Raw genomic sequence first — 57671 nt, forward strand, 5'->3', positions numbered from 1 at the left:
AATCTCTTCTACTTGATACGCTAAACTATACCCATCACGTACTTGTCCTTCCGTTGAAACTCGTACGTAACCAACTACTTTCTCTCCCATCATAAATCCCCTCCCGTTACAGTAATTTGAGTCCCTGTAACGTTTATCCGTTTTTTTGCGGATAACGTGTTCGTAACGTAAATCCGTTAAAACGTACTTTACGATGACTTCAAAAAATAATACAACCCTTTATTTTTTCTTCTACTCTCTTTATACACTGTACAAAGCCATTACAATCTATAAAAATTTAATACTTCGTGCACTTATAAAATTATAATGTGTCTACCTATTTCTATCCTAAAACGCAAAAAAGCACTTGTTGCCTTTAATTGACAATCAAGTGCTTTAAGTTCATATGTTTTTAAGTAGCGTAATTTTGTAAGTTTTGTAGTAACAGTATGACACCTTTTGTACATCATGACACACACTATATTAAAACTTACGAGTTTGTACGAGTTCGTTAGTTTAATATACATTCCATGTGTTTATATTTATCGCCCGGTAAAATGTCATCTCGCCTAAGCTCGTACTTTGTTTTCTATTCTATCATTGCACATAACACTCTATGATGGTACAACCATCATGGAGTATCTATTTTCAAACACCCTATTATTTTTTCTATCCACTTCACATAAACTTTATTTTTCATTCATCATTATATTTTTTAATCGTGTAATTCACTTAAAAAATCAGTAAATGTATCTGCAATGTAAAATACATTTTCTCTTGCAAGTTCTTCTACTTGTGCTTCTGTTAAACCTTCTTGACGCATTAACATTTCTTTTTCGCCAGCATTCTCATGTTCCCAAAATACCACAACAGGGTTATTTTTGTCATTTTTATAGTCAAAACATATTAAATTTCCTGCTGGGTCAAAAGCAAAAGGAACTAACTCTTTAGGTATAGTAGGGGCATAAGTACGATATACTTTAACAATATATTCGCTACTATCCGTATCATAAGAGAGCAATGTCCCAAACACTCTTGTTACTCCATCCACCTCAAACTTATATGGTAATACCGCTGAACCATTATTAGTAGTAGCACACTCTACATAATCACTTGGAAATATAAAATCCATCTGCTTACCCACTTCATATATATATTCTGCTGAAACCGGCTCATCTGGTACTGGCCATGTTAAATCTTTTCTCATCTAATTACGGCCTCCCCATACAATTAAAAAAGCACTCGTTGCCTTTGGTAAACAATCAAGTGCTTTAAGTTCATATGTTTTTTAGTAGCATAAATTTTGTAGTTCTTAGCTTGATTTTATATTACATCTTTCTATAAAAAACTGCAGTCCAATTGCATCTAACACTTGGGCTACACTTCATATCAGACATTTTTTCATATAAATGTTCTTAGTATATTATTTTTGTAACTTTAAACTAGCAATTAACTCATCTAAACTATCCGAAATCTCTTCAAATGAACCTCGTTCAAAATCCTCCAATTCAACCTTACCACTTACATTATCTAAAACAACTATCAAACCGTTCCCCTCTACACCTATTGGAGTCTTATCAACCTTATTATGATTGTTTTTATACCCTTCTAAATTACTTTCGAAGGAATCCAATTCAATATTTGGTAATACAGGTTCTAGCCTAATATAATGATTACCAATAAATCCATCTAAATCAGCAAACCAATAAGAATTAAAATAATCATCAATTGAAGTGTGCAGTTTAATTTCAAATCTTTCCTCAATCTTCGTTAAATCATTCTTATTATTTTTTTCAATAGGTTTCCATGAAATTTCTTCTTCATCATCCATTTCACCCTGATATATAAATGAATCAACTTCTTCGTTATATGGCGTTTTAAATAAAAAATCTAACCCTTTATCAAAATATTCTTTTCTTAAATTAAAATATTTGCTCATAGCATCCTTCATTACCAAAATAATCACCCTTACTTTTCTAAGAATTTTTCTAATAGTTCAGCATATTTTTGGTCATTTCCCCAAACTCCTGCGCTTTTCTCAGCATTATGAATCCCTCCTAAACCTGGATGTAGCTTTGAGGGTACAGCCACAGCTTGACCTCCACCACCAATGTGATGATGTATTAAAGTGTCATTATATAATTCTTTTAAATCATATTGGGGAAAATGTTTTCTAAACGTTGGATTGTTTATAGGTGCGAATCCTAATTCTATTTTTTGTCTATTTGACCTATTAAACGCTTCTGGGTACTTCTCTAACATCTCTTTCCAATAAAAATCTTTATCGCGTAACCAACCCTCTGCATTGGTGTTTTTTTGCCCTTTACCAACATAGGGCATCTCAACAGTTAACCGAGGATCCGCAGTATATTTAGCCTCTAGCTTACCTAAATCAGCACCACGATATGTTCTAATAGGATCATTAATATCACCTATCTTCTTAACCGTTTCACCCGTACCCTTAACACCCTTCTCCCCAACACTTTTCATATACTGATAAGCATCTTTCAGAGAATGCTGCCCTATCTCTCGGACCATTCCTACTCCTGGCATGACGTAGGCTTTTCCCACACCCGGGATCCACTTGTACTCCAGTAATGTTTTTACTGCGTGCTGGATCTTTTCATTCGCCTGCAAGAAAGTTGTTTTTACGGTTGTGGCACCTTTATTCCATAAGCTTCCGATTTTGTCGGCAAAGCCTTTTGCTGTGGAGGCTACAAAGTTTACACCCTCTTTTACTTTGTGGCTGGCTGTTTTTATGCCATCTACAGCTGCTTTTCCAGCTTTTCCGGCCACCATTGTTATGCCTTCGCCTAGTCCTTTTCCTGCTTTTACAATTGTCTTTCCAAAGCTAGAAGCGACATACTTTATTCCTTTTCCAGCAAGACTTGCGACTTTTCCGATAGGAACAAAGTTTAGGAGTGTCCATCCTGCGGCGATGAGTCTTTCTTTTGATGATAATTCTTTTCCTGTAATAGGGTCTTTACCGGTAACTGCACGAATTGCAACAATTTTTACTTATTCTCTTTAGAGAAAATATCAAAAATACTGTTATCACAAATCGCTTCAATTTCTTCCTTTACAAATAATTTTTGAAATTTTGTTCCTGGGTTCAATATGACATTTGCCTCTAAATCTATCGTCTTCAATAATTCAACTGCATTCATAGAGACATACGGACATTCTTCTGGAATAACCATTTCTAAATGTTTCAAATCAGAATACAGTGGTAACATTAATCCTTCTTCCATTTCAAAATAATGAATTTGCAATTGTGTATTATCAGTTGAAATCAAATTCCCTTCTTCATCTACAGTTGTATCTCCCTCTACAGAAGCAACAACGTATAAATTTGATTTCTGTAATATCTCATAAAAACGAAATCTTTTTTCTTCATTCTGTAAAGCTTCCACTAACGCCTCATCTAATGGACAAATTTCTAGTAAACTCATTGAACTTCACTCCTATTTGGAATAATTTCGCCACCTTACTCAAAGTAAGATGGCGAATTTTAAATCCAATTATTTTTTAACGTTCATAGATTTAATTTTTTCTACATTTTCTTTTGCTTGTTTAGTTATTTCTCCATTAATAGCATTTTCATATTTTTCACGAGTTAAAAATTCAAAACATTTATATGCATTATTCGTATCAGTTGCGGACATATATCCTGCACCTTTATTAAACATTTTTAGAGCTACCGTATTCATCCATTCTTTTGCATCTGCTTCTGGATATCCTAGTTCCATAGAATGATAAGTTAATTCAATTGCTGAAGCTAAATCTTCAATCGTATCTTTATTCCCGCTTACCTTTGCAGCTTCGAATGTACTCAAATACTCAATTTTCGCTTTTACCCCATCTTTAATTCCTAATTCTTCAATTCCTGGTGTTTTATATAAAATTTGATAGTTGTTTAAAGCAGCCTTATATTGAGTTTCTTCTAATTCTTTTGCTTCTTTGATTACACGACTAGCAACATCAGAAAATCCTGTTTTGTCAACAACACCACGTGAAGCTGCTTGACCATAATAATGTAAAGCATTATAAAGGCTCGTTTGCTCTTTTTTATTTGCTTCATCACTCGCTAATTGAATAAGCTGAATTCCCTCCATTTTTTTGGATGCACTATCAATCACACTCATACCGCTAATTTGGCCAATCGTTTTATCAATATCTTTTAACTGTGCAAGTAATGTGTATGATGGTAATACGGTTTTCCCTACTTCACTTTGCCATCCTGTCGTTCCATTTATTTTATTCCATTCATTTTCTGTATTTACCCATAATTTATTCGCATAATTAACCATTTCTTCTCTTGAACGTTCTAATGGATGCTTTGTACGAATTGCATTTGCAATATTTAATACCGCTGTATAGTATTCTCCTTTATTTGCAGCCTCGTTTGCTTTTCTTTCAAACATTAGCGGCATTAATAACTTATGAGATTCATCTTGAACGGATTTTTCTACCTTTTCTGTATTTGCTAATAAATTCGCTTTATTTATAGCATCTTCCACTGTAAAATTAGGATCTTTTATTTGTCCACGAAGTCCCTCTACAGCCGCAACAAATTGCTTTTCTAATTTTTCTTTTTGTTCTCCTGTTGCCCCGTCAATATACTGATTTGCTAATAGTAAAGCATTTTCATAATGTGGATTCGCTGGATTTAAATATGTTTCTATTTGATCAATCTCTTGACTAAATGGTTCAGACTTTACTTGTGCTTTTTGATTACTAGAATCTATAGTATTTGTTTTATCGTTATTTTTGGCATCTTCAGTAATTGAATCTTTTTGTTTTTTCTCATTTGATGTACTTGTTTCCTCATTTTTTTCTGTAACTGCTTTCCCTTCATTACTGCCAGTATCTTCTTTCACTTGGCTTGCTTTTTCTTTTGTTTCAGTTGCAGACAGCACTACTGATGTTTGGATATTAAGGTTCTTTAATTCTTCTTGTATTAGCTCATTGAAAATATCTTCTACATCTTGATTCGCTTTTTCTACTAATGTAGGATCTACACTTTCAAATACTGATGTAACTAAATAAAATTTACTTAAAGCTTGTTCTAAAGATGCTACATCCCCTGTATTTGACCACTCGCTTTTTTCTTCTGTTGCTGTTTGATAAACTTTTTCTGCTACAGATTTAATATAATCTTTCTTATTTTCACTTAAATATCTTTGTAGCTCTTCTTGTGTGGTAACCGATTCATTTAGTACATTCATTTGATTACGTAAATAGAATAATGCTCTCTCATTTGAATATTCACCACTTGTAAGAATTTGTTCTAAATTATCTAATGCTAACTTATGTTCAGCTATCGATTTCGATTTTGATGGTGTATTCAATTGGCTAACAAGCGTCCAGTCTTCTTTTTTGCTATAATAGTTCGTTAAATTATTTAATGCATTTTCATCCAGTTCTTTTTGACTCGTATAAAAATCATTAAAGAAAACAGATGAGTAGTATTTTCCATTTCCAGCGTACCACTCAACTAAAATATCACCCGTTTTTGGTGATACTGTAATTGTTGGTTGTGTTGGTTCTGGATCTGGCTTTGTGTCTGGTTTTGTATCTGGTTTTGTATCTGGTTTTGTATCTGGTTTTGTATCCGGTTTTGTGTCCGGTTTTATATCCGGGTTTGTATCTGGGTTTGTGTCCGGTTTTGTATCTGGGTTTGTATCTGGTTTTGTATCCGGTTTTGTATCCGGGTTTGTATCTGGGTTTGTGTCCGGTTTTGTACCTGTATCTGCTTTTTGTCCGTCTCCTTCTTGTACATTTGGTTGCTGTTTATTATCATTCGCCTTTCCCGGTTCCACCATATTAGTTGGCAACTCTAGCTTTTGTGGGGTTGGCGCATCTGATAATTTGATTTGTGGATCTTTCTTTTCCACCGACACTTCATCTGGCTTATACGTTACTGGCGTAATTGGTGATTTATTATTTCCAATTAAGTCTGCCAAATTAATAGTTGGTTTTTCACCCGGTTTTTCATCTTTTTTTGCAGGATCAGCAACTAAATTTGGGAACATAGACTGTAAATTGCCCCCTGTAATACGGTCATCTTTTTTCTCTTCTGTATTACTTGCTAGTTTTACTGGTTCTGTTCCTACTGTCTTAAAGCCTTTGTCATACACAAGATACCCCGATGTTCCAAGTAAAGCTACTGACATTACTGATATTGCAACCTTTTTTCCTAGATTATTATTATTGTTATTGTTTTCTTCCATGTTCTTTTCCCCTTTTCCTATCTTTATTGAATCCAGCCGTTTGTTTTCATTTCTGTTAGTTTTTCTTGCGCCGCCCTTACTTCAGATTCATTTTCATTTGCTTGTACAGTTTTTCTTAAGAAGCGACTCGCTTCTTCATATTTTTTCTGTTTAATTTTAAACATCCCGAATGCAAAATTCACATGCGGATTTTCATCATTTTGTGAATATGCTTCTGTGAAAAATTTCTCTGCTTCATTTCCTTGTCCCACTTTATCGTATAAAATCCCTATATTCACAAGCGTATTTATGTCGCGTGTCCCACTATTGACAACTCTATTGTAAGCTTCTAACGCTTGTTGATATGCGGCAGTACTTTTTGCACCATCTCGCGTTTCATAAAATTGACCCGCTTCGTAATACACAATTCCTAGTTGATTTAATAACTCAATATTGTTCATATCTTTCTGAATCGCTGCTTGTAATATATGAGATGCTTGTTGATAATTCATTTCTTTCTTCGCACTATCAATTAGGTTTGTTTTATTCCAAAGCACATATAAATTCGAAAGTTCAATTGTATATATAGCATTCTTTGAATCCTGTTTAATAGCTTCTTTAAAGAAAGATTCTGCTTTGTCTAACTGCACAGTTGCGGTTGATAGTTGACCTTTTAAATACGAAACAATTGCCTTATCCTCATTTGTTTTCGTGCTCATTTTGAGAATAACATCTTCCGCCTTTTCAAATTCTTTCATTTTCATATGACTTACAGCTAAATCTCGCATCGCATCTTTTTTGTATGGTTCAATTCCTTTTGCATTATTCGCTAACGCTTGTTCAAAATTTTGCACTGCTTCTTGATATTTTCCGATGCGGAAATTCGCTGAAGCTAATAGATAAGCAGCTTCATTATTTTCTTTATCTATTTCCCTATCTTTTATTAGTTTTGTAATATAATCGATTGCAATTTTATTTTTTCCTTCAGCAACGTAAATCGTTGCTAATTGGAGGTGCGCCTCGTCTTTTCCCTTCACAGCAATTGCATGTCCAACAGCTTCTTCTGCTTTTGTATATTTTTTATCATCATAAGCTTGTCGTGCTTGTTCCATAAACTTTTGATATTTAGCGTTTGTTGTGTAGAAATAAAATAACGTTGAACCACCTATAACAACAACTACAGTTGAGCCAATAATCAAAATCCGTTTTTTATTCTTTTTCCACCATGTAGAAAAAGCCGACGGTTCACTTTGTTCATGCGTTAATGTAAGTGGTTGATTCGATGCTTTTGCATTTAAAATCTCATCATCTATATCATATTCCACCTGTTTTTTCGTTTGTTTTCGGCTTTGTAGAATGCTATTTGGAACTGTAATTGTAGCTGCTACTTCTTGCTGCGGCTGTGTTCCTTGTTCTTCTTTTATCTCTTTAATAATGCTTTCAATTTCCTGTTTTAACGCATGATCAATGTTTGGAAATTGTACGATTCGTGAATAGACGAAACAAGCAAATTCTGCATTGTTTTCTCGTTCCAATTCAGTAGCTAGTTCCAAATAATTTTGTAGTACCATTTTTTGATTTATTTCAGGCTCTTGACTCTCCATAATTTGAATGATATATGCGAGTTCTTGTTTTAGAGCTGTTGATGGATTGAGTGAATTGAAAATTATTTTATATTCATATAATGCAGCTTGTTTAGACCCTCTCTCTTCTAGTAATCTTGCAATTTCCAAACATTTCGATACAAAAAGAGACTGTTCTTCTGCTGACTGCCTTTCCGCATCAATTTTTATTATTTCTCTTGCACTTTTAAATACATCGTACCATTGTGCAAAGCTTGGGCATTCTTCAAAAGCATTACTATTCCATGCCCGCTTAAATAACTGTGCAATTTCCCCATTCCATTGATCATGTAATACTTGCTGAAGTAACGTATATCTCTCACATTCGGTCTGCATTTCTTCCGTTCTAAAGTAACTTGCATCCGTCCATTTTTTATTTCGAACTTCTTCACTACACCAACTTAATATTTCCCCTAATAAAATGGCACCTGCAAATCGATCGGCTTCTTTTTGCCATACCCCACTTTTCAAATACATTGGCGCATAGCCCGCTGAACCTGCTGGCAATAATGAAGGTCTTTTACTTTTTGGTCCATACATTTGCTCAACATCAACAAGTTCAATATAGTGTTGGCCTTTAATTGGATTTTCACTTAAAAAAGGTATAAGTACGTTGCTAGACGATAAATCATTGTGAGCAACCTCATTTCCCTCCATCATTTTAAGTGTTTTAAGAAGTGCTTCTGCAATACAGAAACATTGTTCTTTTGATAGCATTCTTTGCTCTTGTAAAATATCAGCCCAAGTTGGCCCTTCAACCCAAGGCATTACAATACTATTAGCAAGGTCTTCTGACTTTTCAATAACAGATAGATGTTCTTCTTTTGTAACCGTGTATCGTGAGCATACTTTAAGACCGACTAAAGAAGACAGTGGTTTTAAAAATGCTAGTTGATGCTTTTCATCACGATAGCGCTCTTTAAAAACTTTTAACGCAATTCGTTCCATACCATTTTCATGTTGTAGTTGATAGACTGTTCCCTGTCTACCTTCTTGCCCATACGGCATTTCAATCCCAACTACTGCTGGATGTTTCTCAACACGATAAACATCTTTATTAAAAATAATTTTTTCTCCTACTTCCGGTCGGAATCCCATTTTATCCCCTTACTCTCATATGACAATTTTTCATAAAAAAGACCAGGAACAATAGCTCCTGGTCTTTTGCAATTGTTCTATTCTTAGTATGCGTTATCTGTGTTACGGAATTTATCAGCGATACGTTTCAAATCTGTTGAAATATTCTCTAAAATCGGAATATATTGTTGCATTGCTTGTTTAGATTGGATAAATTCTCCACGGAACTTCGCTTGTGTTGCCCCAGCCCATTGTCCTTCTAAACTATTAATATCGCCTTCAAGTCTATTAATTTGGCTTTGAGCTTCTCCTGCTGCGTTTTTAAAGTTTCCTGCGATTCTTTCAAGTTCTTCTGGTGTGATTTTAATTTCTGCCATCGTAATAATTTCCCCTTTCAAATCATAAATGATATAACTATTAGATTATAAACTATATTCATACAATTTTTAAAGGGTTAAATTACAAAAAAATTCTATTTTCTAGTAATTTAACCCTATTTTAATATTATTTCACTTTTAATTCAGACCATTTCACACTAATTTTATCTGTCATCGTGCGAAGTAAATGTAATGGTGTATATGCACATTTTATTTTTATTGGCTTTCTACGTATGCAATATCCATCCCCACTTAATAATTCTTGATCCATTTCAGTATGTGGCAGTTTCATATTAAAGAAATACACATCGTTATTTTGTGTCGTTCCCAATAAATAACCAATACTTCTCTTTCTAATTTCTGCAAACCATTTTTCATGAGAATAGCTATTTAGACTAGACGTTGTAGCCGCTGTCATAAAGTGAATTCCTTTATTTTTACAGTTTTGGACTATTAGCTCCATTTTATTTTTCGCCTCATAATCAGTAGATAATATAGTTAACATTTGATCAATATCATCAATCGTAATGATTATTCTCTTATATGGAAACTCCACTGTTGCGTTTGGATCTATAGAAGGCATTACTGGTTCTCTATTATTTATTAACTCTAACAATTCATCTAACATTTCTTTTAATTGCATACCATCTGTAACCTTCTTCTTCACATGAGGCAAATCTCCAAGAGCTAATATGCCTGTAGGTCTTTCACCAAGGTCTACTAAGTATAGCTCAACCTTTTCTGGAGAGTATTGGTATGTAGTAGTGAACAGAAGTGTTTGTAATAACGATGTTTTTCCACCTTCTATTCTTCCTCCAACAAATATATGACTCATTTCATCTAAAGAAAAACTTTGTAAACGAATATCCTCTGTTTCTATACCTGCTGAAATTTGTGCTGTTTCTAATTTTCCAACCATATGCTCTACAAATATTTCTTTAGGTACCATTGGAATAACTTTTGCTTTTTCACCATTCCATTCTCCATTCATTTTTTGAATAATTGTTTTTAATTGTTGAGAGTACTCAAGTTCACTTTCACCAATAAACGGCAATGCTGCTTGGAATAATTCCGGCGGTTGTCCTTTCATTAATCCACGGCCAACGGGAACTTCAATTAATGGGAATTTAGGTCTACCAACTAAGTTATGATATTCTGTTCCATCTTGCAATTCAAATGTAAGTGCCATTGGTATATTATTACGAACACGATCGAACATATCAATTGTTTGATTCAGAGAGAAATAGAAATATACTCCGTATGTACTTGATTCACGCAATAATAATTCTAATACTTCATTTTCTTTCTCGAATTCATTTTTGAATCTTATATAACCATCTACCATTACTACTATAGCTGGTATTTTCTTTTCTACCATTCGGTTATACATAGAGAATGACTTTGCACCGATATTAGAAAAACTCTCTTTTCTATGCGTGATTTCCTTCTTTAAAAATCCGAATAGACGTTTCATCTTTTCATTTTCGCCTTCTTGTACAATCCCGCCTATATGAGGTAAATCTCTAAAATCTAAGAACATACGACCAAAGTCAATAACATAAAAATTCACTTCTTCTGGTGTGTGAGATACAGCTAGAGACATCATAATGGTTTGCAACATCGTCGTTTTCCCTGTACCTGGCATACCATATATATTTAAATGCCCTTCTTGTAAATCTAACTTCAGAGGAAATTGTGCTTGATTTGCAACATCATCAATTAATCCTACTGTTACTTGTAAATATTCTTTCGGTTTATTCCACTCTCGAATTGTCCAATTTTCCATAGCATAAAATTCTTTTAACAATAATTTTTCCGGTAATGGATCCAGCCAAGGTCCTGGTAATGCTTTAATATTTTCTTTTTCTGATACGCTCTGGACATATTGAATAAAAGCTTGTAGTTGTTTTGGACTATTTGTCATTGGTTTTGGACGCTTTTTCACTTTTATTCTTTCACCCGAAAGCTTAACTTCTGTAAAGTCAACAATATCAAGGACTTTCTCTTCATCTGGATTATAGGGTGCTCCGCTCCATGCAGATTGGAATAATTCCAATACTTCATTGCTACCAACTTGGAGATACCCTCGTCCTGGTACATTGATTTTAGATGCATCTGGAATCTTTAACATTTCACGACTATCCGCATCATCTTGTACACGTAAACAAATTCGAAAACGCGAGTTACTCCAAATCTTGTCATTTACAACCCCTGAAGGTTTTTGAGTTGCTAATAATAAGTGAACTCCTAATGTCCTTCCTATTGCAGCGACACTAATTAGCTCGTCCATAAATTCCGGTTGTTCCTTTTTCATTTGAGCAAACTCATCAATAACAATAAATAAATGTGGCAAAGGTTCTTTTTCACGCCAGCTTGTTTCATAATATTCATCTAGATGCTGGACATTTCCAGCTTGAATGAATAATTTTTGTCTACGCTCTAATTCTGCCTTTAATGAAATTCTGGCACGCTCAATTAAGTTTGGATCTTCTAAGTTCGTAATAGATGCAATAATATGCGGTAATCCCGCAAATGTGTTTGACATTCCACCACCTTTATAGTCGATAAGCATAAATGCCATCTCATGAGGATGATAGGTTGCCGCTAATGCTGCTATTATAGACTGAATAACTTCACTTTTTCCTGATCCAGTTGTACCAGCCATTAGACCGTGTGGACCATGCCCTTTTTTCTCTATTTTATCGTGAATATTTAGAAAAACAGGTTTACTTCCTTCTCTTACACCAATTGGAACCGGTAATGAAGTCGGATATCGATTTTCTTTCCATCTCTCTAGCACTTGTAACTCTTCCATATTTTTAGCTTGAAACAAGTCTAAAAATGTTAATACTTTCGGAATGTTGGCTGCTGTAGAACTTTTCATTCGAATTGGAGCAATGCTTCGCGCTCCTAGTTCACATCGTTCGAATGAAAGTCGATCTACTTTAAAACTAGCACGTGTTGTTCCACTGTTTTCAGCTGAACTTGAAAACGTTTCTACTAACTCACCATTTTCTCCATTTAAGCTTATTACAAGATCACATTCCATCGGTAACCGTTCCCTTTGTTCTGCAAAAATAAATGTAGAAGCTCCTACACCTTCACCTTCTCTAAGTAACATTGGAGTTAAAGGATCATCCTCTAAAAATTCTCTCGCTGATAAGAAAAAGACATACATTGGAATTAAAGGAACTTTTGCATCCGCTTGCGCAGAAGAATTATAGATTCTACGCATATTAAGTGGGGTGAATAGTACTTCAGCTAGTTTCTGTGCATCTTGTTGATTTTCAGATAAAAAGCGCATACTTCTCTGTTCATCCCATACGTGAGGAAGCCACCTCATCCACTCCCACTGCTTTTTCTCCTTCTCATGATAAAAGGCCGCTATTTTCACTTCATTTGGTGCATGATGTGTCATAATTTGCGTCGTTACAATTCGAATAAAGTTTAGTCTATCTTCTTTATTTCCGACTACACCAATTACATCGTTTTTTTTCAAAGAAATTGAAATGTGTCCATTTGGTATCGTATTGAAGTCCCTTTTCACATTTTGTGCTTCTGTAACTAATGGATTTTCTTCATAACCTTTCTGCTCAGGCACTTTCAACTCTACAAGGAAGGGTCTTTCTCCTGTTCCAATACGAATATCTAAAAAATCCGGACTTTCAGGTGTACGCTCCCATAAATTACTTTCCCGGTTTTCAATTCTTTGTACACTTTTTAATGGGCTTGGATTTTGTGTAATTAAATATTTTGCTTGTTCAACCTTTAACGTATCTAATTCCATTCGATGCTTTTGAATTTGCTCTAAGTATCTTGTTTGTAATTGTTCAACCATTTGACGATGTTCTTTCTTTTTACGGAAATGCCCCATGGTTGTAATTACATATGACCCCAACATTGGAATACTTGAAACCATCATTAATGGCATATAACTTGAATTCATCTTCATAAATTTCATCATTACAAAATATAAGATCAATGTTAAAATCGTCATCATTGCTGGCAATAGCATTGTTTCAATTGAAAATTTAGGCTCCTCCGGTATATTCGGCGGATCATGAATAATAACATCCCCTGTTGGTATATCTACTTTCACACGCGGAGAGCGTTGAAAATACGGTGATTTTTGCACAAAACATTTCTCCTTCCCCACTTAAAAACTATTACTCAATGATTTTCCATACATAATCTTCTTCATTAGAAGGTATATCTGATTTAATAGGTTCGGTATGAGCTTCTTCCGCCGGTAGCATTTCAAAAGAAGAAATAATCGCTCCTTTTTTATGCAACATTACATATTGCCCATCCCAAACATCACTATCTCTCAAAGTTTCATCATCCCGAATAGAATGCCATTCTTCTTTATCTTTTGTCACTCTAATTTCATAGATATTGCTTAACGCTTCATCTATTTTTTCATGATGTAAAATCGCTTCAATAATTTGTACTACTTTTACATCATTAGGAATCGCAATATCTATTTCTTCATTTGATTGCTTTATGTACGTCACAATAATCTCTTCCACGTTTATTCACCTTTTTCCATCGTGTTGTTACCAAGAAATATCTAAGAATGAAATATCATCGCTTGTCGGTGAGCACTGCGCCCTTTCAATTTCTTTTAGGACTTCCTCAAAGTTATACTGCATAAGTGACATTAGTCCGTCTGAATGAACAACAATCCGATTTACTTCTTCTCTGGATAATGTCTTCGAAAAAACCTCCAATTCGCTACCAATAATGCCACGCTGTGTAGACCATCTTTTCTCTATATTTCTCTCAAACTTCACTACATTCGAACAATTCTTCTTATCTTGAAACAATTGTACAAATGAATCACCATGTACAACTATCATTATTTGTACTTTGTCTTGATTTGGAATGAGCTCTATTTTCCCACCGATAAACATCGCTTCACTACCTTGTTTTCGCTTTTCTTCCAATACATCGCGAAGTAACCACGGTGTTTCTTCTGGCAATCGAAATGCACTCACTTCCTCTGAAGCTTCTTTTATCCAATTATTTAACTGCTCATCTAATAGTGTAGGAATATCCTGTCCACTTTCTTGACACGTTTCAAACAAGTTTAATAACTTCATACCAAGAAACTCTGCAGCAATTTCACCGTGAAAAGACATCCCTACACCATCACATAACACAAATATGAAACTAGTTCCATTATCTTGAAATACTAGGAAGTCTTGTCCACTCTCATTTAATTCCTGTGTTTCTTTAGCTCTTACGTAACTATATCGATAAGTAAAATGTTTACTTTTCTTTTCTTGTAATACCGTTTCTTTCTCTTGCGACAGGGTATATTTCACCATACTTATCCCTCCTATCGAACTGGCGTTGCAGCAGACATTTGAAATCCAAGTGATACTAAATCCGCATTTGTACCAGGAAACATCATCACCGCACCATCTGCAATATGGAAACCATGTTCAGTCATCATCTCACGATAGCTTTGAGGGATAGGCGATGAAAGACTTTGCAACTTTGCACCGTACTCATCTGTAATTTCTGTATTTGGCATAATCCCTTGCCACTTCTTTATGCTAGTAATTTGTTCTTGCATAATTTCATCTGAAATAAAAATATTTTCAATTAGTACATTTCCATCAGGTACAGACATATCCATAATTCTTCGCACAATTAATTCTGGATCTTCACCAGTTGAAGCCCCGTCTGTCATATGACAGACAACAGGCGCTGGCCCGTCTTGTAAATTTGGTAATTCCTTTTGTAATAACTTCTCCACTACAGAGAAAGCTTTTGCTGTATCAGTTAAGCGATGCGTTTGGATTTTTTCAAGCGGACGCAGTCTTGCTACTTCGTCAATTGTTTTCACCCCACCCAATAAATCAAAAACATGATCACTATAGGCTAAAATAGACAATTTATACCTCGGGAGCAAACGACTACCTTTTGTTGAACGGAATACCATTTGGCGAATTGCTAAAGAAAGAGCATCTGTTACAATATCAATTCTTCTTTTTTCTTCTCCCCCTGCATCCATCATTTGATTCATTGATGCGCTTACATCAAGAAGATAAATTATATACGCTGGTGTTTGTTGTGTTGCTTGTGTTTGATATAGCATGTTTCATACCCTTCCATACATTATTATATGAACTATTTTTATATTCATATTTTATTATAACTTATGAATTTTCTTTTTCTCAATTCATTATAAAATTTTCTTGATATAATTTACATTTTCCCCCACAAAAAACCATTGTTATCTCCTTTAACTTATGTTGAAATGCATAAAACCCTTCTATATTATAGAAGGGTTTTAATGTTATGGTATAAGACGTGTACAATCTCTCGGAAAAGCGCTCGCCTCTCGTACGTTTGTTAATTCTAAAAGTTTATATACAACCCGTTCTAATCCAATTCCAAAGCCACCATGCGGCGGACATCCGTAGCGAAATGTATCTACATACGATTGAAATTTCTCTGGATGTAATCCTTTTTCTTTAAATGATGCGAGTAACATTTCATGATTATGAATACGCTGTGCACCTGACGTTATTTCTAATCCTTTATATAATAGGTCAAATGAATCCGTTATGGCTTCGTTCTCCTTATTCGGCATTGTATACATAGGTCGCGCTTCTTTTGGATAATGAGTAATGAATACAAATTCACTATTATATATTTCTTTCACATATTTCCCCAGTAATTTTTCACCTTCTGTATCTAGATCCCCTATAGGAGATTCTTTTCGATACTTACTTTTCAAAACTTTTTGTGCTTCTGATAATGTGATTTTAGGAATTTCTGCAATGATAGGTACTGTTATTTGTAATAGCTGTAGTTCTTTTTCACATTTTTCTCCTACTTGTTGAAACATGTATCGTAAAACATCTGTTTCTAATTGCATCACTTCATGAAAATCATTTATAAACCCAAGTTCTACGTCTAACGATATATATTCATTTAAATGTCGTGAAGAGTTATGATGTTCAGCCCGGTACACAGGAGCAATTTCAAAAACACGCTCGAGTCCTCCAGCTACCATCATTTGTTTATAAAACTGTGGTGATTGAGCTAAATACGCTTCTTTTTGGAAATATGGAAGCTTAAAAACATTCGCCCCGCCCTCTGCTCCTTGTGAAACAATTTTCGGCGTAAATATACGTGTAAAATCGTTCTCCGTTAAATATTCACTAAAACTTTGAGCGAGTATAGCTTTCACTTTAAAAATCGCCGCGGTTCGCTCATGTCTTAATGATATTATCCGCTCATTCAATATTTGATCTAAGCCAACTTGTAACTTCTTTTTATTTATTTCAAATGGAAGTGGTTCCGCGCCATTTAATATTTTCACTTCGTGAGCAAGTACTTCAACACCTAATTCTGTTTTCGTTGTCTCTACAATCCCTCCAATTACTTGAACGACACTTTCAACATCAACTTTGTAACCAGCTAACTCGCTTTCCAAGACACATTGAATAACTCCTGTTCGGTCCCGTAATAATAAAAAACTAACATTCCCTAAATGACGAATCTTTTTAACCCACCCTTGTAGTAATACAACTTTCCCACCATGTTCCGTACATTCTCGAGTGAGTGAGCGCTTCATTATTTGATTCATTATATTTCCCTCCAGTAGTTTTAGTTTTATTTACGTTATTGTTGTCATCGTCATCATCCACGGTCACTCACCTCCTTTCAAAGAATACAAAAATCCGCCCCTATAAATAGGGACGGATTTTTCCGCGGTACCACCCAAATTGTCATACTGACCATCTTAGTCCTGATAACGGTAGGTACCGTTTGCTTTTACTAATTATCACGTTCAAAGCAACACTCACAGGTGTCTTTCCATCATGCGGTATCGCAATCTTCCCAGCAACCGATTGCTCTCTGTAGACCCTTGCATCATGTACTTTTCCTGATCATCACTTTTTATATTTACAGAGTATTCTAACTCTTGCTTTTGTAAAATGCAAGCCTTTTTATTAAACTCTACAGTTATTTAGTAAGTATTTTTTACGTTTTATTATTATTTACCCATGTAGATTTACATTAGTTTTTTAATCCCCTTCGACAACTTCCATTTTATTACATAATTTCTGTATTTCCCACACATATTAATATCAAAATTGTAACGGAGGTATACATATGAAAAAAGCAATTAGTTTCTTCTTCCTTTTATTTTGCCTAATTGTAGTAAATGAAACATACGCCTATTCACCAAAATCTTTACCAATCTCTCAAAATTCTGATCAATGGCGAGTGAATATTGCTGAACCGAAAAAAATAAGCAAGAATATGCTTCAAGCTAAAAAAGATGAATTTCAAACATATCAATTTTCAGTAACGAATGTTGGAGAAAACGAAGTATATAACGTACAAGTTGAAGTCTTCCGTAATGAACCAAATATGAAAACAAAATACGAACTCTTTTCCCTAGAAGAAAGTCGACTAGCAAGCGGAAAAACTGGATTCAGACATGCTAACTTCCCTGTTGCTACAAAATCAAATGAAGTGGACGTGATCATTACGTGGCAAGAACATCCTTTCCGCTCGATGAGAAACGGTCAAAAAGTTGAGTCTAGAAAATTTAAAGAGCATTTTGTTTTTAAAGATACAAAAAAGTAAATGGAATGTGGATATATTCACACTATCATTGATATCACCTAATTTACTCATACCAGTTCTTAGAAAAATAAAAAAGTCGTGGCTTATAAAATGCCACGATTTTTTATATTAATTCGTACTAATTCCTCTTGCTGCCCAAATACGATCGATATCAGCAGCGTGTTGTCCGCCATATAAAAGAGCATCTGCTTGCTTAATTGCTTTTGCCCCATCACGGAATTTCGCATTTGGCGTTAATGACCAATGTGATTGCAAAATAATTTTCGTTGCTACATCACGGCCAAAAGCTTGTGCCATTTCGTATTGGCCTTGTGCCCAAATTTCCCCATCATTATGCACTTCGTTCGTTATATCTTTCGGATACACTTTATTCGTATCTAATCGGCGTAAGCATGTCGGATCTGAACTAGAATACGCAGTCGCATCCCATTCTCCAATACATGCTTTTCCGTAACCTGTCGTTGATACCGCATCTTCATAAGTAGCGCCTAAGAAATCTCCAAACCCTTCTCCCATCGCTCCGCCTTCTGCTGAACTTCCAAAGCCAGATACTTGATTGTCTTGAATCGAATGTCCATATTCATGTGCGATAATGCCCGCATCTTCCGCATCATCCACTCCGCCAGTACCAAATGTTAATGCTTTCGTTGATGGTGAATAAAATGAGTTATCATCAGTTGTACCATTTACATTCACTTTAATGGAACGGTTATTAATATTTTTAAAGCCTAATCCTTGAATGTAACGCTGTAATGTATCAATATGATAATACGACATAACATCTTCAAAGCTATCATTTGCACGTGTATAGTTGAATTGTAAATTTGTAGATTTTGTCTTCGCTTTTGAAGAAATCGTAACATACTCTCCAATTAAAAATCCTGTACCATCTAACCCTTTTAAAGTAACGGTTTTCAATTGATTCGTTAAAGCCGTTGAATCTGCATCTTTATTATCCTTTAACCCTGCTAAACTACCACTTGATACGACAGGGTTAGGTAAAAATACTTTTCCTGTTCCTTCTGCCTTTCGGTTTATATCAACCTTTTTTATTAGCTTCCCATTTTCCGCATCAACAAATGTTTCCCATGCACCGAAAGGTTTATTAGAATGGACTAAAACTTTGTATACTGGGATAGCGATTCCCTCTTCAATAATATATCCGAATTCTTTCTCTGTAGGAGCCCATAAGTTTTGCTCACTTTCCCCTCCAACATACGCCATTGATTTCTGTTCTGCTTCTTTTTCACTAATCTTTTTCGTTATTTCCTTCACATTTTGAACAGGCTGGTAATCCGACACAGCAAGTACTCCTTGCCCTTGTCCATTAATAGTAACTGTTATTTGTTTTGAAAATACAGGAGCACCATTGACTACTTGCTGGAACCGAACATATGAAGCTACTGATGTATCCGTTGTAGAAATATATTGTAAATCGGAAAGGTCTGGCTTTAATCCGTATTCCGTAGCATGTCCTTTTAAATATTCAATTGCTTTCTTTTGCGACGAATACGCTTCTAGCTTTACTTGTTGTTGTTTTTCTAGTGCCGAAACAGTAGAAATTGTCCCCATTACTAATGGTACAGTCATTGCCATTGCCACCATTTTTTTGTTAAACATAGAACCACTCCCCCTAATAAATTGAAACCTTTACCCCATTCCTATAAGGCTATTACTGTCCACAAGTAACGAAATAAAGTGAATCTACGAGTAATTCTATATGAGCAATTCTATTACCTTTCCATTTAGGGTAAGTGAAATTTTCTCAATATTTATGTGTAAAACGAAAACAATACTTTAGAAATATATTTCTTTTCCAGTCATACAAAAAGGAAGTTGGAATCATTCCAACTTCCTTTTTTCTTTAATTAGCCGCGCTTAATTTAATACGGACTTTTGTCTCACCTAAGGAAATTTCATCGTCTTTATTCGTTAAGTGACTAAATGTAAATTGCTTGACGAGCAAGTTTTCTTCCAACAAATCTTTATGATTCGTTAACGTTTTCTGTAGTTCTTGCTCTGTATCAAGAATAACATCTACTCGTAAATTAACTGGTAAATTCAACTGCTTACGATATTCTTGAACGGCGCGAATAAATTCACGCGCTACCCCTTCTTGTAACAATTCTTCCGTTACATTTGTATCTAACATAACCGTATATTGTCCGTTAGTTGTATTAGAGAATCCTGATTTCGCAACTTTCTCTACCAATACATCTTCAGCCGTTACAACCACTTCTTCTCCTGATGCAGCTTCATATACTACTTTTTCAGTTGAAACAAAGTTTTGTACTTCTTCTTGTGATAATTGTTTTAACCAGCCGTTTACTGCATTCACATTCTTACCGAACTTTGGCCCCGCCGTTTTAAAATTCAATTTTAATTGATAGGATGTATACTTCGTTTCATCGAGTTCAACATGGAACGTCTTCACATTTAGCTCATCCATAACAATATCACGATAAGGTTCCCAATCGATATCATTCTCTTTATGCTCAAGTAATACAAGTTCTGATAATGGCTGTTTTACTTTTAAAGAATGTTGATTACGGTTACTTCTTCCTAGTTCAACAACTTGTAAAACAGCATCCATTTCCTCTTCCAGTTTCGGCTGAATACGTGATTCATTTACAGCTGGATAATCTTCTAAATGAACGCTTCTTCCTTCTAAATTCAAATGAATATCTTCAGCAACAAATGGTGTAAATGGTGCAATTAATTTACTAATTGTTACAAGTACTTCATGAAGTGTCTCATATGCAGCTGCTTTTTCAGCATTCATACCAGATTCCCAAAAACGATTACGTGATCGTCTTACATACCAGTTACTCACTTCATCTACAAGCGCCGCAATTTCACGAGCTGCATTCGTAAACTGGTAATCATCAAGTGCTGTTCTTACCTTTTTCGTTGTGCTATGCAATCTTGATAATACCCATTCATCTAATTTCGTATGCTTTACGTCATACGTATCTTTCGGATTATACCCATCTAAATTTGCATATAAAACGTAGAAACTATACACATTGACTAACGTATCTACAAATTTAGATTTCGCTTCCAGTACTGTTCTTTCAGAAAAACGCTTCGCATTCCAAGGAGCACTGTCAACGAGTAGGGCCCACCTTAGTGCATCTGCACCAAATTTCTCTACTAAATCCACAGGGTCTAGTGCATTGCCTTTACTTTTAGACATTTTCTGTCCTTCTTCATCTAAAACATGCCCGAGTGATAATACTCGTTTATACGGTACTTTTCCAGTGTATAGTGCTGATACTGCTAATAAACTATAAAACCATCCGCGCGTTTGATCAATTCCTTCTGCAATAACATCTGCTGGAAACTGTTCTTCAAATAACTCTTTATTTTCAAATGGGTAATGATATTGTGCAAATGGCATGGAACCACTATCAAACCAAACATCAATTACTTCTGGTGTACGGTTCATTGTACTTCCGCATTTTCCGCAGCAAACTTGTACTTCATCCACGTATGGCTTATGCAATTCTAAATCTTCAGGTGTTTCTTTCGTACTATGCTTTCTTAATTCGGCAATACTTTTCGGTGCGAATTGATGATCACAGCTCTCACATTCCCATACGTTTAATGGTGTTCCCCAGTATCTATTTCGGCTAATATTCCAGTCCACCATATTTTCTAAAAACTTACCAAATCGTCCATGTTTCATATGATCTGGATACCAAGTAACAGAATCATTATTTTGTAAAAATGTATCTTTAATTGCAGTTGTTCGGATTAACCAACTCTCTCCTGCATAATACAGTAACGGTGAATCACAGCGCCAGCAATGTGGATAGCTATGTTCATACTTTTCTTTATGATATAGTAACCCTTCCTTTGCTAAATAACGAACGATATCAACGTCACAATCTTTTACAAACTTACCTTTCAAAAACGGTACTGCTTCCGTATACTCACCTTTTTCATCTACAACATGTAAGAATGACAATCCTTCACTTTGAACGACTTTATAATCGTCCTCGCCATATGCTGGAGCGATATGAACAAGTCCTGTACCACTATCTGCCGTTACGAAATCTGCTCCGATAACGCGGTAGCCATTTGTAACTTCTTTCATCGGAAATGGTGCTGTATACGATGTGTTTACTAATTCTTCACCTTTATGAACAGATAATACTTCATAGTCTTCTTTTAATACATCTTGTACACGTTCTTTCGCAACAATGTATACTTGATCTTCTTGTTTTGCTTTAACATATTCCATATTCAAATGTACAGCGAGTGCTACATTCGCTGGAAGCGTCCAAGGTGTTGTCGTCCACCCAAGGAAATACTCATTTTCACTATCTTTCACTTTAAACTTAACTGTTGCACTTAAATCTTTTACCGTTTTATACCCTTGTGCCACTTCATGTGAACTAAGAGAGGTTTGACAACTTGGGCAGTATGGTGAAACTCTATGCCCTTTATACAACAAGCCTTTTTCATGAATCGTCCCTAAAATATGCCATACACTTTCGATATATGGATTTTCTAAAGTAACATATGGATCATCCATATCTACCCAATAACCGATACTTTCAGTGAATTCACGCCACTGCTTCTCATATGTGAATACACTCTCTTTACACTTCTTAATAAACGGCTCAATTCCGTACTCTTCAATTTCATGTTTACCCGAAATACCGAGTTGTTTTTCAACACCTAATTCTACAGGTAAACCATGTGTATCCCAGCCCGCTTTTCTTAATACTTTATAGCCGGCCATCGTTTTATATCTTGCTACTACATCTTTAATCGCCCGTCCGAGCGCATGACCGACGTGTGGTAAACCATTCGCTGTTGGTGGCCCTTCATAAAATACGAAAGATTGTGCACCTTCTCGATTCTGAATTGATTGCTCGAAAATACGTTGTTCGTTCCACTGCTTACGAATACGTGCTTCTCTCCCTACAGCTGACTCTTTTACATCTACTTTCTTCATGTACAATCACTCCTTTGAATTTTTTAAAAAAGCACACAAAAAACCCGTCCCTATGAAGTAGGGACGGGTTTACCCGCGTTACCACCCTAATTCTATTAGCTTTTCACTAATAGCACTTAGCAACGTACTAACATACGCGTTCTTTGTAACGGTAGACATCCGTCCGGGCTTACTTATGTTCAGCCACGGCTCCTCGGAGATGATTTTCAAATAACGTCTGCACACCGGCTTTCAGCAATACACCAGCTCTCTGGAGAACAGCTCACTACTTTACTCTTTCTCGTCTTCAGATTTGTATACTTTATTAAAAGTTATTTTATGCCATCGGGCAATCAATTGTCAACTAATTCGAAATATATATTTAATTATCCCCTTTTTTAACTATTCCTATACAGTTACTTCTCAAATTCTCGTATTCCTGCTAAATCTTCATCTTCCTCGATAAGCTCAGCAAAGACTCCCGTTTCATCTTCACGAAGTACAATTTCAAGTTCTTTTTTAGCCTCTTCATTTCTGTTTAAAAGCGCTAAGTAACAAGCATGATCATATCTTGCTAACAAATTATTTGCATCAACAATTAATATTTCACTCGTTACTTTTTCTGCCTGTATCGTTTGTCCCGCCCCATGATACGAAGATGCTAAAGAAAGAAGAATTGCCGTATCATTTGAATGATGTATAGAAGCACCTTCTAATAAATGAATTGCCTCTTCAAATCTCTCTTGACTTTGGTATATTTCTCCTAAAACAAGGAATCCTCTACTTACAAACGGTGTTTTTCCCGTTAATTGTAAGCATATTTTTTCTGCTTTTCTTTCTTCTCCAGCTCTCAGGAATACTTGTGCTTGCAAAAGAAGAGTATCATAATCATCCGGTAGCTCTCGGACCATTTGCTTCGTTAACTCTAGAGCATCTCGTAGCATCCCTTCTTCCTCACACTCGATGAAAAGATTTACAAGTTGCTTTGCTACCTCATAATCCCATTTATTTTCTATCGCTGTTTGCAAAACTTCTATCGCTTCTTTATTCATCGCTGCATTCTCGTAGAATAGTGCAAATCGCTGCGCTGCCATACTATTTTTCGGATTTAACTTTAACGAAATTTCATATAAATCAATGATTGTTGTAATCATTGAAATTTCTTTCGTGCGATTTTTCATACGATAAAAAGCTCTCGTAAATATAGATTTTTTCGGTTGTTCATTTTGTTGACGCACAATCCAACATTCCGTAACCGCAGCTGCTGCATACATAAACGCAGCACTTTTTTCTGCTTTTTTCACTTGTAATGTATGAAGAAAATCTCGTATGCTAGACAATTTCTTATGCTGTTCTACTGCTTTTACATAAACATCAAAAATACGTTCATTACCTATATCTTGTTGCATTACTTTCATTGCAACTTCCATCGCTTTTGCATCTCTTTTTTTCACCAATACATTCGCATAATGATATAGAACTTCCGTATGTTCACCATCTAATTGTATCGCTTGCTCAATTTGTTCTTTTTCCTTATCTATTTCATTCATTGCTCCATACACATATGCGATCGCATCTAATCGCCATATTTCAGGTACTTCCTCCGCTAACTGTTCTAATTCCGTTAGCAGCTCTTCTTGTAATTCTACTTCTACTGAAAGCTGCGCCAAGTATTCCATATTTATATGCAAAGGTTCTTCTTTCATCGCCTGAACCATATGACTTTGTTCCTTTGAACGATTTTCTTCTTTTTCGTATATTTCTGCAAGCTGTAAATGTACACCAACGAAATTCCCATCAAGTTCTAAACATGTTTCATACGCTTGTTTTGCTTCTGTCAATTGCCCTAATGCCATAAGTGTTTCGCCAATTCGGTAATAAGGTAATGCCGTTTTCTTTTGTTCTATTGCCTTATTATATCTTTTCATTGCTTGGCCGTACTGTCCAATAGATTCATATAAAATACCTATATAACAACCGTATTCACTTACTTCATTTCTTTCTTTTTGTAACGTTCTTAAAAACGCTATACCTCGTTGTACAAACACAGTTCCTTTAATTCGATTTACATATTCATCTAATGCACTTGTTACACTATAATCTCCCTGCTTTATACCACTCTCTAATTTAACCAATGCTAATTTTAGTTCTTCCTCATTCCCGCCTAGTTCGATCTCTGCATCCCATAAAACCATCCCAGCATTCATAAGGAAGTCTTGACTCTTTTCAATTTGTTTTTCGATACCGAGAATATATTGTTTCGCTTCTTTATATTGCTCTTTTGCCATATACACTTGCGTAATTCCGAAATGAGAATAAACATCTTCATCATTTTCTTCTAAAGCACGCTCATACAATACTTCTGCTTCTTCCAAACTATCATTCTGAAAATGATAGTCACCTAGCCTTACGTAAAGAGGTGCTTTATCATCACAATTCTCAATGCCTTCTAATAAAATTTCTTTCGTACTTTCCTCATCCTTTAAATCTGATTCGTATATTTCCGAAAGTTTCGTATAAATGTAAGATGCATTACTATCCAAATGAATTGCTACTTTAAGCCCTTTTATCGCTAAATGTAATTTCCCTAATTGATGTGCACATCTTGCTCGCTCATACCATACATGCGCCTCATGTTTATACTCTTTTAACAAATCATTAAAGATTTCATACGCTTCTTCATATCTTTCTAAATCGATTAATATTAAACCATGATTCGTTAAAGTGAACCTTTCAGGACTACGCTCTAAAGCAATTTGAGAAAACTGCAACGCATTTTCAGATTGATCGATATACATATAGGATAAAGCGAGAAAACTCCATGCAATCGGCTGATCTGCGTCCAATTGCAACGATGAACGAAAACTTGAAATCGCTTCTATATACTTTTCCTGTTCAAATGCATATCTTCCATTTATCAAATGATATAAAGCACGGTTATTTTTCTTCTCAACACTTGCCAGCATTTGCCCAGCTTTTTCCACTTCTTGAAGACGAATAAAGCATTGTGCACCATGCAATTTAACAAAATCCGAGTTCGGAAACTTTTCCGTTAACTTTTCTATACAATATAGAATAAACTCTTTATCCACTTCAACATCTAAGTGCTTAACCGTATATAACCACGTATTCGGATTTTCACTCGTCTCTTTTAAAAATCTTACTAATTTACTTATTCCCTCTTTATCCTGTTCATCTAAATGATCCGTAAGAGAAAAAATAGATTTAAAATAACGATTTTCTTCTTCATTTAAAAATGCTAGTTGCTCCTTCTTTTCTTTCGGAACAAACGTAATCGCTAAACAACCTGTGTAACGATACCTCTCTTGCAATTTACTATATTCCACAAGAACTGGTTCTATAAAATTCGGATCTTGGACATAAAAAGCTTGTAACGTATCATCATATCCAGATAGTACTTGCACATGTGAAGCATGTTCAATGTCTATACTTAATAATACGGGAATCCCCTGGTCGATCAGTCTCTTATAATTTTCCTCATTCCCTTTAAAATAACGGTATTCATAACCTAGTTCTTCTAAATAAGAAACTGTATCTGAAAACTTCGAACCTGTCATATCAAAAATAAACTCTGCTATTTCATCCTGCGTACGTTTTTCTCCCCATATTTGCAACATCATTTCTAAACTTGTCGGAACGCAATAATTATCCTTTTGTACAATTGGAACTATCGGTAAGTGTACCTTTTTTCCATCTAGATTTTTTTCTAAATTATGATATAAAGACTCTTTTAAAGTTTTTTCTTTTTTTAATAGCACTTGTAAATCTACAAGTCTATTCATTTTGTACAGCGCTTCTGCACGTAAATGTACAAAGTAAGCTTCATAAGCATGATAAGGAAGCTGATGATTAATGTTATCTACTACCGCTAACATCTCTTCATATTGCCCTAAATCTAATAAATACTTTATCTTTTCAAAATGAAAATATGGTACTTGTGGAAACTTTACAATTGCATCATCAATTAGCTGTAATGCACGTTTTTGTTCCCCTTTATTCGCATATAACTGTGATAATAAATATGTGGAAAGTTCTTCACAATCTTTATGCTGCATGCCAGCTATAAATTGTTCCTCTGCTTTCTCCCATTCACCTGTATGCATATAGACGTAGCCCCATTTATCAAAGACCGCACGTGTACTGTACTCCTCTGCTTTTTGCATATAGATTAGCGCTTCTTCATTTCGTTTCATTTCTAACAGACATCGTACTAAAGTAAAATATGTTTTCGCTAAAAAATCGGCATCTATTTCTTCTTTATTACTCTCTTCTAAAGAATCTTTTAACAACTGTTCTGCTTCAAGAATTTTCCGCTCATCAATTAACTCGTCACAATATAAAGAGAGCGTTCTCATATTTGGGAATTTTTTATAGGCGTAGCGAATGAGGAATGAACTGTATTGGTGCATAAGACCTTCATCAGTAAGGCGAATTAATATATCAAACTCCTCATGTGAAGAAATATTATCAAGCCAATTTTTCACATAAGATAAAGTATTCGTTTCTTTTATATATGAAATTTCTTTATTTATTTCCTGTAATCCATCTACAAATCTCTTGTCTTTCAAACAAGCTTCTAACTGCTTAAAATCTAGCATGCATTCACCTCGAATTTATATTTATACTGCTATTTGCGGGCAGTAAAACTTCAACCTCAAAATCCCGCTGGAGCAAAGAAGTTAGGTGGGAGTCGGGCTGCGCGTAAACGCCCGATTGGTGTGGGCTAATAATCAGTGGGGCTGAACAAAACCACCACTGATTAAAGTTTCACTTTATACTGCTACTTGCTTAGATTTTACACATCATATTGTAGGTATTCAACTATAATCTCTTATAATGAGTGGTATTATTTAATGTTATTCGAATTTATAACAGAATATAGTAAAAATGATTGTTTTTCTTCGTATTTTGTTTGATTATATGGAATAACAAAAAATGAAGATTTTATCTTTTGGAATTTGAAATTAGTACATGAAATTATATCGGCGATAATTCAAATATATTAGCGATGAGATGATGATATCGCCTTGCCAACATTAAGTGATATTTTTTCATTTATCAAATTTCAAATCTGTAAAAACACCGTAATGATCGCTAGGAAACACCCCAAATGAAGTTAGTGATGTATCACCAAGTATAGATACCTTTTCAATTGTGGGAATTTCAAATGAGTCATTTTCTTGTATCATGATCCAATCGTATCTTTTTTCTTGCTTTACATCGCCTTTTAAATTCGGATTCTTTTTATAATCTAAAGTTGGTTGAGCTATCATGTTCTCTTGATCTTCTTTGAACTGAGCTACATCTATCCAATGCTTGCTAATTAAATATTGATGCACCATTGAATATGGATCATCATTAAAATCACCACATAATAATTCATAATCACTAAAGCTGTTTTCAATCCAATTATTCACAGTATTCATTTGTTCTTGTCTTATCCTACTAGATTTCCAATTTAAATGAACATTCGTTATTCCAAACTTGTACCCTTTATATTTAAACATGATTCGAATGGCACAATAATCCGATTCCTCTATATCTGTTTCCCATATAGCTTCTTCAGCTAATATAGGGGTTTTACTTAAAAAGGCTAGTCCTTCATCTGGAGAATCGGGGTACTCTTTAAATATACAAAACAGATATCCAGTTTGATCCGCTATATACTGTGCAACATTTTTCTTTGATCCATAAGTAACACAACTTCTAACTTCCTGTAGAGCAATAATATGCGGGGAAATATTTCGAACTTCCTCACAAATGGCTTCTAATCTCTCAACCCAAAAACTCTCATGATTCCATATATTAAAAGTAGCAACTCTCATTATATCGCTACTTTTTAACATTCTATTTCACCAAACGTAATTTTCATATTCGGAGCATATACTAAAGATGAATGTATATGAAACGCTTTAAAAAATCGTAACTCGGCTTCATATTGAGCTAATGCTTCATCATAAGTTAATCCTCTGACCATCAAACGTTCTGTAAATAGCTGTTTATCTCCTGGATTGCCCGCTATTCCCTCTTCTTTTAATGAATAATACAGTCTATGTTTATCATTATGATGCATTTTAGAGTCTAAAAAGTTCACTTTATCACTCACTCTACACTCAATATTTTTCACGCCTAATTCACTTAAATACAGCGGTATTTTCATGCCGATATTTCCATCCTTACCGTTTCTTTGTGTGTCTCTTTCAAATACTTTCTGCAAAGCACCTAGCCTGATAATTTCTGATTGATTCTCTCCATCTAATACATAGGAAGACATATTTGAAATCCAATGTGGTTCAAAACAGATTACTTTACCGCCATCCTTAATTGAATGTACCATTTTTTCTAGCATCGTTTTTGGTGAACTCATATGTAATAAGAAGGCATGGCAGATTGCTATATCGTATTTATTTTTTAATTCAATTTCTGTAGCATCTCCTTCAATAAATTCTGATTCATATGGAAGTGAACGAAATAACTCTCTCGCTTCAGCTATTAATGTTTCCCCGCTGTCAATACCTGTATACTTTGAGCCCTTTGGAAGTAAAGGCAGCAATACTAGGCCTAAATAGCCGTATCCACAACCGTAATCAACAATATGTACTGGCCCAGAGATCTGCCAAACTGTATTTACTAAAAAACTTAAATAATCGTCATTGTAATATAAGTCTCTCGTGTTTTTTAAATATATCAGTTTACTATTCCAATCATACGTTTCCAATGTCTATTCCTCCTTTATATACAACACAAAAATAAAATTCTATGTATAGAAGACATATTCCTACACTTGTGTGGAATATTTAAGCCAGTTAATCATAAATAGCAAAATTCTAAAGCAAAAAGGGCTAGTGCATCGTTAAAAATACACTAACCCTTTTTATTTAGAAAAAACATTAATAAGCAGGTTCTTAATCATTACAATCACAATCTAAACAATCAGTACAATCTAAATCGCCACAATCGAAATTTCTTCTTTTTTTACTTTTTTTAAGATAATAATATAGCAAGCCAATAAATAATGTGCACATAACAAAGGCTATTATTGCTTCTGTATATTTCTCGTGCATGATAAAACCGATTCCACTTCCTCCTGAAATGCAAATTAGAATTAAATAGATCCAGAACATCTAAGTAGCTACCTCCATTAATATACGCTTTAAGAAAGAATCCATATAATGCTAGATGAAATGAGTAATCCCATCCCATTACCGCTTAATATGCCGGTAGTTACTCTTAGCAAATTTGTGCTGCTTCTCCATTTCCATTTTTGAGTAAATCCATCAATAAGTAATGGAATTTGAGCGGAAAATGATAGTATTATTGCAAGTAGAAACGAAGGTTCCATATAAAAATACATCGGAAACATTAAAATACCGATAAACATGCCTGTACATCGCGCACATAATGGTATGTATTTTTGTAGTTTTAAAAAACTTCTTTCCGATCTTCTATGACAAGGAATTTGTAAGATAAAAGTTCGAATCAATATGAATCACCCTCTTTAAATAGATTTTAATTGATTTTGCAAAAAAATTATATATCAATAAAAAAACAAACCAGGTTCATACTAGACCTGGTTTGTCAGTTTACTACTATTTTACATCTCCTCAGGTGCCTCGACCCCAAGTAAACGTAATCCCTCTTTTAATACAACCGTCACAGCATACACTAATGCAAGTCTGCTATCTTTTTCTTCGGTCTCTTCTAATATTCGAACATTACCGTAATATTTATTGAACGATTGCGCTACATCTAATACGTATTTCGAAATAATAGATGGCTCATTTTTATTGAAGGCTGCTTCAATTACTTGAGGGAATTTATTGAGTAATTTTACGACACTCCAGCTATGATCATCTTTTAATGCGAACGTACACGTTTCAAATTCTACACTTTCTTTTCTTAAAATAGAGCAAGCACGTGCATGTGTGTACTGTACATACGGGCCTGTTTCACCTTCAAATTTCAGCATGTTTTCTAATGAAAATTCGATATTGTGCATACGCTCATTTTTTAAATCGTGGAAGATGACTGCCCCAACACCGACTTGTTTTGCTACTTCTTCTTTCTTCTTTAAATTCGGATTTTTTTCTTCAATATTTTGTTTTGCAAGCTCAACTGCTTCTTCTAATACTTCTTCGAGTAAAATAACTCTTCCTTTACGTGTCGACATTTTCTTACCATCTTTTAAAATGAACCCAAACGGTACATGTTCCATGCCGTCAACCCAAGTGTAGCCAAGCTTTTTTAATACAGTGAAAAATTGATTGAAATGTAAACTTTGTTCAGGTCCTACTACATATAACGCTTTATCAAATTCATATGTGTTTTGACGATATAAAGCTGCCGTTAAATCACGTGTTGCGTAAATAGTCGCACCATCTGATTTTCTAATTAAGCAAGGTGGCATGCCCTCTTTTTCTAAATTAACGACTAATGCGCCTTCTGATTCTTCAAGTAAATTATGTTCTTGCAATATCCCAACAAAATCTTCCATTTTATCATTATAAAAAGCTTCACCTTGAAAGTTTGTAAATTCCACACCAAGTAGATCATAAATACGAGAAAACTCTTTTAATGATTCGTGACGGAACCAATTCCAAAGCTCGACTGCTTCTTCATCACCTTCTTCTAGCTTTTTAAACCATGCACGACCCTCTTTTTCTAGTTCTTCGTCTTCTTTTACCTCTACATGAAACTGAACATATAGTTTAAATAATTCACGTATTGGATCCTCTTTAACTACTTCTTCATTTCCCCATTTTTTATATGCGGTAATTAACTTTCCAAACTGAGTTCCCCAGTCTCCAATATAATTAATGCCTACAACTTCATATCCACATTTTTCTGCAATATGCTTCAGCGAATTACCGATCATTGTAGAACGTAAATGCCCCATCGAAAAAGGTTTTGCAATATTTGGAGAGGAATAATCGATAACTACTGTTTTTTCACATCCAATATGATTTTGACCGTATTCTTCTTTCTCAGCTAAAATCGTTTTTAATACTACATCACTTACAGTTTCACGATTGAAAAATACATTTATATAAGGACCAACAGCCTCTACTTTCGTAAAGAACGGATCATTTAATTTCTCTGCAATTTCCTTCGCGATAATGGCTGGTGATTTTTTATATTGCTTCGCTAGTGAAAAACATGGGAACGCTGCATCTCCGAATTCATCTTGTTTTGGTGTTTCAATTAAGTCTAAAATTTGACTTTGCGTTAATTCATTCGTAAAAATATTTGATAAGCTTTTCGCAAACTGTGTTTTATATTCCATACTACATCCTCCTTATTTTTTTAAACACAAAAAACTCGTCTCTGTATAAGAGACGAGTTTGAACCCGTGGTACCACCCTTGTTGTTCATTACGAACCACTTTCCCGTTTATAACGAGGACAGGGGGCCTCGGCTTACTCTACTATTCATTCAAGAAGCATCTCCGAAGTGCGCTTCATCCTTTTCTTCCGCACTAGGCTCACACCATCCCTAGCTCGCTTTCCTTCTGAAAAAGACTACTCTCTTCATCATAGACAGTATATTTAATTAATTATTGCTTATTATACATCTTTTCAAACAATTAGCAAGGGTCAATTACACCAAAGTGAAACTTTGCACTTTTTCTTTTGTATACGTGAAAATTATGTTTTTCAAATCTAGAACTACGAAAATGATCCTTCAAAACGACACGCTTTCTCGCTACACGCTTTGCTTCTGTAATTGTTTCATCAGTAATATCATGATACAAAGCGAAGTGTTTTAACCCTTTAATTCCATCGGATTCTATGACAGTTTCTTCAAACATCGGATCAAGGTATACAACGTCATAACTATTATCTTCACATTGTGTTAAAAATGCGAAATGCTCCGTTTGCTTTACATCGATTCTTTGCATTGCTTCATCAATTTCAGAAACGGATGAAGACCATGTTTGCAAACCATTTTTCATAATATAAGCCATATATTCATTACCTTCAAGCCCTGTTACTCTTCCACTCTCACCAACAACATAACTAGCTACAATACTATCTGATGCCATACCTAGCGTACAATCTAACACTGTCATTCCACTCTCTAATTTAGCAGCTTGTACAAACGGATCGTGTTCTCCACGCATTAACCTTTTCACACGAAACATCGCTGAGTTCGGATGAAAGAAAAACGACTCTTCCGTTCCTTTCGGATAAATGGCTAATCGATTTTTGCCTACAACAAGCACATCTTGTTCATACTGTTCTTGCAGTTTATGTACTGGTATATCATTACGTTTAACGAAAGAACTATTTAACTGTGCTGCTACCTTGTTTGCATAATCTGTCATTTCTTTGTTCGTTCTTCCTGCTGTTGTTACTATCATTATTTCACCTCTATATAAAGAAAAGAGGGAGATTTACTCTCCCCCTTCTTTAGCAATTCTTTTCGAAAGCTTGTTCTAAGTTCGTAATAATTTCGTCCATAGTTGCACCTTCAATTTCATGACGGTGAATGAAGTGAACAACTTCTTTACCTTTTAGTAATGCCATAGATGGTGAAGATGGAGGAATTTCTCCGAAGTATTCACGCATTTTTGCAGTAGCATCTTTATCTTGTCCTGCAAATACAGTTACAAGATGATCCGGTTGTTTTTCAGCACGAACAACTGCTTGACCTGCTGATGGACGTGCTAAACCAGCTGCACAACCACAAACTGAGTTTACAACTACTAAAGTTGTACCTGATGCATTCTCCATAAATTCTGTAACAGCTTCTTCTGTAGTTAATTCTTCAAATCCAGAACGCACTAATTCTTGGCGCATTGGAATTACCATTTGGCGCATGTATTCTTCATAAGCATTTGACATCGTGTAATCTCTCCTTCAACTTTCATTCCAAATTCATCATATCACGCTCTATTAATAGGTGCAAAAGAAAGATAGCGATGATTTCATTTTTTTGAAGGGATTTCACAAACCCCTTCACGGCAATGTCCAACTGGGACAAGTTTTCTATTGTTAGCGATATAATCGTATACTTTACTTCCAAATCCAAGTACGATAGATAGTTTTATAAAAGGCACTGCAAACCAATAAGATGGGACGGCTTTTGCTAATACATGTATGCTATGGATTCCGTCATACCATTTATTATTTTTTAAAATATACAATCTTTGTTCCATCTTACTTTGTAGTTCTTGAGAAAGTTCATACTTTGAGACTACATCTTCATCTCGAAATGAAACGAATTTCATCTTACCCTTTTTATCTAATTTTTTCGTACGTTCTGCAACCGCCGTACACATCGGGCACCAACTATCATAGAAAACAATCATACATTATTCCCCTTTACGAGACTCCGTCATTTGTTTCCATACTGAACCTTTCGCTTCTTCGCCGCCTTCAATACGTTCTAAAGCTAAACGCGCTTGCATCGCCACTTCAAACTCTGGATCATCTTGCGCTGCTTTTAGTGCTGGAATTGCACTTTCATCACCTAGTTCAAATAAGAACATTGCTGCACGCCAGCGTACTAATTTACTTGAATCTTTCAGAGATTTAATCATAACGAACATCGCTGCCGGATCGCCTACGTCTGATAAACAATCGCCTGCTGTACGGCGAACACTCACAGAACGGTCTAACAACGCTTTATATAATAATGGTAATGCTTCTTCACCTTTTACCATACCTAGATAAGCTGTTGCTAAGCGGCGGATCGATACTTTCTCATCATCTAGCGCCATTTTCAATACTGGCATATCTTCTTCAGTAGGATCCATTTGCTCTAATGCTGCAAAACGGTTTTTCCAGTCAGAATCTTTCATCATCACTTCTGTTACTTTATATGGCTCACGCTTTTGAATCGTTACTTCAACTGCACCTGCTTGATTTAATAATTCTTTTACCGTTTCATTTACACGTTCTTCTGAATAAGCAGCAACAATTTCTTCTACTACTTCTTTTCCGATTTCTTCAAAATTACCGTAACGTGTACTTTGTTCTACCCATTTACGCTCTTTCACAACGTTAGGTGCAGACATTTGTACTTTCATAATTGATTCTTTAAAACGATCAGGTAAGCCAACACGCTCTTCTGTCGTTCCATCTGTTAACTTCACTTGCATCGGGATAGTAAAGAACATTTGAACAAACACTTTCACTTCTCCAAAATGTGAAAGTTGTTGTTCTTCGCTTTCTTCCACTATTTCTTCACCGAAAACGGCACGAACTTGTTGCAATAAAACTTTCCAATCATACTTCGCATTTCGCTCTACTGCTAAAAAGTCTGCAACATGATACACACCTTTAATGCCTTCAATTTTCAAAATTTCTTGCACTTGCATCGGTGCTTGTTCTTTATTTTCATTTGTATAATTATTACGCGCTCCTGATGGTAATACTTCATTCAAAATAACTTTCATTGTATTTGGACTTGGCGTCGGTTCAATTGCTTTAATCTTCACGTGAAAAACTCTCCTTTATTGCGTGTTCTTAGGTGTATTGTAACATGTTCCACCTCTATACTCCTACTCGGATGCTTTATTTTACGACTATCTTTTCTTTTTAAGGAGGTTATTTGTTTTCGTTGTCGTACATAAAAAAAGTCAACTATTTAATTGGCAATTTAGTTTATAGAAAACTTTATAAGTAGAAGAAGCTTTGGAGGATATTCCATGAAAAAAGAAGAACTTTTTAAAAATATAAAAACATGGAAGTACTACAGACCGACAAACTGTAGCTAAAATATGGGAGACTGTATTGACTAATAGTAACATCTCCCCTATCGATGTCCATACACCATTATGGTTGTGGAGTCGTGCAGGTTTTCCGCAACTTTCAAGCTTGGAAACATTACAAAACAACAACAACTAATAAAAATGGATAAAAAATAAATCTATATTTTTTATCCATTCCTTTAAGTTTTATCAAAATACTTTCATAGAATTCTATCGAACCTATTATTTAAAGCCTCATTTTATTGCGATGCCCCCTCTCGCCTTCTCTCTAAAAATGTAATACTCTCAATCACAACTTCCGTTCTATATATTCTCTTTCCTTGTTCATCATCGTAATTACTCGTATGAATACGCCCAGTAATTCCTACAAGTGAGCCCTTCGTACAATATTCTGTTACATTTTCAGCCGATCTTCGCCAAACGACACAATTAATAAAATCTACTTGTTGCTCACCTAAACTATTTCGAAAACCTCTATTCACCGCAACACATACTCGTGCATAAGCGACTCCTTGTTTTGTGTAGTATAATTCTGGTTCCTTTGTCAATCTACCGATTAATACAACTCGATTCATCATAAGTTATACCACCTCACATATTTTTCTTCATTGTAAAGAAAAATGAATGAAGGGTAAAAAGTGCAGAATGATATGTTTGTAAGTACAAAGTATTGTTTTATATCTTACAAACATGAAAAAGAAACCGTACATATTTTAAACATGCACGGTTTCAAAAATATTATACTTCACTGCAAAAGATGTAATATCCCGCGCGAGCCATCTTTATTTCAGCACAATACATTACATTTTCCAAATGAAAAGTAAGCGGTTTAATTTTACTCTCAAATTTTAGTTGTTCATCACATTCAACCGCATATCCTTCGATAGCTGAACAAATAACTTCTGATGATGGATACGTTAAAGCATCATCTAGTTCTATGAAAAACTTTTAGAAAATAGTTTTTTCATAATCCTTTTTCTCTTCATCATATTACATCCCCCTTCAATTCGAGTCGATGTTACACCATATTTTCAATTTATCTTTGAAAATAAAAAAATCCTGCATTTTTCATGCAGGATTTTTTACTAGTCATTTTTCGTAAAGTAAGAAACGAAACGAAGAATTTCTAAGTATAACCATACTAGAGTCATCATGAGACCCATTGCACTGTACCACTCCATATATTTTGGAGCTTGGCTACGCGCACCACTTTCGATTAAATCGAAATCTAGTAATAAGTTTAATGAAGCAACTACAATAACAACCGCACTAATGATAATACCAATAGTTCCACCTTGGTGAATATATGGTACAGTTACACCGAACATATTTAATAAGAATACGATCAAATACATAACCAGAATCCCCATTGTTGCAGCCATTACACCCGTACGGAATTTATCAGTTACCTTTACAACGCGCGTCGCATATAAAACTAACATTGCAAATAAAATTGAGATTGTTAGTAATACAGCGTTTAAAACGATAGCATCGCCAAATTTCATTGTATAAATCGCTGAAATACTTCCTAGTACAACCCCTTCTACCGCTGCATAGATTGGCGCCCCGATTGGTGCCATTCGCGGGAAGAAGATAGATGCAAATGCAATAATCGCCGCGATTACTAATGCACCAATTAATACTGGCATTTTCATCGTACCCTCTACCATCTGTATGTATGAATAGACAGACGTTGCAAGTAGTAAGATAAGCATAATGAACGTTTTGCCTACTGTTCCGCCAATAGTCATCGCAGAAGTATTTGCTCCCTCTTTACGGAACGCCTCTTTTTTCAACATTGGATTAGATGTTCTCATTTTTTCCCTCCTAAAATAGGTTCTACCAATAGTGTAAAGTTTTTCTCTTTACTTTTCAATATATGCGGCTTGTTTTTATTTTAAGCCTTCAACGATGTCTGATAGTTCGCTCCATCGTTCCATCGTTTTTTCTAACTCTTCTTCTGTATTCTGCTGCGCTTCAGATAATTCTTGTGCCTTTGTAAAGTCAGATCCAACCTTCGCAAGTTCTTCTCCAATTGACTCAATTTTCTCTTCTAATTGTGCAATTGTATCTTCAATTGTTTCCCATTCGCGCTGCTCGTTATATGAAAGTTTACGTTTACGTTGTTGTTTCGGAGCTTCTACTACTTTTTTCTCTTTTTGAACTTCTGCTTTCTCAATGAGTTCTTTCGTTTTTTCCATTTCTAAATAATCTGTATAACTACCTAGGAATTCACGCACTTCGCCTCCGCCAGTAAAGATGAACAATTCATCTACTACTTTATCTAAGAAGTAACGGTCATGTGATACAGTTAAAACGACACCTGGAAAATCTTCTAAATAATCTTCTAACACTGTTAATGTTTGTGTATCTAGATCATTCGTAGGCTCATCAAGTAATAGTACGTTCGGTTCTCCCATTAATATACGTAATAAGTATAGACGTCTTCTTTCACCACCAGATAGTTTACCAAGCGGTGTACCATGTGAATGCGTCGGGAATAAGAAACGTTCTAACATTTGAGACGCACCAATTACTTTTCCGTCTGTCGTATGAATGACTTCTGCAATTTCTTTAATATATTCAATCATACGCTGATTTAAATTCATCTCTTCATTTTCTTGCGTATAATAAGCAACTTTTACAGTTTGTCCAACTTCAATTTCACCACTATCAGGAGATAGTTTGCCCGCGAGCATATTTAATAGAGATGATTTCCCGCTTCCATTCGCTCCAATAATCCCGATACGATCGCCTGGTTTCACAATATGGTTAAAATTATGTAAAACTGTCTTTTCGCCAAATTTTTTCGTTACATCTTTTAACTCAAGTACTTTCTTTCCAAGACGACTTCCACTTAATGCAATATCAACTGACTGTTTTGCAGCTGGTCCCTCTTGTCCCTTTAGCTCTTCAAAACGCTGAATACGTGCCTTTTGTTTCGTAGAACGTGCTTTTGCACCACGGCGAATCCAAGCAAGTTCACGACGATATAAATTTTGGCGTTTTGATTCTTGTGCCGATTCTTGCTCTTCACGAAGTGCTTTCGCTTCTAAAAATGTACTATAGTTTCCTTCGTAGCTATATAGTTTACCGTTATCTAATTCAAAGATACGATTTGTCACACGATCTAAGAAATAACGATCATGGGTTACAAGTAATACTGCACCTGTATATCTTGCTAAATATTCTTCTAACCATTCAACTGTCTCATGATCAAGATGGTTCGTAGGCTCGTCTAAAATTAATAAATCAGGTGTTTCAATAAAACATTGCGCCATTGCGATACGTTTTTTCTGTCCACCAGATAAATTTCCAACAGTTGCTGTGAAATCAGTAATTCCTAATTTTGTTAAAAGAGATTTCGCATTTGCATTCGCTTCCCATGCACTCATCGCATCCATACGTTGCTGCACTGCAAATAATTGTTCCTGTACTTTTTCATTACTTGGATCTTTTTCGAGATTTAATAGTGCCTTTTCATAATCACGAAGAAGACGAATTAAAGGAGTATCACCATGGAACACTTGCTCTAATACAGTTAGTTTTTCATCAAACTCTGGTTGCTGTGATAAATAACTAATTGTATACCCACGTGAATGAGTCATATCACCTGTATCAGGAATTTCTACCCCTGCAATAATTTTTAACAACGTCGATTTACCAGTACCGTTTACACCGATAATCCCAGCACGTTGTCCCTCCGTAATACTACATGATAGTCCATCAAATAACGGTTTATCTCCATATGATTTTGATAAGTTTTCTACAGTTAACATTTTCATATTTGTGCATTCCACTCTTTCATAAATTGTTCTATAAACTGTTCCATATAACGATGTCGAACTTCAGCCTCTTGTTTTGCCGCGTCCGTATTCATTAAGTCTTTTAGCTTCAAAAGTTTTTCATAAAAATGGTTTAAAGATGGATCGTTATTTTTTCGGTATTCATCTTTCGTCATCACTTCACGAGGCGGAATAGTTGGATCATACATTAATCTTCCTTTCGCTCCCCCGTACGCAAATGTGCGGGCTATGCCAATTGCACCCAGAGCGTCTAAACGATCGGCATCTTGAACAATCTTCCCTTCCATTGATTCTACTTTACCACCATGGCCACCCTTAAAGGACATATTCGCAATAATGTGGAGAATATGTTTACTTTCCTCTTGTTCAACATGTAACTCTGCTAACCAATCAGAAACTTTTTTCATTCCTGCTTCTTCACTCTCATTTAGCTTCTCATCTGCCACATCGTGAAGTAATGCTGCCATTTCAATTATAAAACGATTTCCTCCTTCTTGCTCGGATAAAGAAATCGCCAATTTATGTACGCGTTCAATATGATACCAATCATGCCCACTCGCATCTTTTTCTAAAATGTGCTTTACGAAAGTTATTGTTTTTTTTATTTTTTCTTGTTTTATCATTTTATCTTCACCCAGTTACTTATTGTAACACGCCCGCATTTTTTCATCACATATTTTCTTGTCCGCCCATACACTGGGTGGTAGGCATCATTATGAAGGAGGAATAAACATGTTCTATAATAATCAACCGCCTTACCCACAACAACCTTTTTACCCTCAACATCAGGAACAAAGATACACTGAGCAATATGAAGAACAAGAGTTACAACAGCAAGAACAACAATATGAACAAAATCCATATGCAACAGCGCAAACTCAAGAAACTGACTATCAACAAAATCCATATGACACACGTCCAAATTATGAATATCCTCAAAATCCATACGTAGCACCGCAATATCAAGAACAACAATTTCAGCAAAATCCATATGTAACACCACAAACTCAAGAACAACAATTTCAGCAAAATCCATATACAGCACCGCAAACTCAAGAACAACAATTTCAACAAAATCCATATGCAGCACCGCAAACTCAAGAACAACAATTTCAACAAAATCCATATGCAACTCAGCCACAACAACAAATGTATCAACCAAGCTACGACGCACGTGTCTCACCACCTGCACCACCAACAATTGATCCGACGCAACCACAAATTTTACCACCAGGACCGACACTTGATATTACACAACCACAAATCTTACCTCCTGGACCGACACTCGATATTACACAGCCACAAATCTTACCTCCTGGACCAATTACAGAACCAACGCAACAACAAATCCAACAAGTTGTCGGTACACAGTTTTTACCTTTAAAGAAACCTGTATTAGATTTCGTAAAACCTTGGGTAGATTACGGTTTAAATGAAGCGAAACATACATCACACAAACATGCGTTAACAGAAGTTGCTGCGATTATGTTTTTAGTTGGTAAAGGATTTAATCCTACGATTGCGCATTATATTGTAGAATCTTGGGAGAAGAATGAGCAGTTTTAAGTTTGTTCATTTTGTGTTAAATAAAACTATAAAAGTGTCACAAATGCCTGTTATACAAGCATTTGCGACACTTTTTATTCGTTATATTATATTCTATTTCAAAAGGGTATTTCACATTTTTTCACGTGTTTTTATATTATTTGTGAGCAAAATGTGAGCAAATAATAGCCTTTTAATTAAACTGTATTAGACCAATTTTTATTTTAATAACAATTCATTTAACGTAAATTATTAGCTTTAGCAATTCCAATGTTATTAGTAACGAGTGTAGGTGTAGGTTGTAGTACAAAAGAAAAGCAGTTACTTATGAATGCTAAAGTTTAATACATAGTAAAAAAGCCCACTCAATTAAGAGCCGGTTTCTTTTGTTATTTCACATATACATAGGATACATTTATCTCCAATTTATATATTTACATTTTTTTCTTATTGTCCCATAATTTTAATTGGGAAAGGGAGGAAGAAAATGGTTCAAATCAAAGTAACACCTGAAATGCTAGAAGAAGTCGCAAAACGGGCAAGCGATACGAAATATGCGATAGAATCGATACATAAAGATTTATGTAATCAAATTGATTATTTATGTTATCAATGGATAGGTGCTTCTAATCAACATTTCGTCCAAATGTTCAATGATGCAAGACCAAAAGCATTTACCTCTATCAATGCAATCACAAATGTTGAAGAAGATTTAAAGAGGATTGCTGAGAAGTTCCGTCAAGCCGATAGTCAAGATGTATCTATAGAAGAAGAGGCAATGTGTGGACCTCTTTCATCCGAGGGAGAAGGATTTGACGGAAAAAAATTGGCACGTGATGTAGCTGGGGAAATGACCGGGGAATATGATATAAGGCGTGCTTGGGAAGGTATAGATCCATCAACAGGCGATAAACTTTCATGGTTGGATCGAGTATCAGCTGGCGGAATGATGGTTCTGGGTGTTACACCAGTTGGAAAACTTGCTAAAATGGTGAAAGGTGTTAAAATGACTGCAGATGCAGCCCAGGCTGCTAAAAAAGCTGCTAAAGCCACCGAAAATTATAGGGCACATCTTGAGAGACAAGATAAATTATTAACTAGTAATGGGGCATATCGGAAAGCAAAACGAGCCGCTGGAATTCCTAACTCTACTCCGCGCAAAAATCCAGTTCAAGTATTTGATGGGACTACTGAACATAGATGGGTAGAGGAGTACGCTAATTTTAAAGGTGAAAAAGTGTATATTATTGAACACAGAGAAGATAAAATGGGCAGGGGGCCTCATTTCCACACTGCTGATGACGAAAAAGGAAGCCCATTTGATAAAGGAACATATAGACAGCATCCTGGACATTATCCTGAAGATATTGAGGGTTACAAGAAACAAGGTAAAAAATAAAAACTAAAGGTGTGAAAAGTTTTGAGTAATGTGGATAAAAATCGAATGGAAATTCTTAAGAGAAAAGTTAAAAGAAACGCTGATAGAAAAGAACTTATAAACGAACTTTCTAATATTGTCGCAATTTCTATGGAGTCATTTATGGATGCAGAATCTAATGATTTATTTTGTAAAGAATTATATAGTAAGCTAGAAAAAAATTCAGACATAAAAATTTTGGGTGACACAAATTATAAAGAAAATATCAAGCTATCAATAAAACTATTGAAAGAAACAGTTAAAACTATTAAATTTCCAGTTAATGAAGGAAGACTATTTTTCTCTAGAGGGGGTAGAATTGAAGCAGTTAAGCTGAACATCACTGAAGTATTTAATAATTTAGAAGATTTATCAGCCGTATCAAGATTTCTAACTGGGTATGCAGATTTTGTATTAGTTGGTGATGATTTAGAATTCGGAGTATGCATTGAAACTACAGAATATCATTACGAATTTAGTATGTGGGGAATAACAACAGTTTAAAATACGAAAACACAAAAGACCACCTCTATTGAGAGCGGTCTTTTTATTACTTCATAGATAGCAATGCATTATTAGCTGTAATAAGAAGAGCTAAAGAGCACGTATTTCTCAAAGAACATCATTTAGTTACACGTTACGGAAGATTTAATCCCGATTATCCAATAGCTCAAGGATGGAAGCGCCTTGAAAGCGGTAATTTCTTAAAAGAAGACATGGATTTACTTCGTCATGAAATTTTCGAATCAAGATTTGAAGGTATTTTTAAAACAGATTACAAAACAGCACATAATGCTACCGTAAAATCAGGTCGCCCTTGGGAAATACCTGAAATTGATAGAGAATAAAACAATAAAGGAGATAAATTATGGCAATTCATATTACAATGAATAAAGAATTTGAAGACGAGGAAATAGTTGTATATCAATTTTATCCCTCAGAATATCCAGATAAAGTTGGAAAAATGTATTTTCATAAAAAAGATCAAATGTTTCATGAAATAGATCCAGTTCCGGTAAAATCAACTGCAACAAGTGAACATTACTTTTATTGTGCATGTAGCAGAATAATGCAATGTATCAAGAGTGGTGGAGAATTCTTAGAAGAAATGGAATATGGAGTATAATGAAATGAAAAAATGTATAAGCCGATCCTTTAATAAGGATCGGCTTTTCATATTACTTTACATATACATAAGCTTCATTTGCTGTTACATAGTATGTTTTTCCTTTGCTGTTGTGTACTTTATATTGCGGCGAACCATTCACACTTACTTTCGTTTCAATAGTAAAGCCTAATCCTGCATCTACAGAACCAACAACGTCTATATCCTGCCAAGATGGAGAATCATAGAATCGTAGCTTGTCCACCTTGGACACAACGCGTTTTCCTACAATAGATAAATCCACTGTGCTTTTCTTATTGAATTTCACATAAGAATAATCATTTTTAATCCATTGTTCCCCACCAAGGTTTAACCAACCGTCTTTTTCTCCCCACACAATATATGATTCTGGTTTATTCAATTGACGAACTTTAGAATAGCTTGTACCTGGTCCTTTACGTAAATTAACGTTGTAGCCTTCAATGTACGCCACACCATCTGTTACAGCTGTTGGAACTTCTGCTGGTTTAGATGGTTTTTCTGGAACAGAAACTTCTACACTAGAATTATTGTATGCACGCTGTACATCAGCACGGAATTGAGCTTCAGAAACACCATGACTGCGCAGATAATCAAGCGGGTCTTCATGATCTGTACCACCAAGATATTTCGTAACATCGTAGTGAGTCCATAATCCCTTTTCTACAGATAAACCGCGGTCACTTAGGATTTCAGCTAGTAATTTCACGTATTTATCATAGCTACGTTTGAATTTATCATAGTCTGCTGTTTCGCATAACTCTACATGCACAAACCGTTTGTTTGCTCCTGGTCCTGCGCCATAAGCAATGTATTTTGTATCAGCGATTTGAATTATTTCATCCCAATCTACTGCATAATGTACAAACGCTGAACGCCATGTACGAGACTCATATTTTTGAATATTGATAGCTGGTGCTTCTGGAGTTGCTGTAGAATGTGCTACAACGCCCTCATAAGCACCTACACCATTACGGTATGGTTGTTTTGGTAAATCAGGAATAATAAGCATTCTATCAGCAAAAGCACTTGTTGCAAAAGAAACAGCAAGTACTAGAATCATAAGAAATAAGGTAACATGTTTCATTGTCTTTTTCATTTAGCATCAGCATCCTTTTTTATAATTTTTTTGTGGTCAAATAATCCACTCGCTGACAGTCCAATGATGATTCCTTGAAATACATTTGTTTTGATATCTCCGCCCAAAAATAAAACGCCTAGCACAATGCCAAGCGTTAAATTTAATAACGGAACGTATTTTGTTTGTAATCCAATTGTTTTCGCAATCTGTGAAAGACCAACTACAATTCCAATCATTACAGTGATTTCAAACATTACATACCACCCCCCTTCAATAGTAAGCCGATAAGTGCTGTTGCGATTGCACCAATAATGATGCGGAGAATCCAGGTAGTATTGGCGCTTATTTTTTCAAGTTGCTTGTTTATATTCACAATGTCTTTTTCGTTTACAGTAGTACGTGTTTCTAATTTGCGAATATCATGCTGCATATCTTTTTGATCAGATTTAATTTGTTGGATCTCTTGCTTTAAATCTTGGATTTCTTGCATTTGTTCAGCTCCCTTCAAAATAAAAAGAGAGACGATGTTCGCCCCTCTTGTGTTATAAAAGCCGTATTTTGTGCAAAATAAAAACAGCTTATGGCTGCTCTGGTTTCTTATTTATTAATTTTTGAACTAACTCTTCTAATGTTGCTATTTTGTTGTTCATTAATGCAATTTCTTCATTATGCTTTCTCTCTATTTCTTGTATTTTCACATTTTGATTTTCTTCAAGTTCCTGTAAAGCTTTGACTGTAAGTGAAGCATATGAGTACAAGTGAATTCCTTTACCACTTTCATCGATAAAAGCTTCATCAGATTCATCTATAATTGCCCCATAATATGTTTTTATATCTTGTGTTGTCAATGGTGGATCAGTAGGATCTTTCTCTTCTCTCATTTTGTAAAGCTCGTTTACCGCATTCTTATAGTTAAATTGTCTCACTCGCACGTTCCTGATTTTTTCTAAGGCAGAAAATGATACATCACGAATATTAGATTTATATTCCCGTAATGAAGGGCTCATGAAATTACCTTGAACAGATCCCCATCCATTCTGAGTAACAGACGACTTAACTTGGAGGATTCCTGGATATCCTGCCGCGCGGCCATTACGCAATGTAATATTAGGTAATCTTAAATCTGCATCTGAGCTATTATCTTCGATTGCTAATGTAGATTGATAAAATCCTGTTCTTCCTCGTCTGAAATACCAATTCCCATTCCCTGAATAAAAAACATGGTGGTCATTAGCGTTTAGAACACTTAGTCCGTTTCTTTGCAACTCCCAATAAACAGATTTTTTGATTTCACCATTCTCTATGCCATCGCTAATACCAATGTTCGCATAAGCTTGAGGCCATCCTGCACCTGCTTGAGACATAAATAAAGCGCCTGCTGGAGCGTTAGTCTTTTCGTCTGAGCCTAAGATAAAAGTTGGTTGTACTGCACCATCTGATCTCCTGTAATGTCCCAGAAATGCTCTAGCAACCCCCTTTTCATAGAGACGTATAAATTGGTCATCTAAGCTTACGTAGTTATCAGTATTTGATGTTCGAACTTGGCAACCGCTTAGCAATCCAGCTTTAATCCACTCAGCGTTAACTTTACCAATTAAATCTATGCGTGCAGCATTTAACTTAATGCTTTCTTTACTCATGTTAATGGCTGCAATCACATCATTTTCTTTTACAGATATACTAACGCCCTTTTCTGTTAGCTGAAGGCGTGACTCCATATCCCTTACATAGGAATCTTTTGCAAATTGTCCATTTGCTTGCGTCTTCGTATATACTTCTGTCTTTTTTGCTGCTGCATTGATCCCCTGTTCATTGATAGTAAAGCGGTTATCGATTAGAGTCATTTTTTGATTAAATTGCTCAGTTGCAAGCTTATTAGCTAATTCGCCCAATAAATCTTGTTTATTTTTATCAACTGTTTGCTTCAACTCAGGTATCTTAAACCCAGCAACATAATCCTCTACTTGTTTAAGCTCAACTTTTGCATTGATTGCCGTTGCCTGTTGTTCAAGTTTTGTATTTGCTTCAGTAAGCTTCTTCCCTTGATCTGATACTACATTGTTTAAATCACTAACTGTGGAGGACAATCCGCTTGCTGTTTGTTCTACTCTAGTCATGCGTTTTTCAAATCCAACTTGACTATCTTGTACCTTAGTTACAGTAGTTTTAACACCCTCTACACTTCTTTCAATCTCGGTTGTTTTCTTAGTGAATTCATCATTCGTTACTTGGTTTTCTGGAGCTGGCGTCCAATCCTGTGGCTTATTCCCTTTATATAAAGCAACCCATTCTACAGTTGCCTTTGTAGTATTACTTGGATAGTTATATAAACTTAACTTTCGTTCATTCCCATTTGTAGTTGCGACAGCTTTAAAGGTTACATAAGTTATTCCATTAGCATAAACACTTGTTGCATATCCAACATTATTTGAACCGCCATTCTGCCAAATCCCAAATTTCTGACCTTGTGGGACACTCCCCTTAATTACAAAGGTATATTCCTCACCCACAAAGAAATTTTCAGTTAGAGAATATTGATTGATTAGATAGTCTATTTTTTCATATTTAACATTTGAATCTAATAAAAGGTTACGACCTCCAGCTTTATCGTTATTAACCTTTGTTTCTACACTTGTTAACTTTTCACTGATTTTCCCTGCTTGTTCTTTAATTTCAGTCGTTGTCTGTTTAAGTGATGTCGTATCGGATTGTATATCGGATATCGTCTTTTTTGTACCTTCCACAGTTAATTCTACCGTGTTTAATTTATTACTAATTTCAGTATCTTTTTTCGTTAACGATTCAATAGAAGTTTTAAATCCATTAGAATCCTGTTCAAACTGAGTTACTTTCTTATCGATTTCACCTTGTTTATTTTGGATATTAGAAATTGTACGGTTGACACCTTGTAAACCTTCCTGTACTTCGTTAAATTGTCCTGTTACTTGATTCTGTGCTTCTTGAACCTTTTGATTTAACTCTGTTTTTGTGGACTCGATATCTTTATTAACCTTCTCAAGTGTTTCTTTTTTAACGGATTCAACATCGGGTACAACCGATTCCCAAGCTGTGCCTGTCCATATTTTTAAAATACCAGGCTTTCCATTACTAATATCACGCCAGAGCGTTTTATAAGGTTTAAGCCCTGTTGTCGGTGGATTCTTGGATTCTATAATTTCAACAGTATTATTTTTAATATTCTCTTGTACTTTTTCAGCTAGTGTTTTTGCTGCTTCTGACTCTTTCTTTGCATTACTAGCTTTTTCGTTAGCTTCTTTTACTAATTTGTCTAGCTTATCTATCATTTCTTGTTTATTGCCAAGCGAACTAAGAATACGATTGTAAATCTTTCTTATTTCCTCATTTGGATCAACAATCTCATGATAATCTCCAAATACATATTTATCTTGCAATGGATTTTTATATGATTCATCACCAGCGATTGCTCTTGCTTCTAAATAAAGCTTAGGTGTAAATCCAGTATCTTTAATTCGAATCGTATCGCCCTCATTGATTAATTCATGAGCCAAACCGAACACACGACCAATTGATTGCGCTTCAACTTCATATAAGACAGACGCATTTACACGTTTTTTTAACTCTGTATTCATAAGAGTCATTAAACGCTTTGGATTCATATCTTGGTTTTCTGTCTCTGGACTATAGAATCCAAATTTATGCTGTCCCTTCTCACTCCACCTTTGGAAAGCATCACTGTCCACAAGATAAGGGACACCGTTATTTATTTCTGTAATAGTAACAAACTCTCCGCCTTCTTTTTTTACGAAACCTAATAAGGCTGTACAAATGTTTTGAGAGTTCTCAATACGCTTAATCCCCATTAAATCTTTACCAAGCGTTACTTCTTTTCCAGTGTTTTGCCCTCTTTTTTTAATCATATCTACATAACGCCCAACGACTTGAGAGCCTATGACTTCAGCGCGATATTGGATTTCTAATTCAAATAAGGAAGCTATTTTTTTAAGAAAAGACAGTGGATCAATAAATTCATCAATCGTCATGGAACGGAAACTAGCATATTCTAAATTCCCTTTTTGCCACTTCGTACCTGCAAGAGCGATATCAACCATTTCAATTACTGTTTTACCTTCTAGTTTTTGCGGAGGAATAATTCCAGCTTTGGCAAGTTGAATCCATTCACCAGATGCATAAGCGATTACTGATCTATCATCAGAATTCTTTTCAATTTCAGTAATTACATAAGGAACGATACGACCATCACGCACTTCTTTTAATACTAAATTTTGCTGTATAAGTGTGAATGAATGCCTTGTATTATCAAATACACGAAACTCTAATGTATCAATGTTATTTTTGATTTCCCAATGTCGTTTATCATCCCAATAATCTGTTTGCTGAATAGATGCTACAATTTGTTCTGTTTTAAAATCAACAACATGCAATTCACCACTTGGCGTTCTCATCTATATCTCTCCCTGTAACTGATTGTCGCTGTAACATCTGGTGGCATAATATCAATACGATTCTCTCCACGTATGATCTTAGGAAACTCACTAAATATATCTTTGATATTGATAGCATCTTTTCCGTTAATCGTAACAAGACTTCTTTCAGTATCAATAATCACTTTGTCTCCTGCATCAAAAATATAAGGCTTCGTATTTGAAGGGACTTTGTTTACCTCCCAAATCTTTAAATCGTCAATTTGTATTTCAGTAATAGGTTGGTAATTATCCCACTTGCAAATCGCAATCATAACTTGTGCAATTTTACGCTCTGTCATCGGATTTCCTGTTTCATCAATCCAACGTTCAACTAATGAAGCTCCATCTGTCTCTGTACCATCAATAAATTTAGCAACATAAACAGACCATTGTTTCCCTCTTCTCGCAATACGCAAACGCCCTCGAAATTGATTAAACGTAGTCGTATAACCTCCACTGGTATCTACTAATTTCCGAATACTATTAGGTGTCCCATTATTACCTACTCTCATATATGCCTTTGTAATTTCAGCGTCCGCATATAAATCATTTATATTTATACGAGCTACTATATTACTTGCTTCATCCAATAGTAGAACTTCAACACGTCCCATTTCACCAATACTTTTAGACTTCAAAGTCACCCATGTCTCCATTTCAAAATCTTGTAATGGTCCACCTGGAATGCTTTTCTTTGCTATCGCACCATGAAAACCTTTTTCTTGTCCGTAATCTTCGCAATAAAGTGCATATCCGTCTCTTGATTTAAATGTACCAGTACCTTTCATTTCCTCAACTTGTCCCGTAACAGGAGTCCAACCTATAGGTGAAACCATTTCATCCCATAGCACACGTTCGCGCTCTTGTACCGTTGTTTCTTCCACAGTTAAGGGATAACCAATACGGAAATAGTTTCGTTCTAAAGGATATTTACCGAACCATACATCTAAAAAAGTGCTTGGTTTTTTTACAATCATTTCAATTAACGCTGGAGCTTCTACGCTACCTTTATTAGTAAAATTAGAAGTAATCTCGGTAGACCAACTTTGAGTGAAAGTGTGAGTTTGTACTTTTCCTAATTTATAAGGCATTGGACAAATAAATTTCAAAGTACCTTTTCCTAAAGTAACAAAATCATCAGGATCGAAATCTTCATCAATGACAGCCAGATATGTCCTATTAGGTGTTACGTCAAAGACTAATTCAACAGGTTTTTTCTGTAATTAACCACTCTGCTATTTCTTCTTTTAATGTTTCTAAATCAGATCCATCAGGAACAATAATTCCAATCGGAATAGGTAAAACTCGCATGTCAGTTTCTGTGGTTAATAATCTTGCTCCTGGATAACCTGGAACACTTAGAAATTTCCGTTTTAATGGCGCCCATGCTGGTCTTTTCCATCCTTTTTCGATTTGAATAAAATCCTTACGTATATTGTTAAATGTAAAAGAACTCATTTTGACACCTCATTTCTTTATAAAATGAAAGAAACCCAAACTTAAAAGTCTGAGTTTCTTTTTGTTTCTCTTTCTTGATACTCGGTTGTATATCGATACGTGCCACGCGCCACATCTCGTCCCTCTAAAACAACAGGAACTTCAACAACTAAATCACCACCAAGCATTGGAAGTACTCCACCGTCAGATGATCCAGACGAGTAATTAAATACTTGATTTGATACACTGCTTGTCATAGCTTGTCTACTGTTTGATATGTTTCCATACACACCACTCATAACAGTCTTTAACCCCGCTAACTGACTCATAGAATTTGCCATCATACGACTCATATCACCCATTAATTGGTTCATAGCCCCAGTAATACCAAGTGATTTCTCGCTTGAAGATAACGGGGTAACTGAAACTTTATTTCCTTGTTTCATAAATAATTCTGGGCCTTTTTCACCAGCAATAAATTGTCCATCACCAAGTACATGTCCACCTGTTGCAAGCATTGGTACATGTGGAATAGTTGGAGCGCTAACTCCTGGGATTTCATTCAACAATTCTGCTGGTGTGTTAAAGCCATCTATGAACTTATTAATAATACGAATGATTCCGTTGATAGCTGTACGAATACCACTTTTAATACCATCCCAAACGCCTAATACCGCTGATTTCATACCATCAAATGCTCCGCTAACTGCATTTGTGACCCAACGAACAGGAGTCATAATAGCGTCTTTCAATCCATTCCATACAGAAGATGCGGTTGATTTGATTCCTTCCCAAATGCTTGAAAGCGTGGATTTAATACCATTCCAGATACTACTACTTGTACTACTGATCATATTCCAAGCAGTATAGATAGCTTGTTTGATGTTATTGAATACCGAAATCGCTGTGGAAACAATTGAATTCCATAAGCTAGAAAGGAAGCTCTTAATTGCATTCCATACTGCACTTGTTGTAGAACTAATCGTGTTCCATGTATTTATAATCCAGTCTTTTATTGAAATGAATATTGGTGTTACAAAAGCAACTAACCCATTCCAGCATGATTGTAAGAAATTTTTAACTGCATTCCATACAGTCATTGTTGCTGAACTGATTGTATCCCACACAGCGATGATCCAAGACTTGATTTGTTCGAAAATCGTCATAACAAATGCTACAAGCCCATTCCAACAGGAAACTAAGAAATTTTTAATCGTTTCCCATACAAAACTTGTAGTAGAACTAATGGTATTCCAACATTCAGAAATGAAATTTTTGATACTTTCAAATATTGGTGTAGCAAAGTACAAAATAGCCGTCCAAATTGCTTGTAAGTATTGAGTAATGAAACTCCATACAGTTTGAATCACTGTGGAAATACCATTCCAAATCATAGAAAAGAAATCTGCGATTCCTTGTAAAATTGGTGTTAGAAAGGCAACTAATCCATTCCAAGTCTCTTGGAAGAACGTTGAAATTGAAGTCCATACTTCGGTAAAGAAAGTTGCTATTCCTTGTAAGACAGAAGTAAGGTATCCCACAATTCCATTCCAAATTTCCATACAGAAATTAAAAATAGAAGTCCAAACACCAATGTATGCTTCTAAAATAGTGGTTCCCCAGGTTACAACAAACTCAACTATTCCATTCCATATCCCTATTAAGAATTCTTTAATTGAATTCCAAACTTCCGATGTAGATTCACTAATACTATTCCACGTTTCACTTGCCCATTGTACAATCCCGTCCCATATTCCTACTAAGAACTCTCCAATTGCATTCCAAGCATCAATGGTCCATTGCTTTATAGAATCCCAATTTTGATAAATTAGTACGCCAAAGGCAACTACAGCGGCTACAACCACAGCGATTAACGCTACCCATCCCATCATTGCAGCCCCTATACTCGATATGACGACAACGATTGGCGCTAAAGCCATAAACGCTCCTGCAATAACTCCAATTGCTACTGCGATAGCTGCCAAAGTAGCTGCTAGTTTTGGATTATTAGAAATCCAATCAGCTATCTTAGCAACAACATCAGCTATAACTCCAAGAACAGGTTTGAGAGCTACTTGTAAATCTTGCATTGCTTTTTGAAACTTAACTGCTGGATTTGCATCCATTTTCTTAATGGAATCATTCAATTCATCCTGTTGTTTTCCAAAATCAACTGTTTTATCTTTCGCACCTAGCAAAGTATTAATGATGTTTTTCCCTTGATCTTCGTACATCGTACCGAAAAATTTAACCCCTAATTCATTACGTTTTGTTTCATCATCAACTTCTGATAAAGCTTGTGCAATTTCAGTCATAGCCGCTGAACCTTCTTTACCACCATTAGCTACAGCTTGACCCCATTTTTCAACTTGTTCCGCTGATATTTGTGTACCTTCAAGAGCTTCTTTCATAGCCTTATCGACACCTTGACCGAACTCAGCCGCTTTGATACGACCTTCTTTTAAGCCGTCTAGCAAATTATCAATATTCCAGGTTCCTGTATCAACACCAGCTTCCATAATCGCTTGTACTTCTTCAGCACTATATCCTGCTCTTGTTAACTGTCCACCATATTCAGCGATAATATCTAGTTGTTCTGGTGGGAAACCCATTTTTAGTAATGCATCAGCCATCCCAAGAGCCCCCTCTTGGGAAATCCCTAATTCATTTCCTATTTCATTTGTTTCTTGAATTAATTCAGTGAAATCTATACCTTCATAAGATTGAGAAATAGCGGCTGCACCTTTTACTATTGCTGCATTCGCTTCATCACTTACATCTTTATTTAAAGCCCATTGTCTTCTCACACCAGCAAGCGATTCTTCAGCATCTAATCCATAAGCGGTTACACCTCGTATTGCTTCTTCCACTGATTTTTTAGAAGACTCTGGAACATCGAAAGCAATATCAATTTTGGTCTGTAGCTTTGACATATCCATCGCTTTTTCGACCGCACTTGCAATTCCGCCACCAGCTGCCAATCCGCCAATGACATTTTCTAACCCTATTTTTAATCCTTCAAACTTTTTCTCGGTTCTTCCAGCTTCTTGTTGTAATTCCCTTAATTCATTTTGTACTTGTTGAATTGAATTACCAGCATCCACAGATCGTAACGCACGTTGTAATTTTTCAATATCGGCTTCTGTTCCTAATGCTTCTCGTCCGATAATTCCAATTGCTTGTTCTAACTGCCGACTTGTAGCTGTTCCGCTCTTAATTGCATTCACAAGACGATTTCCTAATGCCCCTGCAAAATCATCAACGCTTTTTCCTGTAGCGCTAAACAATGTTTCTAATTGTCTTGTTGAACTTGCTACATTGTCTTGCTCAGCTTTCATGTTTCCGAGTTTATTTTTCAGACCATTAAGCGATCCTTCTGTAAATTCAATTTCTCGCCTAAAAGCACGATATTGTTCTTCAGAAATTTTACCGTTTTGAAATTGAGCTTGTACTTGTTGTTCCGCTGCTTTCAATTTATCTAGCTTTTGTGTTGTATTTTCAATTTGTTGTGTAAGTAACTGTTGTTTTTGGGCTAATGCTTCCACATTACCAGGATCAAATTTTAATAATCGTTCAACATCTTTAAGCTCTTTGGTTAAATCATTACTTCTTTTGTTTACATCTTTCAAAGCATTTTGAAGACCTGTGGTTTCTCCTCCAATTTCAATCGTAATCCCTTTAATTCTTCCTGCCATTTTCTCACCCCTTTCTTAGAATGAATCGAAGTCTGTTTGATTTGCTTTTCTAACTTTTTCTTTGTCTGGATTCTCCATTTCAGCGAATTCAGCAATATAATCAAAGCAATCTCCAATTGTCATGACTTCCAAATCCCAATGCGTTAATTTCGATTTATAACAAAGAGCAAGGAACGTATCAGTGGTTAATTCTTCATCACTGATAGCCCCTTGCTCCCCGTTAGTTTTCTTTATTTTTTTTTTGCACCCATTGTACTTTGAATCATATCCATAATTTCTGGAAGGATTTCAGAGATAGGGAATTCGTCAAAACCATCTAACCATGTAATCGGGTCAGCAATTTCTGGATTTGCTGCTTTCGCATATAACCAAACTAGATCATAAACAACTTCAAAATCTACTTTACTTAAATCTGCATTCGCTAAATCGATAGTAGCGCCAGCTTGAGGATTTGAAGGAGCAATAACACCTAATTTGAGCATATCTGCAAATAAATCACGTCTAAATTGTGCTTTATACTTTTTAACTGTTGCCGCTGTACTTTTTAATCTGACTTGTTTTCCGTCTATTGTAATTGTCTTTTCCATTTACTTACGCTCCTTTTGGTACTGCTGGTGTTTTTACATACACTTTTTTATACCAATCGTTATAAATTGCTGTTGTTGTTTTAGCAGTTGTCTTCGTTTTAACCATTGGTCTTCCACCAGGCGCTAAAATCAGTGGGCTAGCAACAAATTTTAATTCATTTGTATTTGGTTCAGCGGAATTCGTTTTTGATTTAGATGAAATGTTAGGACGACTTGCTGAACAGTTATACATAACATGTCGAGTTGCTTTTACATCGCCATCAAATTCAAATAACAATGCGAAAGGTTTTCCTTTAGCGTCAGCAAATTCATTAAGTACACCATCAGTTTCATCTAACTGCTCACCTAGTGCATCGATAGCAAATTGTTCTGGAATAACAGCAATATTTAAAACTCCTTCATATCCTTGGTTATTATCTGCTGAGTAATAAAGCATATCGTCTGCATAAAACTCAATTAAATCACCGCGTGGTTCATTTGTTAGTTCAACCGCACCAGGCATTGGAATTGGCGTTTTAAATGTAACGACTCCATCAGTTACGTTGTATGGTACATAATGAACATTTTTTAAACCATAAGATACTTTGTTTTCATTCATTTATATCAACCTCGTTTCGTATATTTTTCGATACATTTTTTCAGATTCAATAAAAGTCCCATACGAGTCATAAGGAATCTCATGATCGTCTAGGACTTTTTCAAGTTTTTCTTCTGCAACTAAATCTTTTTTAGTTGTGTAAAGCTCAATATTTGCATCGTCTATCTTGTGATAAACCTTGTTATCAGCCATTAAATTTGCTGATCCATCCACAAGGAAACAAATATAAGGTGGCGCTGGCACTGGCTTCCCTGGCGTTGCTGTGAAATGCGAATAAGCCACAGGATAACCTGTAGCTTCAAGGATTTTTGTTAATTTACCTAATATCATTATTCAAGCGCCCTTTCAATCCGTCGTGGTAATTCATTAATTACATACTCTTCAACTGGACGAATATGCACTTGAGCCGGAACGCGTCCACCACCAGCCTTTGCATGGCCATTTTCCAAAAGATGCGTTAGTTGTCCTTTTGTATTGTGGACAACAACGCTATTACCTTCTTTTTTCTTACGCCACCCTTTACGATAAGCACCTGTTTTTTTAGGACCACTTTGTCTTAATTTACTTACAGCATGATCAGCTACTTCTTCTTGTGCTGTTAGCAATTCTTCTTCTACAACATTCGCATACCTTTGTAATTCTCTAGCAAGATCGCTCGCAAAATCGTTCATATTAAACATGCTCCTTTGCGATAATAGTCAATGTTTGATACATTTCATCATCATTCATTGGCGGTTCGATAATATCAAAGATACGACCCTTCATTTTAATTCGCATTAATTCTATAATACCTGTTGTATAAGGAATTACAAACCTATAAATTCGTGTGGACTGTGAAGCCGAAGCTTCAATGTATTCCGAACCTTTTACCGTTTTTATCATCGCCCATGCTTTTTTAACTTCTTGCCAATTACCTGTTTCAACTTCTTGATTCAATTCATCTTTTATTACTTCCGGTTGTTCTATGATAATTCGATTTCTAAAATCACCTGTATTTAGTGGTTTTTTATACTGAAAGGGACGCATATTAATCACCGTACAATTTAATTTCTTCTAATGCTTTATCGATGCCTAAACTATTAATCTGACTTAAAAAATTCTTGTCAAAATACTCTAATGCATCATTATAAACATAACGAGAGCGTTCAAAGACTAATTCTTTGAACTCCTCGTCATTATTTAAATCATAATCCCCACAAACCCTAATTAATGCCTTGTTAGACGTAGAAAGGATGCGCTTTAGGTTATCATCTTCATCATCACCTAAGTGCATCCTTTCTTTAAATTGCTGTAATATTACATCTGAAATTACTGTATCCATTCACATCATCCTTGTGTCGGTGGCGTTACTTCTTCAAGTTTCAATGTATAAACTTGTGAAGTGTATTTATCCTTTGGTTTACCTGTAGCATATTGTTTAGCAATATAAACTGTCGCATCTTCTAAAGCTAGTGTTTCTTCATATTTTTTGATTGGTTCTGTTCCACCCATCGCTGCAACATACTGACCCTTAACAAAGAATAATACTTTCCCTTGAGGTACAAAAACCGACTCCGTAAGGATTGGGTTAAATGGCAAGCTAGTTACATATACTCCAGCTGCATTTTGAATTGTCGCGTTTGCTTGAATATCAAAAGTATCAAATGGATTAGTTACCATAACTACTTTACCAGCAATATTTTTTGGTCGATCTGCATCTGAACCATCAGCATTTAATTTTTTAGCTAGTAATTTAACAACTCCTTTTAATTCATTGATTGTTTTACGACCTGGTTCAAACGTTAAAGTGCCTACAGGCTTTTTATCTGGATATACTCCATTCACAACACTTCCGCTTGGATCTTTTAATAATCCAATAGGTTCATCTTTACCTGTACCAGCTACAAATCCACGTTCTAAACCTACTTTCATTGCTTCTGTAATCATTGTGCGAACGTATCGTTCAACCCAAACAGGCCCAAGTTTTAACATGTCGTTTGCTAATGGAATAAACGCTGTTAATTTAAGTTGGGAAATGCTATCTTTACGGAATGTAGCATTTAATTGACCTTTAATACCATCAAATAACGGTCCCCATACCGCTGCGCCTTCTGGATCTCCATAAATAAATTCTGTTACAGCTCCTAAATTCTCTAAACCAATATGTTGTAAGAAAGGATGATCTTCAACTAAATCATCAAAAATTCGTTCTTGAGTTGTCTTAGGTAAAGTTTCAGTGGACTTAAAACCACCTTCTTCCACAACTGCATTAAAGAACTTCATTTCTTCACTTGTTAGAACATTAGCGCCACGATACTGCATAATAGAACGATCTACCATTGACTCATTTAC

The 57671-nt window shown here is 35.3% G+C and carries 47 protein-coding genes, 3 pseudogenes and 3 other annotated features (2 of these 53 cut by a window edge); of the genes and pseudogenes, 5 read left to right on the forward strand and 45 right to left on the reverse strand.

The annotated features are described in order from the left end of the window. The 14 genes and pseudogenes from COC96_RS01825 to aspS all read right to left on the reverse strand — a co-directional run. Positions 1-90 carry the beginning of a recombinase family protein gene (locus COC96_RS01825; protein WP_098768165.1) on the reverse strand. The gene continues 696 nt to the left of window position 1, outside the view, so only the first 90 of its 786 coding nucleotides appear in the window; its start codon is at positions 88-90; its stop codon lies off the left edge, out of view. A 203-nt stretch (positions 91-293) separates the two neighbouring features. Further along, entirely contained in the window at positions 294-500 is a 207-nt protein-coding gene (locus tag COC96_RS28340) for a hypothetical protein (RefSeq protein WP_098768282.1), read from the reverse strand. A 194-nt stretch (positions 501-694) separates the two neighbouring features. Continuing rightward, positions 695-1186, reverse strand: coding sequence for an SMI1/KNR4 family protein (locus tag COC96_RS01835; protein WP_098137760.1), 492 nt, complete (start codon positions 1184-1186; stop codon positions 695-697). A gap of 216 nt (positions 1187-1402) precedes the next feature. Beyond that, positions 1403-1918, reverse strand: a complete 516-nt coding sequence (locus tag COC96_RS01840; protein WP_002101116.1) for a SecY-interacting protein Syd — start codon at positions 1916-1918, stop codon at positions 1403-1405. 29 nt (positions 1919-1947) lie between these two features. Beyond that, positions 1948-2985, reverse strand: a pseudogene (locus COC96_RS27845) (pre-toxin TG domain-containing protein); the annotation flags it as partial. An 8-nt stretch (positions 2986-2993) separates the two neighbouring features. Then, positions 2994-3431: an SseB family protein gene (locus COC96_RS01855; protein ID WP_098266653.1), complete on the reverse strand. Its 438-nt coding sequence runs from the start codon at positions 3429-3431 to the stop codon at positions 2994-2996. A gap of 69 nt (positions 3432-3500) precedes the next feature. Next, the gene (locus COC96_RS01860) at positions 3501-6212 is read right to left on the reverse strand and encodes a hypothetical protein (RefSeq protein WP_098768166.1); all 2712 of its coding nucleotides are present in this window, start codon (positions 6210-6212) and stop codon (positions 3501-3503) included. A gap of 23 nt (positions 6213-6235) precedes the next feature. Then, positions 6236-8911 carry a tetratricopeptide repeat protein gene (locus tag COC96_RS01865; RefSeq protein WP_098266651.1) on the reverse strand — a complete coding sequence of 892 codons (2676 nt, stop codon included), beginning with the start codon at positions 8909-8911 and terminating at the stop codon, positions 6236-6238. An 83-nt stretch (positions 8912-8994) separates the two neighbouring features. Continuing rightward, positions 8995-9267 carry a WXG100 family type VII secretion target gene (locus COC96_RS01870; RefSeq protein WP_098266650.1) on the reverse strand — a complete coding sequence of 91 codons (273 nt, stop codon included), beginning with the start codon at positions 9265-9267 and terminating at the stop codon, positions 8995-8997. Positions 9268-9394: 127 nt separating this feature from the next. Then, positions 9395-13402, reverse strand: coding sequence for a type VII secretion protein EssC (gene essC, locus COC96_RS01875; RefSeq protein ID WP_142339943.1), 4008 nt, complete (start codon positions 13400-13402; stop codon positions 9395-9397). 31 nt (positions 13403-13433) lie between these two features. Further along, a complete protein-coding gene (locus COC96_RS01880) occupies positions 13434-13796 on the reverse strand; it encodes an EsaB/YukD family protein (RefSeq protein ID WP_098266648.1) in 363 nt (120 codons plus the stop codon). Positions 13797-13823: 27 nt separating this feature from the next. After that, positions 13824-14597, reverse strand: a complete 774-nt coding sequence (locus COC96_RS01885) for a protein phosphatase 2C domain-containing protein (protein WP_098768168.1) — start codon at positions 14595-14597, stop codon at positions 13824-13826. Between the two features lie 11 nt (positions 14598-14608). After that, entirely contained in the window at positions 14609-15373 is a 765-nt protein-coding gene (locus COC96_RS01890) for a vWA domain-containing protein (RefSeq protein ID WP_098768169.1), read from the reverse strand. A gap of 201 nt (positions 15374-15574) precedes the next feature. Further along, positions 15575-16873: an aspartate--tRNA(Asn) ligase gene (gene aspS / locus COC96_RS01895; protein ID WP_098768170.1), complete on the reverse strand. Its 1299-nt coding sequence runs from the start codon at positions 16871-16873 to the stop codon at positions 15575-15577. 105 nt (positions 16874-16978) lie between these two features. Continuing rightward, positions 16979-17190 (reverse strand) — a binding site (T-box leader). Positions 17191-17403: 213 nt separating this feature from the next. Between aspS and COC96_RS01905 the strand changes: the two genes are divergently transcribed. Then, the gene (locus tag COC96_RS01905) at positions 17404-17883 is read left to right on the forward strand and encodes a hypothetical protein (RefSeq protein ID WP_098266644.1); all 480 of its coding nucleotides are present in this window, start codon (positions 17404-17406) and stop codon (positions 17881-17883) included. Positions 17884-17991: 108 nt separating this feature from the next. Here COC96_RS01905 and COC96_RS01910 read toward each other — a convergent pair whose 3' ends face one another. From COC96_RS01910 to COC96_RS01990, 17 genes and pseudogenes are all read right to left on the reverse strand, one after another. Further along, the gene (locus tag COC96_RS01910) at positions 17992-19503 is read right to left on the reverse strand and encodes a M36 family metallopeptidase (RefSeq protein WP_098266643.1); all 1512 of its coding nucleotides are present in this window, start codon (positions 19501-19503) and stop codon (positions 17992-17994) included. A gap of 244 nt (positions 19504-19747) precedes the next feature. After that, positions 19748-22849, reverse strand: coding sequence for an isoleucine--tRNA ligase (gene ileS, locus COC96_RS01915; RefSeq protein WP_098266642.1), 3102 nt, complete (start codon positions 22847-22849; stop codon positions 19748-19750). Positions 22850-22905: 56 nt separating this feature from the next. Continuing rightward, positions 22906-23145, reverse strand: a binding site (T-box leader). A gap of 99 nt (positions 23146-23244) precedes the next feature. Next, complete coding sequence (locus COC96_RS01920; protein WP_098266641.1) at positions 23245-27447, reverse strand: bacteriocin-processing peptidase family protein; 4203 nt, start codon at positions 27445-27447, stop codon at positions 23245-23247. Positions 27448-27900: 453 nt separating this feature from the next. Then, the gene (locus tag COC96_RS01925) at positions 27901-28695 is read right to left on the reverse strand and encodes an endonuclease/exonuclease/phosphatase family protein (RefSeq protein ID WP_098768171.1); all 795 of its coding nucleotides are present in this window, start codon (positions 28693-28695) and stop codon (positions 27901-27903) included. Next, positions 28689-29567 carry a class I SAM-dependent methyltransferase gene (locus COC96_RS01930; RefSeq protein ID WP_098266640.1) on the reverse strand — a complete coding sequence of 293 codons (879 nt, stop codon included), beginning with the start codon at positions 29565-29567 and terminating at the stop codon, positions 28689-28691. The genes COC96_RS01925 and COC96_RS01930 overlap by 7 nt, the downstream gene beginning before the upstream one ends. A gap of 187 nt (positions 29568-29754) precedes the next feature. Continuing rightward, positions 29755-29973, reverse strand: coding sequence for a hypothetical protein (locus COC96_RS01935; protein WP_098266639.1), 219 nt, complete (start codon positions 29971-29973; stop codon positions 29755-29757). Between the two features lie 29 nt (positions 29974-30002). Continuing rightward, positions 30003-30332 carry a DUF2085 domain-containing protein gene (locus COC96_RS01940; protein WP_098266638.1) on the reverse strand — a complete coding sequence of 110 codons (330 nt, stop codon included), beginning with the start codon at positions 30330-30332 and terminating at the stop codon, positions 30003-30005. 111 nt (positions 30333-30443) lie between these two features. After that, entirely contained in the window at positions 30444-32132 is a 1689-nt protein-coding gene (gene argS / locus COC96_RS01945; RefSeq protein WP_098266637.1) for an arginine--tRNA ligase, read from the reverse strand. A gap of 45 nt (positions 32133-32177) precedes the next feature. Beyond that, positions 32178-32392, reverse strand: a binding site (T-box leader). Positions 32393-32432: 40 nt separating this feature from the next. Further along, positions 32433-33209 (reverse strand): class I SAM-dependent methyltransferase, encoded by a 777-nt coding sequence (locus COC96_RS01950; protein WP_098266636.1) that lies wholly within the window; start codon positions 33207-33209, stop codon positions 32433-32435. A 49-nt stretch (positions 33210-33258) separates the two neighbouring features. Beyond that, positions 33259-33693 carry a BrxA/BrxB family bacilliredoxin gene (locus COC96_RS01955; protein WP_000063703.1) on the reverse strand — a complete coding sequence of 145 codons (435 nt, stop codon included), beginning with the start codon at positions 33691-33693 and terminating at the stop codon, positions 33259-33261. Positions 33694-33776: 83 nt separating this feature from the next. Further along, on the reverse strand, positions 33777-34160 hold the full coding sequence (locus COC96_RS01960; RefSeq protein WP_098266635.1) for a thiol-disulfide oxidoreductase DCC family protein: 384 nt from the start codon (positions 34158-34160) through the stop codon (positions 33777-33779). A 3-nt stretch (positions 34161-34163) separates the two neighbouring features. Then, positions 34164-35291 (reverse strand): conserved virulence factor C family protein, encoded by a 1128-nt coding sequence (locus tag COC96_RS01965; RefSeq protein WP_098768172.1) that lies wholly within the window; start codon positions 35289-35291, stop codon positions 34164-34166. Positions 35292-35803: 512 nt separating this feature from the next. Then, positions 35804-36142, reverse strand: a complete 339-nt coding sequence (locus COC96_RS01970; RefSeq protein WP_098266633.1) for a single-stranded DNA-binding protein — start codon at positions 36140-36142, stop codon at positions 35804-35806. A 160-nt stretch (positions 36143-36302) separates the two neighbouring features. Further along, positions 36303-36553: pseudogene (locus tag COC96_RS01975) on the reverse strand (DUF4318 domain-containing protein). A gap of 96 nt (positions 36554-36649) precedes the next feature. Further along, on the reverse strand, positions 36650-37381 hold the full coding sequence (locus COC96_RS01980; RefSeq protein WP_098266632.1) for a Bax inhibitor-1/YccA family protein: 732 nt from the start codon (positions 37379-37381) through the stop codon (positions 36650-36652). 75 nt (positions 37382-37456) lie between these two features. Next, entirely contained in the window at positions 37457-39349 is a 1893-nt protein-coding gene (locus COC96_RS01985; RefSeq protein ID WP_098266631.1) for an ABC-F family ATP-binding cassette domain-containing protein, read from the reverse strand. Then, the gene (locus COC96_RS01990) at positions 39346-39993 is read right to left on the reverse strand and encodes an HD domain-containing protein (protein WP_097903202.1); all 648 of its coding nucleotides are present in this window, start codon (positions 39991-39993) and stop codon (positions 39346-39348) included. The genes COC96_RS01985 and COC96_RS01990 overlap by 4 nt, the downstream gene beginning before the upstream one ends. A gap of 109 nt (positions 39994-40102) precedes the next feature. On the opposite strand from COC96_RS01990, the gene COC96_RS01995 reads away from it, so the two are divergent. The 4 genes from COC96_RS01995 to COC96_RS02020 all read left to right on the forward strand — a co-directional run bounded on the left by COC96_RS01995 (position 40103) and on the right by COC96_RS02020 (position 43458). Then, positions 40103-40936: a hypothetical protein gene (locus tag COC96_RS01995; RefSeq protein WP_098768173.1), complete on the forward strand. Its 834-nt coding sequence runs from the start codon at positions 40103-40105 to the stop codon at positions 40934-40936. 466 nt (positions 40937-41402) lie between these two features. Next, the gene (locus COC96_RS02005) at positions 41403-42314 is read left to right on the forward strand and encodes a WXG100 family type VII secretion target (protein WP_098266629.1); all 912 of its coding nucleotides are present in this window, start codon (positions 41403-41405) and stop codon (positions 42312-42314) included. A 21-nt stretch (positions 42315-42335) separates the two neighbouring features. After that, positions 42336-42836 (forward strand): YxiF family protein, encoded by a 501-nt coding sequence (locus tag COC96_RS02010; protein ID WP_141535870.1) that lies wholly within the window; start codon positions 42336-42338, stop codon positions 42834-42836. Between the two features lie 364 nt (positions 42837-43200). Then, positions 43201-43458: a hypothetical protein gene (locus COC96_RS02020; RefSeq protein ID WP_098768174.1), complete on the forward strand. Its 258-nt coding sequence runs from the start codon at positions 43201-43203 to the stop codon at positions 43456-43458. Positions 43459-43510: 52 nt separating this feature from the next. Here the strand turns inward: COC96_RS02020 and COC96_RS02025 are convergent, their stop codons facing one another. The 14 genes and pseudogenes from COC96_RS02025 to COC96_RS02085 form a co-directional block, all read right to left on the reverse strand. After that, positions 43511-44575 (reverse strand): N-acetylmuramoyl-L-alanine amidase, encoded by a 1065-nt coding sequence (locus tag COC96_RS02025; protein WP_098768175.1) that lies wholly within the window; start codon positions 44573-44575, stop codon positions 43511-43513. Further along, on the reverse strand, positions 44572-44811 hold the full coding sequence (locus COC96_RS02030) for a holin (RefSeq protein WP_098768176.1): 240 nt from the start codon (positions 44809-44811) through the stop codon (positions 44572-44574). The genes COC96_RS02025 and COC96_RS02030 overlap by 4 nt, the downstream gene beginning before the upstream one ends. Beyond that, complete coding sequence (locus COC96_RS02035; protein WP_098768177.1) at positions 44811-45047, reverse strand: hemolysin XhlA family protein; 237 nt, start codon at positions 45045-45047, stop codon at positions 44811-44813. Before COC96_RS02035 ends, COC96_RS02030 begins: the two co-directional genes overlap by 1 nt. Positions 45048-45135: 88 nt before the next feature. Continuing rightward, positions 45136-49002, reverse strand: coding sequence for a phage tail spike protein (locus COC96_RS02040; RefSeq protein ID WP_098768178.1), 3867 nt, complete (start codon positions 49000-49002; stop codon positions 45136-45138). After that, positions 48999-50481 (reverse strand): annotated as a pseudogene (locus tag COC96_RS02045) (distal tail protein Dit). The gene COC96_RS02040 and the pseudogene COC96_RS02045 overlap by 4 nt, the downstream one beginning before the upstream one ends. Positions 50482-50522: 41 nt before the next feature. Then, a complete protein-coding gene (locus COC96_RS02050) occupies positions 50523-54155 on the reverse strand; it encodes a phage tail protein (RefSeq protein ID WP_098768179.1) in 3633 nt (1210 codons plus the stop codon). Positions 54156-54170: 15 nt separating this feature from the next. Then, complete coding sequence (locus COC96_RS27850) at positions 54171-54359, reverse strand: hypothetical protein (RefSeq protein WP_257201442.1); 189 nt, start codon at positions 54357-54359, stop codon at positions 54171-54173. A 26-nt stretch (positions 54360-54385) separates the two neighbouring features. Continuing rightward, a complete protein-coding gene (locus tag COC96_RS02055) occupies positions 54386-54742 on the reverse strand; it encodes a hypothetical protein (RefSeq protein ID WP_098289276.1) in 357 nt (118 codons plus the stop codon). Between the two features lie 4 nt (positions 54743-54746). Next, complete coding sequence (locus tag COC96_RS02060; protein WP_098768180.1) at positions 54747-55340, reverse strand: major tail protein; 594 nt, start codon at positions 55338-55340, stop codon at positions 54747-54749. Continuing rightward, positions 55341-55670, reverse strand: coding sequence for a hypothetical protein (locus tag COC96_RS02065; RefSeq protein WP_098768181.1), 330 nt, complete (start codon positions 55668-55670; stop codon positions 55341-55343). After that, a complete protein-coding gene (locus COC96_RS02070; RefSeq protein ID WP_098768182.1) occupies positions 55670-56011 on the reverse strand; it encodes an HK97 gp10 family phage protein in 342 nt (113 codons plus the stop codon). The genes COC96_RS02065 and COC96_RS02070 overlap by 1 nt, the downstream gene beginning before the upstream one ends. Position 56012: 1 nt before the next feature. Next, positions 56013-56366: a phage head closure protein gene (locus COC96_RS02075; RefSeq protein ID WP_098768183.1), complete on the reverse strand. Its 354-nt coding sequence runs from the start codon at positions 56364-56366 to the stop codon at positions 56013-56015. Position 56367: 1 nt separating this feature from the next. Next, entirely contained in the window at positions 56368-56661 is a 294-nt protein-coding gene (locus COC96_RS02080) for a hypothetical protein (RefSeq protein ID WP_098768184.1), read from the reverse strand. A gap of 5 nt (positions 56662-56666) precedes the next feature. Next, positions 56667-57671 carry the 3' portion of a phage major capsid protein gene (locus COC96_RS02085; protein WP_098768185.1) on the reverse strand. The gene runs 147 nt beyond the window's last position, so 1005 of the gene's 1152 nt are visible here — the last part of the coding sequence; its start codon lies off the right edge, out of view; it ends in the stop codon at positions 56667-56669.

It is taken from the genome of Bacillus cereus (assembly GCF_002577405.1).
Lineage (GTDB): Bacteria > Bacillota > Bacilli > Bacillales > Bacillaceae_G > Bacillus_A > Bacillus_A cereus_AU.

Excerpts from the sequence above, each read along its gene's own strand:
- COC96_RS01835 (WP_098137760.1), bottom strand. The coding sequence starts at position 1,186 with ATGAGAAAAGATTTAACATGGCCAGTACCAGATGAGCCGGTTTCAGCA.
- COC96_RS01840 (WP_002101116.1), bottom strand. The coding sequence starts at position 1,918 with ATGAGCAAATATTTTAATTTAAGAAAAGAATATTTTGATAAAGGGTTA.
- COC96_RS01855 (WP_098266653.1), bottom strand. The coding sequence starts at position 3,431 with ATGAGTTTACTAGAAATTTGTCCATTAGATGAGGCGTTAGTGGAAGCT.
- COC96_RS01860 (WP_098768166.1), bottom strand. The coding sequence starts at position 6,212 with ATGGAAGAAAACAATAACAATAATAATAATCTAGGAAAAAAGGTTGCA.
- COC96_RS01865 (WP_098266651.1), bottom strand. The coding sequence starts at position 8,911 with ATGGGATTCCGACCGGAAGTAGGAGAAAAAATTATTTTTAATAAAGAT.
- COC96_RS01870 (WP_098266650.1), bottom strand. The coding sequence starts at position 9,267 with ATGGCAGAAATTAAAATCACACCAGAAGAACTTGAAAGAATCGCAGGA.
- COC96_RS01885 (WP_098768168.1), bottom strand. The coding sequence starts at position 14,597 with ATGGTGAAATATACCCTGTCGCAAGAGAAAGAAACGGTATTACAAGAA.
- COC96_RS01890 (WP_098768169.1), bottom strand. The coding sequence starts at position 15,373 with ATGCTATATCAAACACAAGCAACACAACAAACACCAGCGTATATAATT.
- aspS (WP_098768170.1), bottom strand. The coding sequence starts at position 16,873 with ATGAATCAAATAATGAAGCGCTCACTCACTCGAGAATGTACGGAACAT.
- COC96_RS01905 (WP_098266644.1), top strand. The coding sequence starts at position 17,404 with ATGAAAAAAGCAATTAGTTTCTTCTTCCTTTTATTTTGCCTAATTGTA.
- COC96_RS01910 (WP_098266643.1), bottom strand. The coding sequence starts at position 19,503 with ATGTTTAACAAAAAAATGGTGGCAATGGCAATGACTGTACCATTAGTA.
- ileS (WP_098266642.1), bottom strand. The coding sequence starts at position 22,849 with ATGAAGAAAGTAGATGTAAAAGAGTCAGCTGTAGGGAGAGAAGCACGT.
- COC96_RS01920 (WP_098266641.1), bottom strand. The coding sequence starts at position 27,447 with ATGCTAGATTTTAAGCAGTTAGAAGCTTGTTTGAAAGACAAGAGATTT.
- COC96_RS01925 (WP_098768171.1), bottom strand. The coding sequence starts at position 28,695 with ATGTTAAAAAGTAGCGATATAATGAGAGTTGCTACTTTTAATATATGG.
- COC96_RS01935 (WP_098266639.1), bottom strand. The coding sequence starts at position 29,973 with ATGTTCTGGATCTATTTAATTCTAATTTGCATTTCAGGAGGAAGTGGA.
- argS (WP_098266637.1), bottom strand. The coding sequence starts at position 32,132 with ATGGAATATAAAACACAGTTTGCGAAAAGCTTATCAAATATTTTTACG.
- COC96_RS01950 (WP_098266636.1), bottom strand. The coding sequence starts at position 33,209 with ATGATAGTAACAACAGCAGGAAGAACGAACAAAGAAATGACAGATTAT.
- COC96_RS01955 (WP_000063703.1), bottom strand. The coding sequence starts at position 33,693 with ATGTCAAATGCTTATGAAGAATACATGCGCCAAATGGTAATTCCAATG.
- COC96_RS01960 (WP_098266635.1), bottom strand. The coding sequence starts at position 34,160 with ATGATTGTTTTCTATGATAGTTGGTGCCCGATGTGTACGGCGGTTGCA.
- COC96_RS01970 (WP_098266633.1), bottom strand. The coding sequence starts at position 36,142 with ATGATGAATCGAGTTGTATTAATCGGTAGATTGACAAAGGAACCAGAA.
- COC96_RS01980 (WP_098266632.1), bottom strand. The coding sequence starts at position 37,381 with ATGAGAACATCTAATCCAATGTTGAAAAAAGAGGCGTTCCGTAAAGAG.
- COC96_RS01985 (WP_098266631.1), bottom strand. The coding sequence starts at position 39,349 with ATGAAAATGTTAACTGTAGAAAACTTATCAAAATCATATGGAGATAAA.
- COC96_RS01990 (WP_097903202.1), bottom strand. The coding sequence starts at position 39,993 with ATGATAAAACAAGAAAAAATAAAAAAAACAATAACTTTCGTAAAGCAC.
- COC96_RS01995 (WP_098768173.1), top strand. The coding sequence starts at position 40,103 with ATGTTCTATAATAATCAACCGCCTTACCCACAACAACCTTTTTACCCT.
- COC96_RS02005 (WP_098266629.1), top strand. The coding sequence starts at position 41,403 with ATGGTTCAAATCAAAGTAACACCTGAAATGCTAGAAGAAGTCGCAAAA.
- COC96_RS02020 (WP_098768174.1), top strand. The coding sequence starts at position 43,201 with ATGGCAATTCATATTACAATGAATAAAGAATTTGAAGACGAGGAAATA.
- COC96_RS02025 (WP_098768175.1), bottom strand. The coding sequence starts at position 44,575 with ATGAAAAAGACAATGAAACATGTTACCTTATTTCTTATGATTCTAGTA.
- COC96_RS02030 (WP_098768176.1), bottom strand. The coding sequence starts at position 44,811 with ATGTTTGAAATCACTGTAATGATTGGAATTGTAGTTGGTCTTTCACAG.
- COC96_RS02035 (WP_098768177.1), bottom strand. The coding sequence starts at position 45,047 with ATGCAAGAAATCCAAGATTTAAAGCAAGAGATCCAACAAATTAAATCT.
- COC96_RS02040 (WP_098768178.1), bottom strand. The coding sequence starts at position 49,002 with ATGAGAACGCCAAGTGGTGAATTGCATGTTGTTGATTTTAAAACAGAA.
- COC96_RS02050 (WP_098768179.1), bottom strand. The coding sequence starts at position 54,155 with ATGGCAGGAAGAATTAAAGGGATTACGATTGAAATTGGAGGAGAAACC.
- COC96_RS02055 (WP_098289276.1), bottom strand. The coding sequence starts at position 54,742 with ATGGAAAAGACAATTACAATAGACGGAAAACAAGTCAGATTAAAAAGT.
- COC96_RS02060 (WP_098768180.1), bottom strand. The coding sequence starts at position 55,340 with ATGAATGAAAACAAAGTATCTTATGGTTTAAAAAATGTTCATTATGTA.
- COC96_RS02065 (WP_098768181.1), bottom strand. The coding sequence starts at position 55,670 with ATGATATTAGGTAAATTAACAAAAATCCTTGAAGCTACAGGTTATCCT.
- COC96_RS02070 (WP_098768182.1), bottom strand. The coding sequence starts at position 56,011 with ATGAACGATTTTGCGAGCGATCTTGCTAGAGAATTACAAAGGTATGCG.
- COC96_RS02075 (WP_098768183.1), bottom strand. The coding sequence starts at position 56,366 with ATGCGTCCCTTTCAGTATAAAAAACCACTAAATACAGGTGATTTTAGA.
- COC96_RS02080 (WP_098768184.1), bottom strand. The coding sequence starts at position 56,661 with ATGGATACAGTAATTTCAGATGTAATATTACAGCAATTTAAAGAAAGG.